General features: G+C 43.2%; 58 protein-coding genes (2 of these 58 running past the window's edge). 39 read left to right on the top strand and 19 right to left on the bottom strand.

Annotation, left to right across the window (positions count from 1 at the left end):
- The 11 genes from J1N09_RS05420 to pyrF form a co-directional block, all read left to right on the top strand.
- Positions 1 to 657, top strand: the 3' end of a protein-coding gene (locus tag J1N09_RS05420) for a CsgG/HfaB family protein (RefSeq protein ID WP_265198729.1). The gene continues 744 nt to the left of window position 1, outside the view; only the last 657 of its 1,401 coding nucleotides appear in the window; its start codon lies off the left edge, out of view; the stop codon is at positions 655 to 657.
- Positions 658 to 673: 16 nt separating this feature from the next.
- Entirely contained in the window at positions 674 to 2,167 is a 1,494-nt protein-coding gene (locus J1N09_RS05415; protein WP_265198727.1) for a carboxypeptidase-like regulatory domain-containing protein, read from the top strand.
- Between the two features lie 624 nt (positions 2,168 to 2,791).
- Positions 2,792 to 3,622, top strand: coding sequence for a hypothetical protein (locus J1N09_RS05410; protein ID WP_265198726.1), 831 nt, complete (start codon positions 2,792 to 2,794; stop codon positions 3,620 to 3,622).
- A 124-nt stretch (positions 3,623 to 3,746) separates the two neighbouring features.
- Positions 3,747 to 4,277: a hypothetical protein gene (locus J1N09_RS05405; protein ID WP_265198724.1), complete on the top strand. Its 531-nt coding sequence runs from the start codon at positions 3,747 to 3,749 to the stop codon at positions 4,275 to 4,277.
- Positions 4,277 to 5,053 carry a CsgE family curli-type amyloid fiber assembly protein gene (locus J1N09_RS05400; RefSeq protein WP_265198723.1) on the top strand — a complete coding sequence of 259 codons (777 nt, stop codon included), beginning with the start codon at positions 4,277 to 4,279 and terminating at the stop codon, positions 5,051 to 5,053. Before J1N09_RS05405 ends, J1N09_RS05400 begins: the two co-directional genes overlap by 1 nt.
- A gap of 10 nt (positions 5,054 to 5,063) precedes the next feature.
- Entirely contained in the window at positions 5,064 to 5,441 is a 378-nt protein-coding gene (locus J1N09_RS05395; RefSeq protein ID WP_265198722.1) for a curli assembly protein CsgF, read from the top strand.
- Between the two features lie 3 nt (positions 5,442 to 5,444).
- On the top strand, positions 5,445 to 6,860 hold the full coding sequence (locus J1N09_RS05390) for a CsgG/HfaB family protein (RefSeq protein ID WP_265198721.1): 1,416 nt from the start codon (positions 5,445 to 5,447) through the stop codon (positions 6,858 to 6,860).
- 6 nt (positions 6,861 to 6,866) lie between these two features.
- Entirely contained in the window at positions 6,867 to 8,360 is a 1,494-nt protein-coding gene (locus J1N09_RS05385) for a carboxypeptidase-like regulatory domain-containing protein (RefSeq protein ID WP_265198720.1), read from the top strand.
- 79 nt (positions 8,361 to 8,439) lie between these two features.
- Complete coding sequence (locus J1N09_RS05380; RefSeq protein ID WP_265198718.1) at positions 8,440 to 9,621, top strand: AIR synthase related protein; 1,182 nt, start codon at positions 8,440 to 8,442, stop codon at positions 9,619 to 9,621.
- Between the two features lie 64 nt (positions 9,622 to 9,685).
- On the top strand, positions 9,686 to 10,762 hold the full coding sequence (gene prfA, locus J1N09_RS05375; protein WP_265198716.1) for a peptide chain release factor 1: 1,077 nt from the start codon (positions 9,686 to 9,688) through the stop codon (positions 10,760 to 10,762).
- A 2-nt stretch (positions 10,763 to 10,764) separates the two neighbouring features.
- A complete protein-coding gene (gene pyrF, locus J1N09_RS05370) occupies positions 10,765 to 11,574 on the top strand; it encodes an orotidine-5'-phosphate decarboxylase (protein ID WP_265198714.1) in 810 nt (269 codons plus the stop codon).
- Between the two features lie 36 nt (positions 11,575 to 11,610).
- Here the strand turns inward: pyrF and J1N09_RS05365 are convergent, their stop codons facing one another.
- The 3 genes from J1N09_RS05365 to J1N09_RS05355 all read right to left on the bottom strand — a co-directional run bounded on the left by J1N09_RS05365 (position 11,611) and on the right by J1N09_RS05355 (position 13,614).
- The gene (locus tag J1N09_RS05365) at positions 11,611 to 11,790 is read right to left on the bottom strand and encodes a Lacal_2735 family protein (RefSeq protein WP_265198712.1); all 180 of its coding nucleotides are present in this window, start codon (positions 11,788 to 11,790) and stop codon (positions 11,611 to 11,613) included.
- A gap of 116 nt (positions 11,791 to 11,906) precedes the next feature.
- Positions 11,907 to 12,623 (bottom strand): DUF4197 domain-containing protein, encoded by a 717-nt coding sequence (locus J1N09_RS05360; protein WP_265198710.1) that lies wholly within the window; start codon positions 12,621 to 12,623, stop codon positions 11,907 to 11,909.
- Between the two features lie 79 nt (positions 12,624 to 12,702).
- A complete protein-coding gene (locus tag J1N09_RS05355; protein ID WP_265198708.1) occupies positions 12,703 to 13,614 on the bottom strand; it encodes a T9SS type A sorting domain-containing protein in 912 nt (303 codons plus the stop codon).
- A gap of 165 nt (positions 13,615 to 13,779) precedes the next feature.
- Between J1N09_RS05355 and J1N09_RS05350 the strand changes: the two genes are divergently transcribed.
- Positions 13,780 to 17,205, top strand: a complete 3,426-nt coding sequence (locus J1N09_RS05350; RefSeq protein WP_265198707.1) for a methylmalonyl-CoA mutase family protein — start codon at positions 13,780 to 13,782, stop codon at positions 17,203 to 17,205.
- Between the two features lie 322 nt (positions 17,206 to 17,527).
- On the opposite strand, the gene J1N09_RS05345 is transcribed toward J1N09_RS05350, so the two are convergent.
- Positions 17,528 to 17,923 (bottom strand): hypothetical protein, encoded by a 396-nt coding sequence (locus tag J1N09_RS05345; RefSeq protein ID WP_265198706.1) that lies wholly within the window; start codon positions 17,921 to 17,923, stop codon positions 17,528 to 17,530.
- Positions 17,924 to 18,047: 124 nt separating this feature from the next.
- Here J1N09_RS05345 and J1N09_RS05340 point away from each other — a divergent pair, with 124 nt between their 5' ends.
- Positions 18,048 to 18,503, top strand: coding sequence for an Lrp/AsnC family transcriptional regulator (locus J1N09_RS05340; RefSeq protein ID WP_265198705.1), 456 nt, complete (start codon positions 18,048 to 18,050; stop codon positions 18,501 to 18,503).
- Between the two features lies 1 nt (position 18,504).
- Here J1N09_RS05340 and J1N09_RS05335 read toward each other — a convergent pair whose 3' ends face one another.
- From J1N09_RS05335 to J1N09_RS05325, 3 genes are all read right to left on the bottom strand, one after another.
- Positions 18,505 to 19,962, bottom strand: a complete 1,458-nt coding sequence (locus J1N09_RS05335) for an FISUMP domain-containing protein (protein WP_265198704.1) — start codon at positions 19,960 to 19,962, stop codon at positions 18,505 to 18,507.
- A 100-nt stretch (positions 19,963 to 20,062) separates the two neighbouring features.
- Positions 20,063 to 20,818 carry a DJ-1/PfpI family protein gene (locus J1N09_RS05330; protein WP_265198703.1) on the bottom strand — a complete coding sequence of 252 codons (756 nt, stop codon included), beginning with the start codon at positions 20,816 to 20,818 and terminating at the stop codon, positions 20,063 to 20,065.
- 7 nt (positions 20,819 to 20,825) lie between these two features.
- Positions 20,826 to 22,049: an MDR family MFS transporter gene (locus J1N09_RS05325; protein WP_265198702.1), complete on the bottom strand. Its 1,224-nt coding sequence runs from the start codon at positions 22,047 to 22,049 to the stop codon at positions 20,826 to 20,828.
- A gap of 230 nt (positions 22,050 to 22,279) precedes the next feature.
- Between J1N09_RS05325 and J1N09_RS05320 the strand changes: the two genes are divergently transcribed.
- Positions 22,280 to 22,885 carry a DUF1684 domain-containing protein gene (locus J1N09_RS05320; protein ID WP_265198701.1) on the top strand — a complete coding sequence of 202 codons (606 nt, stop codon included), beginning with the start codon at positions 22,280 to 22,282 and terminating at the stop codon, positions 22,883 to 22,885.
- Here the strand turns inward: J1N09_RS05320 and crcB are convergent.
- Together crcB and J1N09_RS05310 are read right to left on the bottom strand one after the other, a co-directional pair.
- Positions 22,878 to 23,249 carry a fluoride efflux transporter CrcB gene (gene crcB, locus J1N09_RS05315; protein ID WP_265198699.1) on the bottom strand — a complete coding sequence of 124 codons (372 nt, stop codon included), beginning with the start codon at positions 23,247 to 23,249 and terminating at the stop codon, positions 22,878 to 22,880. The genes J1N09_RS05320 and crcB overlap by 8 nt on opposite strands.
- On the bottom strand, positions 23,249 to 24,310 hold the full coding sequence (locus tag J1N09_RS05310; RefSeq protein ID WP_265198697.1) for an SRPBCC family protein: 1,062 nt from the start codon (positions 24,308 to 24,310) through the stop codon (positions 23,249 to 23,251). The genes crcB and J1N09_RS05310 overlap by 1 nt, the downstream gene beginning before the upstream one ends.
- A 110-nt stretch (positions 24,311 to 24,420) precedes the next feature.
- Here J1N09_RS05310 and J1N09_RS05305 point away from each other — a divergent pair, with 110 nt between their 5' ends.
- Positions 24,421 to 26,451, top strand: coding sequence for a dipeptidyl peptidase 3 (locus tag J1N09_RS05305; RefSeq protein WP_265198695.1), 2,031 nt, complete (start codon positions 24,421 to 24,423; stop codon positions 26,449 to 26,451).
- A 51-nt stretch (positions 26,452 to 26,502) separates the two neighbouring features.
- On the opposite strand, the gene J1N09_RS05300 is transcribed toward J1N09_RS05305, so the two are convergent.
- On the bottom strand, positions 26,503 to 26,691 hold the full coding sequence (locus tag J1N09_RS05300) for a hypothetical protein (protein WP_265198693.1): 189 nt from the start codon (positions 26,689 to 26,691) through the stop codon (positions 26,503 to 26,505).
- Between the two features lie 48 nt (positions 26,692 to 26,739).
- Here J1N09_RS05300 and J1N09_RS05295 point away from each other — a divergent pair, with 48 nt between their 5' ends.
- The gene (locus J1N09_RS05295) at positions 26,740 to 27,126 is read left to right on the top strand and encodes a nucleoside triphosphate pyrophosphohydrolase family protein (RefSeq protein WP_265198691.1); all 387 of its coding nucleotides are present in this window, start codon (positions 26,740 to 26,742) and stop codon (positions 27,124 to 27,126) included.
- 116 nt (positions 27,127 to 27,242) lie between these two features.
- Here J1N09_RS05295 and J1N09_RS05290 read toward each other — a convergent pair whose 3' ends face one another.
- The gene (locus tag J1N09_RS05290) at positions 27,243 to 28,313 is read right to left on the bottom strand and encodes a branched-chain amino acid aminotransferase (protein WP_265198689.1); all 1,071 of its coding nucleotides are present in this window, start codon (positions 28,311 to 28,313) and stop codon (positions 27,243 to 27,245) included.
- Positions 28,314 to 28,430: 117 nt separating this feature from the next.
- Between J1N09_RS05290 and J1N09_RS05285 the strand changes: the two genes are divergently transcribed.
- The 17 genes from J1N09_RS05285 (at position 28,431) to J1N09_RS05205 (ending at position 43,917) form a co-directional block, all read left to right on the top strand.
- The gene (locus J1N09_RS05285) at positions 28,431 to 28,946 is read left to right on the top strand and encodes a DUF4920 domain-containing protein (RefSeq protein WP_265198688.1); all 516 of its coding nucleotides are present in this window, start codon (positions 28,431 to 28,433) and stop codon (positions 28,944 to 28,946) included.
- A gap of 1 nt (position 28,947) precedes the next feature.
- On the top strand, positions 28,948 to 29,385 hold the full coding sequence (locus tag J1N09_RS05280; RefSeq protein ID WP_265198686.1) for a hypothetical protein: 438 nt from the start codon (positions 28,948 to 28,950) through the stop codon (positions 29,383 to 29,385).
- 4 nt (positions 29,386 to 29,389) lie between these two features.
- Positions 29,390 to 30,061, top strand: a complete 672-nt coding sequence (mnmD, locus tag J1N09_RS05275; RefSeq protein WP_265198685.1) for a tRNA (5-methylaminomethyl-2-thiouridine)(34)-methyltransferase MnmD — start codon at positions 29,390 to 29,392, stop codon at positions 30,059 to 30,061.
- A 58-nt stretch (positions 30,062 to 30,119) separates the two neighbouring features.
- Positions 30,120 to 31,019: a TIGR01777 family oxidoreductase gene (locus J1N09_RS05270; protein WP_265198683.1), complete on the top strand. Its 900-nt coding sequence runs from the start codon at positions 30,120 to 30,122 to the stop codon at positions 31,017 to 31,019.
- 108 nt (positions 31,020 to 31,127) lie between these two features.
- Positions 31,128 to 31,682 (top strand): nucleotide exchange factor GrpE, encoded by a 555-nt coding sequence (locus J1N09_RS05265; RefSeq protein WP_265198682.1) that lies wholly within the window; start codon positions 31,128 to 31,130, stop codon positions 31,680 to 31,682.
- A gap of 4 nt (positions 31,683 to 31,686) precedes the next feature.
- A complete protein-coding gene (gene dnaJ / locus J1N09_RS05260) occupies positions 31,687 to 32,808 on the top strand; it encodes a molecular chaperone DnaJ (protein WP_265198681.1) in 1,122 nt (373 codons plus the stop codon).
- 325 nt (positions 32,809 to 33,133) lie between these two features.
- Positions 33,134 to 34,060 (top strand): ABC transporter ATP-binding protein, encoded by a 927-nt coding sequence (locus J1N09_RS05255; RefSeq protein WP_265198679.1) that lies wholly within the window; start codon positions 33,134 to 33,136, stop codon positions 34,058 to 34,060.
- Positions 34,061 to 34,070: 10 nt separating this feature from the next.
- Positions 34,071 to 35,378, top strand: a complete 1,308-nt coding sequence (locus J1N09_RS05250) for an ABC transporter permease (protein WP_265198677.1) — start codon at positions 34,071 to 34,073, stop codon at positions 35,376 to 35,378.
- A 2-nt stretch (positions 35,379 to 35,380) separates the two neighbouring features.
- Positions 35,381 to 36,286: a mechanosensitive ion channel family protein gene (locus J1N09_RS05245; RefSeq protein WP_265198675.1), complete on the top strand. Its 906-nt coding sequence runs from the start codon at positions 35,381 to 35,383 to the stop codon at positions 36,284 to 36,286.
- Positions 36,287 to 36,349: 63 nt separating this feature from the next.
- Positions 36,350 to 37,201: a DUF6268 family outer membrane beta-barrel protein gene (locus J1N09_RS05240; RefSeq protein WP_265198674.1), complete on the top strand. Its 852-nt coding sequence runs from the start codon at positions 36,350 to 36,352 to the stop codon at positions 37,199 to 37,201.
- Between the two features lie 2 nt (positions 37,202 to 37,203).
- Positions 37,204 to 38,367: a sigma-54-dependent transcriptional regulator gene (locus J1N09_RS05235; protein ID WP_265198673.1), complete on the top strand. Its 1,164-nt coding sequence runs from the start codon at positions 37,204 to 37,206 to the stop codon at positions 38,365 to 38,367.
- Positions 38,368 to 38,372: 5 nt separating this feature from the next.
- Positions 38,373 to 39,251: a PPK2 family polyphosphate kinase gene (locus tag J1N09_RS05230; RefSeq protein WP_265198671.1), complete on the top strand. Its 879-nt coding sequence runs from the start codon at positions 38,373 to 38,375 to the stop codon at positions 39,249 to 39,251.
- Positions 39,252 to 39,300: 49 nt separating this feature from the next.
- Complete coding sequence (locus J1N09_RS05225) at positions 39,301 to 40,713, top strand: M20/M25/M40 family metallo-hydrolase (protein ID WP_265198670.1); 1,413 nt, start codon at positions 39,301 to 39,303, stop codon at positions 40,711 to 40,713.
- Between the two features lie 2 nt (positions 40,714 to 40,715).
- Entirely contained in the window at positions 40,716 to 41,426 is a 711-nt protein-coding gene (locus J1N09_RS05220; RefSeq protein ID WP_265198669.1) for a YqjF family protein, read from the top strand.
- A 60-nt stretch (positions 41,427 to 41,486) separates the two neighbouring features.
- Positions 41,487 to 42,869, top strand: a complete 1,383-nt coding sequence (locus J1N09_RS05215) for an MATE family efflux transporter (protein ID WP_265198667.1) — start codon at positions 41,487 to 41,489, stop codon at positions 42,867 to 42,869.
- A gap of 249 nt (positions 42,870 to 43,118) precedes the next feature.
- Positions 43,119 to 43,349 carry a hypothetical protein gene (locus J1N09_RS05210; RefSeq protein WP_265198665.1) on the top strand — a complete coding sequence of 77 codons (231 nt, stop codon included), beginning with the start codon at positions 43,119 to 43,121 and terminating at the stop codon, positions 43,347 to 43,349.
- The gene (locus J1N09_RS05205) at positions 43,342 to 43,917 is read left to right on the top strand and encodes a phosphatase PAP2 family protein (RefSeq protein ID WP_265198663.1); all 576 of its coding nucleotides are present in this window, start codon (positions 43,342 to 43,344) and stop codon (positions 43,915 to 43,917) included. Before J1N09_RS05210 ends, J1N09_RS05205 begins: the two co-directional genes overlap by 8 nt.
- On the opposite strand, the gene J1N09_RS05200 is transcribed toward J1N09_RS05205, so the two are convergent.
- Genes J1N09_RS05200 through J1N09_RS05190 form a run of 3 tightly spaced genes read right to left on the bottom strand, consistent with a single transcriptional unit; the run spans position 43,904 to position 46,864 of the window.
- Positions 43,904 to 45,535: an ArnT family glycosyltransferase gene (locus J1N09_RS05200; RefSeq protein WP_265198660.1), complete on the bottom strand. Its 1,632-nt coding sequence runs from the start codon at positions 45,533 to 45,535 to the stop codon at positions 43,904 to 43,906. The genes J1N09_RS05205 and J1N09_RS05200 overlap by 14 nt on opposite strands.
- Entirely contained in the window at positions 45,522 to 46,154 is a 633-nt protein-coding gene (locus J1N09_RS05195; RefSeq protein ID WP_265198658.1) for a lipid-A-disaccharide synthase N-terminal domain-containing protein, read from the bottom strand. Before J1N09_RS05195 ends, J1N09_RS05200 begins: the two co-directional genes overlap by 14 nt.
- Positions 46,151 to 46,864, bottom strand: coding sequence for a glycosyltransferase family 2 protein (locus J1N09_RS05190; protein ID WP_265198855.1), 714 nt, complete (start codon positions 46,862 to 46,864; stop codon positions 46,151 to 46,153). The genes J1N09_RS05195 and J1N09_RS05190 overlap by 4 nt, the downstream gene beginning before the upstream one ends.
- A gap of 95 nt (positions 46,865 to 46,959) precedes the next feature.
- On the opposite strand from J1N09_RS05190, the gene J1N09_RS05185 reads away from it, so the two are divergent.
- Positions 46,960 to 47,901: an NAD-dependent epimerase/dehydratase family protein gene (locus J1N09_RS05185; RefSeq protein ID WP_265198656.1), complete on the top strand. Its 942-nt coding sequence runs from the start codon at positions 46,960 to 46,962 to the stop codon at positions 47,899 to 47,901.
- 2 nt (positions 47,902 to 47,903) lie between these two features.
- Here J1N09_RS05185 and meaB read toward each other — a convergent pair whose 3' ends face one another.
- Positions 47,904 to 48,989 (bottom strand): methylmalonyl Co-A mutase-associated GTPase MeaB, encoded by a 1,086-nt coding sequence (meaB, locus tag J1N09_RS05180; protein ID WP_265198655.1) that lies wholly within the window; start codon positions 48,987 to 48,989, stop codon positions 47,904 to 47,906.
- Between the two features lie 100 nt (positions 48,990 to 49,089).
- On the opposite strand from meaB, the gene J1N09_RS05175 reads away from it, so the two are divergent.
- Genes J1N09_RS05175 through J1N09_RS05165 form a run of 3 tightly spaced genes read left to right on the top strand, consistent with a single transcriptional unit; the run spans position 49,090 to position 51,842 of the window.
- On the top strand, positions 49,090 to 49,635 hold the full coding sequence (locus tag J1N09_RS05175) for an RNA polymerase sigma factor (RefSeq protein WP_265198654.1): 546 nt from the start codon (positions 49,090 to 49,092) through the stop codon (positions 49,633 to 49,635).
- Positions 49,619 to 50,200, top strand: coding sequence for a hypothetical protein (locus tag J1N09_RS05170; protein ID WP_265198652.1), 582 nt, complete (start codon positions 49,619 to 49,621; stop codon positions 50,198 to 50,200). The genes J1N09_RS05175 and J1N09_RS05170 overlap by 17 nt, the downstream gene beginning before the upstream one ends.
- A complete protein-coding gene (locus tag J1N09_RS05165) occupies positions 50,181 to 51,842 on the top strand; it encodes a YggN family protein (protein ID WP_265198651.1) in 1,662 nt (553 codons plus the stop codon). The genes J1N09_RS05170 and J1N09_RS05165 overlap by 20 nt, the downstream gene beginning before the upstream one ends.
- 60 nt (positions 51,843 to 51,902) lie before the next feature.
- On the opposite strand, the gene J1N09_RS05160 is transcribed toward J1N09_RS05165, so the two are convergent.
- Entirely contained in the window at positions 51,903 to 52,256 is a 354-nt protein-coding gene (locus tag J1N09_RS05160; protein WP_265198649.1) for a DUF6249 domain-containing protein, read from the bottom strand.
- A gap of 146 nt (positions 52,257 to 52,402) precedes the next feature.
- Here J1N09_RS05160 and J1N09_RS05155 point away from each other — a divergent pair, with 146 nt between their 5' ends.
- Both J1N09_RS05155 and J1N09_RS05150 read left to right on the top strand, forming a co-directional pair.
- Positions 52,403 to 52,990 carry an RNA polymerase sigma factor gene (locus tag J1N09_RS05155; RefSeq protein WP_265198647.1) on the top strand — a complete coding sequence of 196 codons (588 nt, stop codon included), beginning with the start codon at positions 52,403 to 52,405 and terminating at the stop codon, positions 52,988 to 52,990.
- Positions 52,974 to 53,369, top strand: a complete 396-nt coding sequence (locus J1N09_RS05150) for a hypothetical protein (protein ID WP_265198646.1) — start codon at positions 52,974 to 52,976, stop codon at positions 53,367 to 53,369. Before J1N09_RS05155 ends, J1N09_RS05150 begins: the two co-directional genes overlap by 17 nt.
- Here the strand turns inward: J1N09_RS05150 and J1N09_RS05145 are convergent.
- The 3 genes from J1N09_RS05145 to J1N09_RS05135 form a co-directional block, all read right to left on the bottom strand.
- Entirely contained in the window at positions 53,366 to 53,911 is a 546-nt protein-coding gene (locus tag J1N09_RS05145; RefSeq protein WP_265198644.1) for a hypothetical protein, read from the bottom strand. The two genes, J1N09_RS05150 and J1N09_RS05145, sit on opposite strands and share 4 nt — an antisense overlap.
- A gap of 98 nt (positions 53,912 to 54,009) precedes the next feature.
- Positions 54,010 to 57,369, bottom strand: coding sequence for a preprotein translocase subunit SecA (gene secA, locus J1N09_RS05140; RefSeq protein ID WP_265198642.1), 3,360 nt, complete (start codon positions 57,367 to 57,369; stop codon positions 54,010 to 54,012).
- A gap of 165 nt (positions 57,370 to 57,534) precedes the next feature.
- A protein-coding gene (locus J1N09_RS05135) for a DUF2795 domain-containing protein (protein WP_008272287.1) crosses the window boundary here: on the bottom strand, positions 57,535 to 57,671 show its 3' portion. Its footprint extends 85 nt past the window's final position; the window shows 137 of its 222 coding nt (coding positions 86-222); its start codon lies off the right edge, out of view; its stop codon occupies positions 57,535 to 57,537.

The raw sequence follows: 57,671 nt of genomic DNA, 5'->3' as shown, positions 1-57,671 counted from the left end.
CAACTCATCCTGGAAGGTATCAAAGATCAGCTCTGGAAGACCAAGGATGGTCCCGAAAAAGATGCAGAGATTATTTCAGCATTTGAACTCGAGAAAGAATTGGAAGCTAATACGAGCCTTTACGATAGGAGATACCTCAAAAATGATCACCGTCATACACTTAATGTCTCTGCCGGCTTAGCGCTGGTTGATGGTGATTACACTTCCGGAATCCTGGATTATAATTTCGAATTGGGCTATAAGTTCAAGATCGTAGATCGATTTAGTATAGGATTGACCAATCAATTCTTCAGGCTGAATTCTACCAATGATACTAATCACTGGTGGTTGAACCATGCACTTTTCGCAGAATATACCGTTCTGCCTCATGACAGGTTAACACCGTTTGCTTATGCGGGAGGAGGGTATATGTATTTCACGGACGAATCGGACGGGATGTATTTACAGAACGGGGATACCTTCCTAACCCTGAAATTAGGAGCAGGACTCGAGTATGTGGTTTCAGATAAAATATCTTTTGTTCTGAAAGGTGACTGGAACCCAACATTTACCGATAAAATTGACAATGAGATACGTGGCCGAAGGGATGATTACTTCTTCACATTTGCAGGAGGTTTAAACTTTCATTTCGGTACGAGTAAGAAGAATACACGCTAATTAAGAGGAAAGAATCATGAAAAACATATTTAAATATTTAGTCCTTATAGCAGCGTCGCTCCTTATTGTATATTCTTGTAACGAAGACAAGATCGATGAAAATGAATTTGGATCACTGAAAGGCAAGGTTGTCGCTTCAGGTTCTAATGAGCCGCTGCCTAATACAAAGATCTCTACCAATCCGGTCTCCAGTACCGTATTTACAGATAGTTCAGGAAACTTTATTATTGAATCCCTATTGGTAGGTGAATACGCCGTTGAAGCTAAAAAAGATGGCTACCTGGCCGATTTCACTCCGGCTACCGTTGAAGGTAACAGGACTTCCACTGTGGTCTTCGAGTTACTGGTTTCTACCTTTAATAACAGGCCGCCATCAGCACCGGAACTGCTAACTCCGGAAGATAATGAGGTGCTGCAAGGTATAGAAGTGATCTTTAGCTGGGAATCTGTGGATCCGGAGGACGATCCTATTACCTATACTCTGGAACTACGTAATTTGGATAACAATGAAGTGACGCTCTTTGAAGAGATTACCGATTCTACATTGACTTATTCTCCATTAACGCTTGGTACCAAGTACGTATGGCAAGTTACAGCCACCGATGACATCAACGTGCCAGTGACCAGTGAGCTGAGCGCATTTGAAGTTGCACCGCCACCGGTGGATAACAGGATATTGTTCGTTAGAAAGATCAATGATAACAATGTGATATTTTCGGCAGATGAAGACGGTGAAGAATTTCAACTTACTTCTTCCGAAGTGAACAGTTACCGTCCGCGTAGAAATGTTCGGGCCAACAAGATCGCCTATCTGCAAAATGATGGATCGAACGTTGATATTTATATAATGGATAGGGACGGACTGAACAAACGAAAGATAACCGGACCGGTAAAACCCAATGGTTTCAATCTTGAAGAAATAGATATTGACTGGCCTGAAGACAGGGTAAGTATTTACTACCCCAGATTTGATAAGCTTTATCGAGTTCAATACAATGGTTTAGGTACAGTAGAATTGTATCAAACACCGGACGGATCTCTGATATCACAGGTAGTGGTAAGTGAAACCAGTGATCTGATCGTATTGAAGACCAATAATCTACAAGGCTACGATGCAAAGATCTATCTCATCAATGAAGCTGGGGCCGTAATCGATACTGTCTTAGAAGATGTGGATGGAGCTGTTGGAGGATTGGACCTTTCTATAGATGATCAAAAGGTACTTTATTCCTATGATGTGTCCGGATTTGAGAATGAGGACTACCGTCAACTGGATACCAGATTGTTCGTTTACGACAGGACCACTATGGAAACAACGGATGTTTCCGATAATAAACCTGAAGGAACGATAGATATAGATCCTTTATTCTCACCGAATGAAGCGTCTATTATCTTTACCAACACATCTAATGACGGTCTTTCGCGGAGAGATGTCCTGCTTTTGGATCCTGCTAACCAGGATTCGAGAGAAGTCATACACGAAGATGCCTTTATGCCGGACTGGCAATAAATAATCCTATTTAAAAAGAAGCCCGCTTAGGCGGGCTTTTTCTTTTATTTAGATTTTTGGCGAGACAATAGCTATGATGTGCGCTTCCTGGACATACAGAAAAGACAGATTAACGGTATACTTTTATCGATTTCCGAAAACGTTTTCGGAATTAAAAGTACTTAACATAAATTTAACATTTATGGAAATCCTTGAATACTAAGTGATTTGGCGGTTGAATTAGGATAGTCGTCCGATAACACTCTCAAAACTTGTAGGAAAAATAGTACAAATTACTGATTTTGAGAAATATACGTATATACTCGTATTTCATATGACTTATATAATGGAGATATTTGACTATCCTAATTAATCAAGCATTACTCCTCCAAAAGATTTTTTAGGTTTAAAACAGACCAAGTTAAAAAATGAGCCCCCGAATCTCACTTATAACTTATCTCCGAAGTTCTGGTTCCGATTATCTGGAAAGTTAGTAAAATAACTGCCAGATTGAAATTTATCCCCTGATATTTAACGTTAGTAATACGTTGTTTTAACTTCTATGTAGGAGTTGTCAACTAATATTGCAATTGAAATACTGAACTTTTTTATTAATCAATATATAACCTCTAAATTTTTTAAATTATGAAAAAAGTGATTTTAGGTGCTGCGGCACTATTATTCGCAACTGTTGGGTTCGCTCAATACAACGACAGTGACGTTGTACAATTAGGAGTTGGAAACTACTCTGATGTTAACCAGGTTGGTTACATGAATGATTCTGACGCCAACCAAATTGGTTTCTTCAACGATTCTGATGTAGACCAGTACGGAAAAAAGAATGATTCTTATGTTGCTCAGCTTGGTGCTGGTAACGAGTCTGATGTTCTTCAACGTGGAAAAAAGAACAAGTCTGTTACAACTCAAATTGGAATAGGCAACATTTCTAACGTAGACCAGAAAGGAAAGAAGAATGATTCTCGAGTAGACCAAATCGGTCGTCGTAACGATGCAAATGTTTACCAAAGAGGAAAACGTAACGAAGCAGACATCATCCAGAGAGGAAGAAAAAATGATGCGGACGCGGTGCAGGTTGGAAAAGACAACACTGTTTGGACTCTTCAGGAAGGAAGAAAGAATGATTCTTATGCCCTTCAAATTGGTGTAGATAACTATGCTTGGACACATCAGTTAGGAAGAAAGAATACTTCTACTACACTTCAGTTTGGAGTTCAGAACTGGACAGTAACAGATCAGCATGGTAAGAGTAACGATTCTGATGTTCTTCAACTGGGATACAGAAACGGAGCTTGGACCGAGCAGTACGGACGCTACAATGACTCTGATGTACTACAAGTTGGACTTTACAACTTTAGTTACACGCATCAGCACGGTCTTGGACACATGAGTACAGTTACTCAGTTTGGTGCAGGAAACACTTCTATCGTTAACCAACATAATGGTGGAGGACTATAATAAGCTTTAGGTAATTTACGGGGGTGTTTCGCACCCCTGTAAATTCCTCTTTTAAAAGTGATTTTGTATTAAATATTTCAGCCTTGGGAAACCGGGGCATCAACATAAACCTAACTAAGTTGATATGAAAATACGTAACAGCATACTCCTTTTTGCGTTACTTACCTTCACGATGGTATCACTGACCATGGGTCAGACTTATAAAAACGTGGAGATTACTCCAAGGACTGCGGTAGGAAGCAAGGTCCAGGAGATCAATCTTTACACATCTCAATTCTTACAAAACAGTACTCCTCAAGCAAATTCGGTATCTAATGATGTATTTGTTCGCCAAATTGGTAACAACAATGCCTTTCAAGCGGAATTGCGTTCTGCAGTCAGCAACGTTTCGGCTTTTCAGTTTGGGAACAATAATGAAGCCTATTTGGATCTAGAAGCCGTTGGTATAGACGAACAAATTTTGCAACGTGGATTTAATAACGTATTTTACGATATAGGGACCAGCGCACAACTGTTTCACAGTGGTCGAGTGGTTCAGAATGGATCGAATCAGGAACTATATGTAATAGGTAGTAATTCGATGTCGGATAGAATGAAAATAAATATGCGCGGCAATAACCAAACGGTTATCATACGAAACGTTAAGAGACAGTAATGTTTAAAAAAGATCACATACTACAGAGTATGTTGGTTTTTTTGATCTCAATTTTCACTACTTCAATTCAAGGTCAGGTGTACAACACCCAGATCGAAGCTGAGATCAAAATTACCGGTAATTCCGAATTCATGAATGTTTCGGCTTACGCCTACAATAAAACGCGGATCAGCCAAAGTTTGCGATATATCTTCACCGTATTCAGAACCGATCCTTCCGGAAACAAATCCAAGAACGAGCAAAGCAATCGCTTTGTTCTTCAAACAGGTGAGAAGAAAAAACTTTCCAATACTACTATTAGTAATCAGGACCAATCCAGGATGATCGTACTTCTGCTGGTGTACAACCTGGAAGATCAATTGTTGGGTAAAGACCGTGTCGTTTTGAATGATGATTCAGAAGAGAAAAAAATTGTCCTTAAACCAAAGCAAGACAACGACGTACGCGATGAATTTGCAGCTAGTGACGGTGTGGAATTAAGGGGAATTGTTCTGGAAGATACCAAAACCAAGCCGGGTAGCGATTTCTATAAAGAATATTATACCGGTTATACATATTATAATATAAATGGGTCCAAAATAGTTACAGTGAAGGAGGTTCTTGCCATCGCTAATAACACCAAAATAGAGGTGCTAGTTGGAGATGAGATCATCCTTGAATTTTTTGTAAGACCCCAGAATGATTATATTAAGGGCATGGCTGAGATGGCGGTACGACGCACGATAGCCTACTTTAATAATCTGGAAAAACAAAAGAACATAGTAAGACAGTATTAAAATATTGATTATGAGACTAACAGTATTAATTGTGTTTCTTTCGATCGGGTCTTATGGTATGGCACAGCAGCTTACCTATACTCCAAAGAATCCTGCATTCGGAGGTGATCCTTTCAACTATACATGGATGTTGAATTCAGCCAATGCACAGAATCCGTTTTCGGATAATGCGATCGGGGGACTGGAAGGCTTAAGCGACTTGAACGATCTCGATAATCTTCTCAACAACCAATTCAACAATCAGTTCGGGGGAGATAACCCTCCTTTAGGAACTTCAAGAAGCGGAAATTTCGAATATGAAGTTTTTGAATCCACTGAAGGATTGGTTATTAATGTCCTGGACATTACAACAGGAGAACAAACCCAAGTGATTATTCCAAACGGATAACTTATGAGATACATTACAGGTAAATTGAGTGTTATGCTCGCGTTCCTGCTTTTAACCGGTTGCGGAGCATACTATAACCAGCCCACTGGGAATCAGGAGGCCAGGATTGCTGAAAATACCTCTTCCACCGAACGATTGCTGGAACTGCCGCCACCGGATAAACCTATCGTGGTGGGAGTTTATAACTTCAAAGATCAAACGGGTCAGTATAAAAATATTGAGGCAGGGAGTACGTTTAGTACAGCTGTAACACAAGGGGCAACCACTATCCTTATCAAAGCCCTTGAAGATTCAAAATGGTTTAAACCTATTGAAAGGGAGAGTTTTGCCAACCTTCTTAATGAACGTAATATCATTCGAACCACTCGACAGGAATATCTTAGAGAGGACGAACAAAGAGCCCAGCGTCTTAGTCCGCTATTATTTGCGGGAATTTTACTGGAAGGTGGTATCGTTTCTTACGATACTAACATCATGACCGGTGGAGTAGGAGCTCGTTATTTTGGGACTGGCGGGTCTGCGCAGTATCGCCAGGATAGAATAACCATCTATCTGCGAGCGGTTTCAACATCGACTGGAGAGATATTGAAGACGGTGAACGTTTCAAAAACAATACTTTCACAGGCCGTAGATGTAGGAATATTCAGATTTGTGAATTTTCAACGACTTCTCGAAGCTGAAACAGGTTTTACTAAAAATGAACCCACGCAGCTGGCAGTGCAGGAAGCTATCGAAAAAGCAGTTGAGGTTCTTATCTATGAGGGTATCAAAGATCAACTTTGGGTTACTCTTGAAGGTCCGGAGAAAGACAAGGAAATCGTGGAGCAGTACCTTCTGGAGAAAGAACTCGAAGCTAGCACAGAATTGTACGAAAGAGAGTTCCAGGATCACGATTATCGTCACTCAGCACATGCTTCATACGGTGTAGCTTATGTGGATGGTGATTTCAACACAAATGAAGTGGATCATAACTTCGAACTTGGATACAAGTACAGGTTTATCCCTAACTTCAGTTTGGGACTTACTACGAATTTTTTCCGTTTAAACTCAAATACCACAACACGCCACTGGTGGGTTTCTGAAGCAGCAACGCTGGAATACAATCTTTTACCACATGATAAGCTATCACCCTTCCTGTATGCGGGACCGGGAGTAATGCTTTTTGTGGATGAAGCACCGGATGGCCTACTTGAGAGAATGGATACCTACTTCTTTATGAAGGCTGGGGCCGGACTTGAATACCAGGTGACCGACCGGATTTCATTTATTGCCAAGGGAGACTGGAACCCTTCTTTTTCCGACGAGATCGATAATGAGGTTCGCGGAAGGAGAGACGATTTCTTCTTTACTTTTTCGGCCGGTATTAACTATCACTTCGGTTCGAAAAAAACTAAACTAAAGACTAAAAAAGATAAGTAGCGAATTATGAAAAGGAGTTTACAATATATCGCGTTCGTTTCATTAGCATTTCTTCTGGTGTATTCCTGTAATGAGGATAAAATCGGGGAGAATGAATTTGGAACACTTACGGGTAAAGTAGTGGTTTCCGGATCCAATGCGCCTCTGGAGAATGTTCGGATTTCCACCAACCCTGTTTCGAGTACTGTATTTACAGATTCATCGGGAACATTTATTATTGAAAATATCGTGGTGGGTGAATATTCGGTGGAAGCGAGAAAAGAAGGTTATATCGCCGATTTTGAACCTGCAACTATCAATGGAAATGTTTCTTCTAATGTAGTTTTCGAATTAGATCCGTCTACGGCTAACAACAGGCCACCTTCGGCACCGGAGCTCATAACTCCTATGGACAATGAAGTCCTGCAAAGTATCGAAGCGATGTTTAGTTGGAATTCAACAGATCCTGAAGGTGATCCGATAATATATACCCTTGAATTAAGAAATGTGGACACCAATGAAACGATGTTATTTGAGAATTTAACGGATACCACTCTTACGTATTCTCCGTTGACATTGGGAACTTCATATGTGTGGCAAGTAACCGCGACCGACGAGATCAATGATCCGGTGATTAGCCCGGTTAGTGCGTTCGAAGTAATTGCGGCACCTGTTGACAACCGAGTTCTCTTCGTGCGCAAGATCAACGGTAATAATGTGATATTCTCCGCCGATGAGAACGGTGATGAATTTCAACTTACTTCTTCCGAAGTGAACAGTTACCGTCCGCGCAGAAATGTCCGGGCTAACAAGATTGCCTATCTACAAAATGACGGATCCAACGTGGATATCTTTATAATGGACAGGGATGGATCGAACAAACGAAAGATAACCGGGCCCGTAAAACCCAATGGTTTCAACCTTGAAGAACTTGATATCGACTGGCCTGAAGACAGGGTAAGTATTTACTACCCTAGATTCGATAAGCTTTATCGAGTTCAATTCAACGGTTTGGGAACAGTGGAATTGTATCAAACACCAGACGGGTCGCTTATATCTGAAGTAGTAGTAAGTGAAACCAGTGACCTCATTGTATTGAAGACTAATAATCTACAGGGATACGATGCGAAGATCTTCACCATTAATGAAGCCGGAACCGTGATCGACACGGTAATAGATGGAGTGGATGGTGCAGTAGGAGGTCTAGACCTATCCATAGACGACCAAAAGATTCTTTACTCCTATGATGTGTCTGGATTTGAGAATGAAGACTACCGACAATTAGATACGAGATTGTTCATTTACGACAGGTCCACTATGGAAACGACCGATGTTTCAGATAATAAACCTGCTGGAACTATAGATCTGGATCCAATTTTTGCACCAAATGAGGCCTTTGTGATCTTTACCAACACATCTAATGACGGTCTTTCTCAGAGAAATGTCTTGCGCCTGGATCTTAACACCCAGGATACGAGAGAGGTTAGGCATGAGGATGCTTTTATGCCGGATTGGCAATAGTGAATAACCCTAAAAATTAAAATAAAGCTCAGTTCGCTGAGCTTTTTTTTATTCCTTACTTTTGTAATCAAAGCCGAATATGAGTCAGGAAATTTCAAAACGATACGCACAACGCGGAGTCTCAGCTTCCAAGGAGGATGTGCACAATGCGATAAAGAATGTCGACAAGGGCCTGTTCCCAAAAGCATTTTGTAAAATAGTCACGGATCACCTTACCGGCGATGAAGATTATTGTCTGGTAATGCACGCCGATGGAGCGGGAACCAAGTCGTCACTGGCCTATATGTACTGGAAAGAGACCGGCGATATTTCTGTATGGAAGGGTATAGCACAAGACGCATTGATCATGAACATAGACGATCTGCTTTGTGTTGGGGCTACCGACAATATCCTGCTATCCTCCACTATTGGAAGGAATAAAAACCTCATTCCTGGTGAAGTGATCTCGGCTATTATCAATGGTACTGAGGAATTGATTTCGGACCTCGCCGGATTCGGAGTTCAGATCCACAGCACCGGGGGTGAAACAGCCGACGTCGGAGACCTGGTAAGAACAATAATTGTAGATTCTACGGTTACCGCCAGAATGAAAAGAGCAGATGTGATCGACAACGCCAATATTCAGTCAGGAGATGTGATCGTTGGATTGAGTTCCTTTGGAACAGCCTCCTACGAAACCGAATACAATGGAGGAATGGGAAGTAACGGGCTAACATCGGCCAGGCACGATGTGTTTCACAAATACCTTGCCACCAAATACCCCGAAAGTTTTGATCACCAGGTTCCAGAGGATTTGGTCTATTCTGGCACAAAAAAATTAACCGATTCAGTAAATGGCAGTCCGCTGGATGCTGGAAAGCTCGTATTATCACCAACCCGCACCTACGCCCCCATAATCAAAAAAATACTTTCCGAAGTAAACAAAGAAAAAATCCACGGCATGATTCATTGCAGTGGTGGCGCCCAGACAAAAATTCTTCATTTTGTGGAAGACCTTCATATCATTAAGGACAATATGTTCCCAATTCCTCCGCTTTTTGAACTTATTCAAAAGGAAAGCGGTACGAGTTGGAAAGAGATGTACCAGGTGTTCAATATGGGACACCGTATGGAATTATATGTTTCTGAAGAAGTTGCGACAGAAATTATTGGTATATCACGATCATTCGGTGTTGATGCTCAAATCGTGGGAAGGGTTGAAAACTCTTCCGAAGGAAAAAAGCTTAGCATCCATACTCCTCACGGGGATTTTCAGTATTAAGGCTAAAGTATAAGCGTTATTCGTTACGCTGTAAAATTGTAAATTTGCAGCAGTAGATAGATTTATGTTAGAAAAACTTCAGATAGTAAAACAAAGGTTCGACGAGGTGAGTGATCTCATCATCCAGCCGGATATCATTTCCGACCAGAAACGATATATTCAGTTGAATAAAGAGTATAAGGATCTGCGAGTCCTCATGGACAAAAGAGAGGCATACTTAACCGCTACCGAGCGTATCCAGGAGGCCGAAGAGATCATCAAGGATGGCGGTGACGAGGAGATGGTGGAAATGGCAAAAATGCAACTGGATGAGGCTAGTTCTGAGATTCCTAAACTGGAAGACGAGATTAAGTTCCTGTTGATTCCGAAGGATCCTGAAGATACTAAGAACGCTGTGATGGAGATCAGAGCTGGTACCGGAGGTGATGAAGCTAGTATTTTTGCCGGTGATCTACACCGAATGTATACCAAATATTGTGAGGGTAGAGGATGGAAAGTAAGTGTAGTGGATTTCAGTGAAGGGACCAGCGGTGGTTTTAAAGAGATCCAGTTTGAAGTGGAAGGAGATGACGTGTACGGAACACTGAAATTTGAAGCTGGTGTACACCGAGTTCAAAGAGTTCCTCAAACGGAGACCCAGGGAAGGGTGCATACGAGTGCAGCAACTGTGATGGTCTTTCCCGAAGCTGAAGAATTTGATGTGGAGATCGATCCAAAGGATGTGCGTATCGATTATTTCTGTTCTTCCGGACCAGGAGGGCAGTCGGTAAATACAACTTATTCTGCCGTACGTTTAACACATGAACCTACGGGATTGGTTGCCCAGTGCCAGGATCAGAAATCACAGCATAAGAACAAAGAAAAAGCATTTAAAGTGCTAAGATCCAGGTTATTTGATCTTGAACTTGCTAAGAAACAAGCAGAAGACGCTGAAAAACGTGGCTCTATGGTAACGAGTGGTGACCGAAGTGCAAAGATCCGTACCTATAACTATCCACAGGGACGGGTTACCGATCACCGTATAAATCTCACCTTATACGATCTCAGTAATATTATCGATGGGGATATTCAGAAGATCATTGATGAACTTCAGTTGGTGAGCAATACCGAGAAATTAAAAGAAGCAGGAGAAACCTTCTAAGCATGAAGATAGACACACTTGTTTCTGAAATTAAAAAAAAACAATCCTTTCTCTGTGTAGGTTTGGATGTGGATCTCAACAAGATTCCTCCTTTTCTCCTTGAGGACGAAGACCCTATGTTCGCGTTCAATAAGGCGATCATCGATGCTACACACGACCTGGCGGTTGCTTACAAACCTAATACTGCTTTCTATGAGGCCTATGGCTTGAAAGGTTGGCGCTCCCTTGAAAAGACGATCGATTACCTAAATGAGGAGTACCCAACGGTTTTTACTATCGCGGATGCAAAACGAGGAGATATTGGGAATACCTCAAACATGTATGCCCATGCTTTTCTGAAAGAATTGAATTTCGACAGCATCACTGTGGCACCGTATATGGGAGCGGATTCTGTAGAACCTTTTCTGAAGTACGAAGAGAAGCACACTATATTGCTTGCGCTTACCTCCAACAAAGGGGCTTTCGATTTTCAGACATTAGATGTGGGAGGTATTGAGTTGTACAAACGAGTGCTGGAAACATCGGTAGAATGGGAGAACTCTAATCGCCTAATGTACGTTGTTGGCGCGACCAAGGCCGAATACCTGGCCGAGATACGAAAGATCATTCCCGAAAGCTTCTTGCTGGTTCCTGGTGTTGGAGCGCAAGGTGGAAGTTTACAAGATGTTTGCAAGTACGGTATGAATGATCAGGTGGGATTACTGGTTAATTCTTCCAGGGGGATCATTTATGCCTCCAGTGAGTTCGATTTCGCTGAGAAGGCCAGGGAAGCTGCTGCCGGTCTGCAACAACAGATGAGTAAGCTTCTATAAGAATACTTTTAGGTTTAGTTTTAAAAGATACAGAGATTATAGCAAACTTTCTTTTGCCTGATATAGCATTATCTTCTCATATATTTCTTTTGCCTCGCGATTAATACGGTCACTTTCTTTTTTATCCTTTAGAGCGATTTCATAGGATAGCCGCATTAGATCTGAATATTGTTTTTTGAGCTTCTGAAGCTCGGAATTCTCTTCCAGCCAATTCATCGGTCTTTATTTTATTGCAAAGGTAGGACCCGGAGTTACTAAATTTTATGAACTCCTGGTTAAAACAATAATAAAATCGAAGTGATATTCCGCAGTTGCGTTAAATAACTTAACGTTTAGTTATCCTGAAGGGCAAACACTTGTTTTAAAAGTGTAGTGGTCCGTGAATTGATCTTGGTTCGGATATTTTTTTCTTCTACCGCAATCATTTTATAGACGCCTTTAAGGGCTTCATTAGTAACATAGTCGGTAAGATCCGGGTTTACTTTTTCAACAAAGGGAATGGTGTTGTATTTGTTGATTATGTTCGTCCAAATCTGGTCGGCACCTACTTTACTGAATGAATTCTGAATTACCGGGTTAAATTTGTTGTACAGGGCCTGGTTGGTTCTGTTTCTGAGGTATGATGTGGCTGCATTGTCCGATCCTAACAAAATATTCTTAGCGTCGTTGAATGTGATTCCCTTCACTGCGTCTACGAAGATTGGAGTTGCTTCCTTTACCGCGTCTTCCGCTGCACGATTAAGTATCCTAAGACCATCATCGGCTAGATTATCCAGTCCGATATCACGCAAAGTTTTATCTACTTTCTGTAATTCCTCGGGAAGAAGAATTTTTACCAACGGATTTTTATAAAAACCGTCCCTCTTGGTAAGTTTGGTCACCTGTTTGTCAATTCCGAAATCCAGGGCCTGGCGCAAGCCATTACCGATCATAACTGGATCTATTCCACCTTGTCCGCCAGGCATGGAGCCTACCACTGTTTGTAGTTCGGCGCATGAGGTAGAAATAAATAATAAAGTAAGGACGAAAGCAATTTTAGTAAGTCGCATTGTTTGGAGATTATTTCGGATAAAGATAAAAAAAAGCCCTTCAATATTGAAGGGCTTTCTCTAAACTATATTGTGATGTTTATTTTACAACTTTCACAGTTTTAGCTCCTCTTTCAGTAGTAACTTGTACCATGTAAGCTCCAGAAGAAAGAGCACTCATGTCGATGCTTGGAGAAACAGCGTCAGGCTGAGCCTGAAGAACAACTTTTCCAAGAACGTCATAAACAACAACAGAGTCTACAACAGTAGTAGTGCTGATGTTAAGGATGTCTTTCACTGGGTTAGGATAAACTGTTACAGCAGCTTCTTCGAAGTCAGTAGTACTAAGAGCACCTTGTACGAAGTAAGCATCGTCAACATACATTTCAGAAAGACCAGTAGATCCAGGGTAGAAGTTAATTCCACCTAGAGTTGAATCACCAGAACCTTGGAAAGCAATATCAGCAGTAGAATTTCCTCCCATAGACAATCTGTAAGTAAGGTTGTCGATATCTACGTAAAGAATACATGTAAACCACTCATCGTGTGGGAAACTCAACATAGACATGTCTCCGTTAGTATCAGAAACTGCTCCTGGGTTACTTCCACCTTCGTTGAAGTAGATGTCACCTGAATTCCAAACTCCACTAAGAGCTGTTCCAACTGCAGGAACTTCTCCTTGAATGTTAAAATATCCTTCTTTTCCTGTAGGGATGTAGAATTCCCATCTTAACGTGTAGTCTCCAGAAGTTAGATTACCTAGCAGTAGCATTGGGTCTCTACCTTCATCTGCTACGGCAACAATTGATTGGTCACCTGAATTACTTTGAGTGTCTACAACTACAAATCCATCGTTAGATGCACCACCGTCATTCGTCCAACTTGACCAAGTTCCTGGATTCTGAGTTCCCATTTCACCTAGGGTGTAGAACTCCATGCTGTCATCGATTATTTGAGCATTTACAAAAGTAAAAGCAAATAATGCTAAAGCTAAAAAGTAAATTTTTTTCATAATAAATAAGTTATTTGTTGTTTAATATTGAACTTGCAATATACAAAATATTTCTTTTGTTAAAAAAAAATTAAAATTATTTAACCCTTAGCAAATTCGCGCTCTGAGGCTATTTTTATTACGTTTTTCGTAAATTTGCCATTGAATTTCTAACTGAAATTAAAAATGCAGCAAACCGCTCCTTATCAGCCCAAGAATAAAGTTCGAATTGTAACAGCAGCTTCGCTGTTTGACGGCCACGATGCTGCCATAAATATTATGCGGCGAATTATTCAATCCACAGGGGTTGAAGTTATACACCTGGGACACGACAGAAGCGTGGAAGAGGTAGTGAATACCGCGATTCAGGAGGATGCGAATGCTATTGCGATGACCTCCTACCAGGGTGGTCATAATGAGTATTTCAAATATATGTACGACCTCCTCCAGCAAAAAGGGGCCGGGCATATCAAGATCTTCGGTGGTGGTGGAGGTGTTATCCTACCCGATGAAATAAAAGACCTCATGGATTATGGTATTGCGCGGATCTACTCTCCGGACGATGGCCGTGAAATGGGGCTGCAGGGTATGATAAACGACTTGGTGGAGAAATCCGATTTCCCTGTTGGAGACTCATTAAATGGTGCGATCGACCGCTTACATTCCCGAGATCCTGGTGCAATTGCGCGGGTAATCTCATCTGCTGAAAATTTCCCTGATATCGCCAAAGAAGCCCTGGACGAGATACACAACAAGAATAAAGACATTAACACGCCTGTTCTGGGTATTACTGGAACCGGAGGAGCCGGGAAGTCATCACTGGTAGACGAGCTGGTTCGGAGGTTTCTTTTAGACTTCCCTGAAAAAACCATTGGTTTAATTTCCGTAGACCCTTCCAAGCGTAAGACCGGTGGCGCACTCCTCGGAGACCGTATCAGGATGAATGCTATTAATTCTCCCAGGGTGTATATGCGCAGTCTTGCTACCCGACAAAGCAATCTCGCGCTCTCAAAATATGTTTCGGAAGCTATCGAAGTAATCAAGGCGGCCGAATTCGACCTTATCATCCTGGAAACTTCAGGAATTGGCCAAAGTGATACGGAGATCCTGGAACACAGTGATGTCTCATTATATGTAATGACTCCTGAATTTGGAGCTGCAACCCAGCTTGAAAAGATCGATATGCTCGATTTTGCAGACCTGGTGGCTATCAATAAGTTTGATAAAAGAGGATCGCTGGATGCCCTGCGCGATGTGAAGAAGCAGTACATGCGGAATCACAATCTGTGGGATACCCCGCAGGACGACCTTCCGGTTTATGGTACCATTGCATCCCAGTTCAATGATCCGGGGATGAACCAGCTGTACAAAGCGGTTATGGACCTGCTGAACGAGAAGACAGACAGTGCGCTGGAAAGCAACTACCAGATAAGTGACGAAATGTCGGAGAAGATTTTTGTGATCCCACCGGCTCGGACAAGGTACTTGTCGGAGATCGCCGAAAACAACCGAGCCTACGATACTACTGCTGAAGCACAGGTGAAGGTGGCTCAAAAGCTCTTCGGAATATATAAGACGATAGAATCGGTCCTCGATGCTAAGCCGGAAATGACCAAAACCGGACTCGAATTCAATTCCGAAGCTAGTTCAGAAGAAAACAAACAATTCCTGAAATTACTCTTAGGTGAATTCGATCGTGTAAAAATGAACCTTGATCCTTACAATTGGGAGGTGATCACCGGTTGGGATGAAAAGGTTGCCCGTTATAAGGCGCCAGTCTATAGTTTTAAGGTTCGTGACAAACAGATCGATATAGAAACCCACACCGAATCACTTTCACATTCCCAGATTCCTAAGGTTGCGCTGCCTAGATACGAGGCCTGGGGAGACATACTGCGTTGGTCCCTGCAGGAAAATGTTCCGGGAGAGTTTCCATATACTTCCGGACTGTATCCTTTCAAAAGAACAGGAGAAGACCCCACAAGAATGTTCGCCGGCGAAGGTGGTCCTGAACGCACCAACAGACGTTTTCACTACGTAAGTCTGGGGATGCAAGCCAAGCGATTGTCGACAGCTTTCGACAGTGTAACTCTCTACGGAAATGACCCGGATCACAGGCCGGATATCTACGGTAAGATCGGTAATGCGGGAGTTTCTATTTGCTGTCTGGACGATGCAAAGAAGTTGTATTCGGGTTTCGATCTTAGCGATCCCATGACATCAGTGAGTATGACCATTAACGGCCCTGCACCAATGTTGCTCGGTTTCTTCATGAATGCTGCCATCGACCAGAACTGTGAAAAGTACATCCGCGAGCAGGGAATGGAAGCAGAAGTGGAAAAGAAGATTCAGAAAATATATAAAGAGAAGAGCAGTGAACGACCCAGATACCAAGGCGAATTACCGGAAGGGAATGACGGTCTCGGACTCATCCTTCTCGGTGTAACGGGTGACCAGGTTTTACCCGCCGATGTGTATCAGCGTATCAAGGCTGAGACCCTTAACCAGGTGAGAGGTACTGTACAGGCGGATATACTCAAAGAAGACCAGGCGCAGAATACCTGTATTTTCTCCACTGAATTTGCCCTCCGACTCATGGGGGATGTACAGGATTATTTCATTAACAACAGTGTTAGGAACTTTTATTCTGTATCTATTTCCGGCTATCACATTGCAGAAGCAGGTGCCAACCCGATCACACAATTAGCGTTTACCCTCTCCAATGGGTTTACCTATGTTGAATACTATTTGTCCCGAGGAATGGACATCAATAAATTTGGTCCAAACCTCTCGTTCTTCTTCAGTAACGGGATCGATCCTGAATATTCGGTGATCGGCAGAGTTGCTAGGAGAATCTGGGCTAAAGCACTGAAAAACAAATACGGCGCGAATCCAAGGGCGCAGATGCTGAAGTATCATATTCAGACTTCAGGAAGGTCACTTCACGCCCAGGAGATCGATTTTAACGACATCCGAACTACGCTACAGGCGCTATACGCCATATACGACAATTGTAATTCGCTGCACACCAACGCCTATGATGAAGCGATCACTACCCCAACCGAGGAGAGTGTTCGAAGAGCCATGGCGATCCAGCTGATCATCAATAAAGAATTAGGGCTCGCCAAGAACGAGAACCCAATCCAGGGTTCTTTTATAATCGAAGAGCTTACCGATCTAGTTGAAGAGGCTGTGCTTGAGGAATTCGACCGAATTACCGAGCGAGGAGGAGTACTAGGTGCTATGGAAACCATGTACCAGCGAAGCAAGATCCAGGAAGAAAGCCTGTATTACGAAACCTTGAAGCACACAGGTGAGTTTCCTATCATTGGGGTGAATACCTTCTTGAGCAGTAAAGGTTCTCCAACCATTCTTCCTGCGGAAGTGATTCGGGCGACAGAAGACGAAAAACAACAGCAAATTGCTACGCTGAATAATCTTCACAAGACCTACCAGGAAAAAGCGTTGGAATCTCTGAAGCAAGTACAGCAGGCTGCAATTCAGAATGAGAACTTGTTTGAGAAGTTGATGGAAGCCACCAAGTATTGTTCCCTGGGTGAGATTACCAGTGCACTCTTTGATGTAGGTGGACAATATAGACGGAATATGTAAGCAGCGAACCACTTTTTCGGAACGAAAAAGTGTGTGAGTCACTTATCCTGAGCGTAGTCGAAGGATCTTTTATGAAGTTTATAGAAGAATCTCGATAGAACCACTTTTTGGGAATCCAATAGTGTGAGAGTCGCTTATCCTGAGCGGAGTCGAAGGGTAGAAGTTTGAAGTCGGAAGCCGGTCTTCCATCACAAACATTATTTGCTTCGGAAGATGTTGAAAGTCGGATGTGATACGTTTCGAATCAACGCATCAACAATGGGATGGTGCTATCCCGAGAACTACATTTTGTATTATCTAAATCTGAATAATTAACGGAAGACTAGAACGTAAGCATCCACCTGCGCTGCAGTTTCCTGAATTTTTTGATCTCCCCTCGTAGGATGGGAAGAAAATCCTTTCCGTTGGTGTTGGCGCGTTCAAGGCGCTCGCAGTTTTTGTGGATACGATTCACAAGTCGCGTTACCGAAGCTGCGTGTTTGTGTTTCTGCTCTGCATAGGGTTCGCTTTCTGCTTTGAGTATTTGCGGAGCAAGGGAAACCGACTGCTGCACGATATCTCCCCCGAAGTAAATATTCGGGTCTTCATTTCCATCTTCCCGGAGCACAGCTAAGTCGTCTGTCAGGTAGTTAGAAATATGTCGCGATAGGGTAAAAATCTCCTGCGCCTTTCGGTAGATAGGCGAATGCGGTAGTCTATTTGGAAAACTAGGATACATTTTGGAGCAAGCAATTTTTATTTTACTCAAATTTACTACGAACGAAAGGGATTTAGGTATTGAATTTAAATTAAATGTTTATTTTTACTTTAATATTTAAATAATTTTCAGTAAAAACTTATAAATGAAAGTTGATTTGCTAAACCAGAAGATTCTCAATTATTTACAGGAGAATGCACGGTTATCAAATGCCGAGATTGGAAGGCGAGTGGGAGTAAGTTCACCGGCAGTGGCTGAGAGAATTCGGAAGATGGAGGACTCCGGACTCATTTTAGGATACAAAACTTTGGTATCGCCTTATGAGGCGGGTTATCAGCTAAAAGCCATAATTATTCTTCGGGCCTTTATGGGGAAGCTAAAACCGTTCCTACAGAAAGTAAAAGAGTACGATGAGGTACTTAATTGTTACAGGATAACAGGCAACGAGAATATCGTGATGGAAGTCGTGTTAAAGAACCAAAACCACCTGGAAACATTTATCGATCAACTCATTGTTTACGGTGAAACAAAAACGCAAATCGTGCTGTCACAAGTGATTGAGAACAATCCTGTGACACCTTTGCGCAGTGTACAATCCTGATTTAATCCTTGATACAACGACAGGTGTATCCCGTATTCTTCGGAATATTATCGGTGAAGACAAATTCGTGGTTGTCGAATATGGCTTTCGAATAATTGTTGGCATCAGACACCGCGGTAACCGACCCTAAATTTGACCGTGACCCCAAACCATTGAATCCCCCATCTGCTGTTCTGATGCCTCCGGCAAACAGATTGAATCCCGAAGTATTCGTACCGGGAATTGGAGGGTTATCCCCCCAGTTTTGAGTAGATCGAAGATTAAATGACTTATGGTCGCCCCCTGCATAATTAACAAGATCCTGCAGTTCTTGGATGGATGGTACATGCCATCCTTCCGGACATAATCCGGCTGGATTCACAAGCGCAATCCCATTGTATAATTTTCCGTAGACGGCATCATTCCCGCTGTCATTGTCAAAATGTGCCCATGCACCGATAGATGTATTTTGCCACTGACCTCCATCCTGAATATTCGGAATCGGATTGCCATTTCTGTATCGTGTCGTTCTCAGGTTTTCTTTCATCCAGCACATGGGACCGATATTTACGACTTCATATACATTGCCGTCAATGTCGGATATTGTCGAGGGGCAATTGGCAGATGCTCCGGATTGAACTGGTAGCCTGCAGCCGGGGATATTAGTTAATGAGTTGACGTTAGCATTTAACAAGCCGTGAATACCAGCATCGTATCCTTGTAACTCAAGCCGTGTCCCTATGTCGTTTCGGACGCCATCTCCACCTTCAGGACCAATCCAATTCACACCATACCAAATGGTATATGCCTCGGCTAAATATTCATTAGCATTGGTGGCAGCGTACGTATTATCCCATAAGCCATTGGAACGGGCATTGTTGTAAGCATTATTAAGTTGACTCTGAAAACTGCCGTCAAGCTGCCGAAATCCTCCTAGGTGGATCATATGTCCCATTTCATGTACGAGCGTGTGCCCAACTCCTCCTTCAGGCTTACACAGCAAACTTGTAACATCACTCGCAGCTGCTCTCAAATCAGGGCCGTAGGTGTAACTGCCCGTAGAGGCACTCCCTGAAATAGGGAAATTCTCTGGCAAACTTGCCAGACTCCCTCCTTCCGGATAGAGCGCTACGTAGTTGCCATCCAGGATTAACTTGTTGCGAACTTGTGTAAGGTTGGTAAGAAGAAAATTGATTGTCTCACTGGCAATTTCAAGCGCCTCATCAGGTACATCTTCCGAGCCAATCACGGGAATTCCGTTGCAATTGATGTATTTTTTGTAATAGCTATTCAGGTTTACTTCTGCTGGAGGAGAGATTACAGAACAACTAATGGCGACAGAAAATCGACCATCGACCTGTGCTGGATCTGGTTCGTTTAATTGTTCTGCGGAATCATCTTTTTGGCAACTTGAGAAGAGTATGATGACGAGTAACAAAAATTTAGAAATTATCGGACGGATCAAGTGGAAATGTTGCATTGGTTGATTGTTAGTTGATTACAAAAGAAAGATAGTTAAATTTTTATTACTTTAGATAAAGGATCAACATATGTATGAAACGGTTTATCTGATTCCATTTTCAATCAAGCCTGTCGACCACAATGTAATGCAAAAGTGAAAGATCCCAATCGATAACCAATCCGTCGGCCAGTGATTCCGCAATCTTTTTTCCGTAAAGGTGTTCGCACAGGTAAAGTGCCGCCTCAAAACTCTTCGCTCCACCTACCGAAGTGATATACTTGCCATCATGCACAAACAGTACATCCTTCCGAATATCAAGCTTAGGAAACATCTCGCGCATCGCATCGATATCGCTTGGAAAAGTGGTAGACACCGAGTTATCCAGTAATCCCGCTTTGGCAAGCACGAATGCTCCGTCACAATGCGAAGTAACGAACATTGCCTCTTTGTCTGCCCTTTGAACAAAGGCGATCATCGCTTCGTCTTCAAGGTCGGTGTCGAGGTGATATTCGGCACTGGGGACCACCAGAATATCGATAGGTGGAATGGAATCCTTCAGATAGTTAAAATCCGGTAGTATTCGCAGTCCTTCAAAACTTGTAATTGGGTCATCTGTATTTGCAACCGTAAATACGTTCATGGCCTTTATGCTATCCCGGAAGACAGTGTGCTGAAAAATATCGTAGGGCGCAGTTAGTTCGGTATTGTAGACACCTTCCATGATAAGAAAGGCAACATTGTAGCTGTTCGGGTCCAGTTTGGGAAAGGACTTCTGTGTGCTTGCCGAAGCTTCTTCAAGCGGTGTTTTCTCTTCGGCAACGTTTCCGCAGCTAATCATTCCGAAGGAAAAAAGAATAACAATGAATTTTCTCATGACCTTATCAATAAGAGGTAAAATTAGGAGATTTTTTCAGGAATCGATAAAGAAACAATGTGAGCACAGCTGTTACTATCAATGCGTAGAACATAGTATACATTGTGGTATCGTATCCATAAGAATTTACCAGGTTCATTCCCCCGTTATGGCCAATTATATGAGAGAGTGAAAAACTCATACTATACACGCCCATATAAGCACCCTTTCTTCCTTTGGGTGACATCGACAGAGCCAGTGCATTTGCAAAAGGCGCACCGATCATTTCACCCAGGGTCATGAGTATCATACCAATAACGAGTACTCCGGTCCAGCTACTTAGATTCAATACTATAAAACTCAGAGCGAGGAATACGATTCCCCAGAATGTTGCCATGGTCCTTGTAACCTGCAGTCGTTCCAGCCAACCAACCAGAGGCATTTCCAGAACCACGATCATGGCCCCGTTGATAAAGAGGAGTCCGCCAATGAGGTCTTCAGAAAGGAAATGAACCTCTTTGTAGTAGAGGGGCATAACCGAAAAATACTGTATGAACATAAGGCCATTGGCGATCATGATCAAAAAGAACAGCAAATAGGCGAAATTTCTGAAAGGTGGCAGTCCTTCCTTGATTTCAACTTTAACTTCCTCTTTCCTGCTTACGCGCTTTGGTTTTAGTAAAATATACAATAGGCAGGATGCCAGCACACAAGTAAGCCCGTCTATCCAGAAAAGTGCACTGTAACTTATACTTGCGATGATTAATCCCCCTATCACCGGGCCAATAGAAAAGCCGAGGTTGATTGCTAGTCGGATCAAGGCAATACTCCGGGTAACATTTTCGGGTTTGCTATATGCATCGCAAGCCACGAACATTGCCGGACGGTAGGAGTCGACCAGGAAGATCACAACGAATATGCCCAGGCAAATAGCGTAGAGACCGCTTAAGAACTGAATACAAATAAACCCGAGTCCGCCAAATAAAAGACTCATTACGATTACTTTGTGGTAACCGATCTTATCCGTGAGTCGGCCTCCCACATAGGTCCCGGCAAGGGAACCGAGTCCATAAAATGACATTATCCAACCCACTTGCGGCAAGGTGAATCCTTTGTCGTTTACGAGGTATAACGACAGAAACGGAATCACCATAGCCCCGGCACGATTGATAAATGTAACCAGCGACAAATACCAGATCTCACGAGTCAATCCCGTGAAATTGTTGATATAAGAAGCAAAGAGCCTTTTCATTATTGGTTGGATGTTATTAAAAATAAAACGTCCCGGTTATTGCCGGGACGTTTTTCAATTGAATTCTATTATCTTATTATAGATCAATACATACATCTCCGGTAGGTTCCTCTTTGAGCGAACTCTGTGGTTTGTACGATATATGTATTGGTTTTCATTTTCTGTGTCTGAATGTTAAAAGTAGGAATTATTTCTGAAGTTGAATATGTATATTTACTTAAAATCCCGATATGAGAACGCTGTTCGTGCTTTTGGCTTTACTGATAATAGCTCCTTCGTTTGCCCAGAGCAAACGAAAATTGATAAGTGAAATCGAAGCCTTTCACGCTTCTGAGAATGAGCGATTCCGCAACCCGGAAACGTCTCCACTCAAGTACAACAAGATCGCATCGTTTACAGAACTTGAGGTTTATCCTATTGATTTAAATTTCTGTGTTAAAGCGACCTTGGTGCGAACTCCCGATGAAGAACCCTTCTTTCTTCGCACCAGTACCGAACGACTAGCCGAATACGTAAAATACGGGGAAGCACATTTTGAGATCGACGGTAAAGAACTCAAGTTGAATCTCTATCGCGATCCCAGGGGAAATGAATCGGATGAAGACATTCTATTTGTTCCTTTTACCGACCTGACCAGTGGAGATGGTTCCTACGGGGGTGGACGTTATCTCGAGTTCCCCATTCCGAAGAAAAAGAAATTCTACCTAGATTTTAATAAGGCTTTCAATCCGTATTGTGTATATAGCGATCGCTATTCCTGTCCGATCCCACCACGGGAAAACGACCTCTTCATCCGAATTGAAGCGGGTGTAAAAGATTATGATAAAACTAAATAAGTCGGGAGAGCCATAGTCCGATGAGCACCGCCCCGAAGCCAAGTGCCAAACTTCCGAAGGTATACAACGAAAAAGAGAGATAGTCTCCATTCTTCAGAAAGGCATAGTTTTCGTAAGCGAAGGCAGAAAAGGTGGTAAATCCACCACAAAAGCCCGTGGCCACGAACAACACCGTATTCTGTGAGAACGATGTAAATTTCAGACTCGCCCCCATGATGGCTCCAATAATAAGGCAGCCTATAATATTCACAAGGAAGGTTCCGAAGGGAAACACGGCAAAAGTATCTTCTGTCCAGCGACCCACAAGGTATCGCAATGCGCTTCCTAAACCACCTCCGAGAAATACGAGAAGAACTTGCTTCATTAGTTAAATCCTGGAGCGGTTGGAGTAATTACAGGGATATAGATCTCGGTGATCCAATTAGCCGGATTAGGTACTTCGCCCGGATCGTTCGCATAGATCTCGAACATGCTTCTGGAGGGGTCTGCTACCAGGTTGTTCTTTGTGAGATAGGCATTAGCCTTTTCGTACGCTTCCCCAAGATTTTCGTATTTGCCCTTCAAGGTGGTCTTGAGGGCGTTTGACGGAGCCATATAGCTGCAAAGCACAGGGCTTCCGGGAGGGGTAATTACTTCAGAAGTAACGGGTATGGCCGTTGAGAAGATCACGGTGCCGTTTACCTGGTCCACATTGTTATATATAGTGAATGGCATGCCTGCTGCGTTAATATTTCCCTCGCTCATGAATTTTGAGACCTGGCCCAACATCGGGGCCATTTTAGAGCCGATCTCAGAAATTTTCGATGAGGTAGTATTGTACATATAGAATCCGCCTCCATGACGAGTGATACCGTCTACCGTAATTTCATAAGCGTTCATAGACTCTTCTACTTCGGCTTCCAGGTTGTCCAGTCCTTTTGCGTACATGTCGCCCAGGCTGGTCTCGAAATCCTCACTTTGAAAGGCCAGGAACACCTTTTCCATAAACGAATGCTTACCTTTCATCCCCCAGGTAACTTTAGATTTACCGGCTGTTTCAGAAGGTTCAAAACGCCAGTAGATATCACTTTCGGAATCGCCCATGGGCGTGTTGAAAGTGATCTTCTGATCGATCTCTTTGTTGGGTACCACTTTAACAGTTTGTATAGAACCATCTCCGGCTTTCTCACTCTTCCAGGAATAGCTGGCCCCTTCACCTTCGGTTTTTTCAGCATAAGTAAATTCCATGGATTCGTCCTCTTCTAACCATGGCCCCCATTCCTTCCAGCTTTTAAAATCCTTTACATTATCGTAGACTACCGCTGCGGGTGCATTGAATTCTTTCGATTTTGCCACATCATAATTACCGTCCTGGGTTCCGAAGTAAATTCCACCGGCAATGATAACAATCAGCAATAAGAACAGGATGTACTTTAAGATTTTCATTTTGGATAGGCGTTGGTTTCTTAAGCGAAGATAATCAATTTTATACGCGCCTAAAATCTTTAAAAGGAGGAAATGATTTGCTACATTTGCGTAAATAAAAAACCAATAATATGAAGTTAAGATTTTTTATAGCGATCACCCTTTTCGGGATGCTGTTTTATTCATGTGGAGAGGATAAGAAGCAAGAGGATGCAATGCCGAAAGTGGAAGAGGTCGCCACCGATGATTTCAGTTACCAGGTTGACCAGTTTGCCGACTTGAAAGTGTTACGCTACAAGATCCCGGGATGGGCAGATCTTTCGCTGGACGAACAAAAGCTGGTGTATTACCTTACCCAAGCTGGACTAGCGGGAAGAGATATCATGTGGGCTCAGAACTACCGTCACAACCTAACTATCAGAAAGGCCCTGGAAAATGTGTATACCAAATACGATGGAGATAAAAATTCGGAAGACTGGAAAAACTTCGAGGTCTACCTGAAAAGAGTTTGGTTCTCAAACGGAATTCACCATCATTACAGTACAGCTAAGCTAAAGCCTGATTTTTCTGCTGAATATCTTCAGGAGATCCTTACAGCAACAAATACCACCCTTGAAGGCGAAGCTTTCGATGTGATCTTTAACGACAAGGATTCGAAGAAAGTAAACCTATCCAAGGATGCCGATATAGTACTCGAAAGTGCCATCAACTTCTACGGTCCAGATGTAACTACGGCGGACGTAGAAGCTTTTTACGGAGCTATTGAAGTGGATGCCAATGAGCCTATTGAAAAAGGACTGAACACTAAGCTTGTTAAGGAAAATGGCAAGCTGGTTGAAAAAGTGTACAAAAGTGGTGGCCTATATGGCGAAGCCATCGATAAGATCATTTATTGGTTAGAAAAAGCCGAAGGTGTTGCTGAAGACGAGAATCAGGCGAAAGCACTTAGTCTTCTAGTGGAATACTACAAAACAGGAAGCCTTGAAACCTGGGACGATTACGCTGTAGCCTGGGTGAATTCTACGGAAGGTGATATCGACTGGATCAATGGATTTATCGAAGTGTACAACGACCCAAAAGGTTATAAAGGATCTTACGAGACCATCGTTGAGATCAAGGATTTCGACATGTCGAAAAAGATGGCTGTATTGTCTAAAGAAGCTCAGTGGTTCGAGGACAATTCACCTTTGATGGAGGAGCACAAAAAGAAAGAAGTAAAAGGAGTTTCATACAAGACAGTGATCGTAGCCGGAGAAGCGGGAGATGCTTCCCCAGCTACTCCGATTGGTGTGAACCTTCCAAACAATAACTGGATCCGTCAGAACCACGGAAGTAAGTCGGTTTCCCTTGGAAACATTATTGACGCTTACAACAATGCGGGTGGTAGTGGCCGACTTCAGGAATTCGCTCACGATGAGGAAGAAATTGAACTTGAGAAGAAATACGGTCAGTTGGCCGATAAATTGCACACTGCCTTACACGAGGTGGTAGGACATGCTTCCGGGCAGATCAATCCCGGCGTTGGTACTCCGAAGGAGACCCTTAAGAGTTATAAATCAACTATCGAGGAAGGTCGTGCCGACCTATTCGGATTGTACTACCTAATGGATCCGAAGTTACAGGAACTAGGCCTGGTAGAAGACTGGGAAGCCACCGGAAAAGCGGCTTACGACGGGTACATCCGAAATGGATTGATCACACAGCTCGTTCGATTGGAGTTGGGTGACGATGTGGAAGAATCTCACATGCGCAACCGGCAGTGGGTAAGTGCCTGGGCGTTTGAGCAAGGAGAGGCAGACGGCGTGATCGAAAAGGTCACACGTGACGGTAATACCCACTACGATATTAAGGATTACACCAAGCTAAGGGAGATCTTCGGTAGACTGTTGAGGGAGACGCAAAGAATTACTTCGGAAGGTGACTACGAGGCGGCTAAGGCCCTGGTAGAAGACTACGGAGTGAAGGTAGATCAGGAATTACACAAACAGGTTCTTGATCGTAACAGCAAGTTCAAGTCTGCGCCTTATAGTGGATTTGTAAATCCTGTGATTGTGCCTGATACAGACGACACTGGTGAAATAACCGGATTTACTATCAAACAACCTGGAAGTTTTGAAGAGCAAATGCTCAATTACTCCAAGGAGTATGGGTATTTAGATTAGGATAATTTTAGTGTTAATAACGAAACCTCCTTGTGGAAGCAGGGAGGTTTTTTATTGTTTCAACAACCACTTCGCCATTAGTAAGAGGCCCACAAAAACAAGGAATCCAACCAGGATCCACAGGCTGCCACGATAGTGTTTTTTGTGAAGTTTTTTGTCGCGCTTGTAGGCAAAGATCATAATGATCACAAAGGCGATCACAAAGCAAATGGCAAAGATAAGTTGGCCGGTGGTGAACATAAAATTCGTAGTTTTACAGCTGCAAAAATACAACCTTAAACCCACTTTATGAAGGACAAAATTGCCGCCGTACACGAATTTCACTCCGCTTTCGGATTAGGAATAAAAAATACACCCACTGCAGACCTGGGAGAATCCAAAAACTTGCTTCGCTACAAGCTGATGAGGGAGGAAAACGAAGAGTACCTGGAAGCAGCCAATGACAACGACCTTGTTGAGGTGGCCGATGCCCTGGGCGATATGCTCTACATCCTTTGTGGGACGATTATCGAACACGGCATGCAGCACAAGATTGAAGAGGTGTTTGAGGAAATCCAGCGCAGCAATATGAGCAAGCTGGGAGCGGACGGTAAGCCTATTTACAGGGAAGACGGTAAAGTGCTAAAAGGACCTAACTACTTCAAGCCGGACCTCAAGAGTATACTGGATAAATAACAAATCTCAATTAATCAGACTACAAATAATAAGCAAACACCAATGATCATAATTCGTTGAACAATGGAATTTGATACTTGTAATTTATTTGTTATTTGATAGTTGTTATGCTGAACTTAACACACCTGGTGTCTCCAGTTAAATGGATCTTCAGATCGGTTGTATTGAATGTCCATTAACTTCTGTTTGAACATCGAGGCATAGCTATCTTCCAGCACGGGCAGATCGAAGGTCTCATCTCCATGGCTGAAAGCGCTTATCGGACTAATTACCGCCGCCGTTCCAGCTCCAAAGATCTCCATCAGGCGCCCTTCGCGATGTGCCTGCTTGATCTCGTCTACTCTCACGCGTTTCACTTCAGCATTGATACCGAGATAGTCTGCCAGCTTCAGCAAGCTCTTTCTTGTCACTCCATCCAGTATTCTATCGCTGGTAGGAGCTGTAAGAAGAGTGTCGTCAATTCGGAAGAAAATATTCATGGTACCGGCTTCTTCAAGATATTCATGGGTATGCGAATCTGTCCAAATCACCTGGTTAAAGCCTTTTTCCTTCGCAAGATTGGTAGGGTAGAACTGGGCGCCGTAGTTACCGGCTGCCTTAGCGAAACCTACACCGCCATCGGCGGCCCTGCTGTAATGTTCAGAGAAGACCACTTTTACCTCACCGGTATAATAGGCCTGCGCCGGAGATAGAATAATATAGAATCGGTATTCATTTGCAGCGGAGGCGGAAACTCCAACCTGTGTGGCAATAGCAAACGGCCTGATGTAAAGCGAATTGCCCAATCCGGGTTTGATCCAGTCCTTGTCCATCTCAAGCATTCTGTGCAAGGCTCCGAAGAATAAGTCTTCTGGAAATTCGGGTATTGCAAGTCGCTTAGAGGATTTATTGATCCTTCTGAAGTTCTCATCCGGGCGGAACATGAACACGCCGCCATTTTCATCTTTATAGGCCTTCATACCTTCAAATACCGCCTGTCCGTAGTGAAATACTTTTGCGGCAGGGGATATGGTCATCGGACCGAAAGGAACAATACGGGCATCCTGCCATTTACCATCCTTAAAATCACAACAAAACATGTGATCCGTGAAGACTGTTCCAAATTGCAAAGAATTGAAATTAACGTCCTGAATTCTTGATTTTGAAGTTTGTTCAACTGAAATATTAGCGGGTATCGTAATGCTCATGGAAAGGGATGTTTAAAGTGTAAAATTAGGTAAAAAAATAAGCATTTAAAACGTAAAAAATTCATAAAATTGCCGTATATTTTATGCTTATAACTAAATCACAAAAGATAACCTAAAATGAAAAGAATTTTATTGATAATTGTCACTGTACTACTAGTATTTTCATGTAAAAATGCAGAGGATAAAGATGTAAGTATGGACGGTAAAGAAGAAGTGGCTCAAGCTGAATACACTTCGTTCGGCGACGAAATCTCTATGGATGACGCTCTTTCCTATGAAATGGCTGCCGAAAAGTATGAATCAATGAAACCGGGTGATACCGTTACTCTGAAATTCAAGTCGAAGGCGAATGAAGTTTGTCAGAAAAAAGGTTGCTGGATGAAAGTAGCCATGGGTGACGAAGAGGTAATGGTAACTTTTAAAGATTACGGTTTCTTTATGCCCAAAAACCTGGCGGAGAGTGATTTAAACGAAGTAGTGATGAACGGGAAGGCATTTGTTTCTGAAATGTCTGTTGAAGATCAAAAGCATTATGCAGAAGATGCAGGTAAAACGCAGGAAGAGATTGATGCCATCACCGAGGTGAAGCGAACTCTTTCCTTTGAAGCCGACGGCGTCCTTGTGAAAATGTAATATGAGATTTTTACTCTTTTGCACTGCTGTTCTCCTTTTAATTTCTTGTAATTCTAAGGTGGAAGAACCTGTTGTTTCTGTGGTGAAACCTGCAGATATGGAGGTATATGTTCCTTCTGAAATGGCGAATCACATGAATTTCATGTATGAATACAACGAGGAACTTAAGAATAGGATCCTTAAAGGTGATACCCTGGGATCTTATCCCGAAGAGTTTGAGATATTATATAGTGCGAAACTGACAGACCCAACAGACCGGGACGAATTTTTCGAACTCTTTTCCAACCATTTCATAGAGACACAGAAAATTATCTATGATGAGGAAAGTGAGATTCCACTTGAAGACAGGTATAACAGTGCCATAAACCTGTGCATTAGTTGTCACAATACAACTTGTATCGGGCCAATTCCCCGAATCAAGAAACTCCTTATTCAATAGAATTTTGAAACGGCAATTCCTTATCACCGGAGATGGATCCATAACGATCCATCTTCCGGAATGGAATGAACAATACCATTCTAAACACGGTGCTATAGCCGAAGCCAAACACGTGTTCCTCGAAGCAGGCCTCGATCATTGTCTGAAGCACTTCCCAAATCAATCCCTAAACATACTTGAAATTGGCTTTGGGACAGGTCTGAATGCCTTCCTAACGCTTCTTGAAACTCAAACCATAGGAATCTCTGTTGTTTACACCGGGGTAGAAGCCTACCCGGTCGCCATGGAGGAGGTGGATAAATTAAACTACACCGAACTTGTGCCCGGTGCTACCGAATTGTTCGGAAGGATGCACGAACTCCACTGGGAGCAGCCATGTGATCTAACTTCGGAATTTCAATTGTTGAAACAGAAAAAGTTCTTTTCAGAAATTAACGAAATAGATAGCTATCACCTCGTCTATTTTGATGCTTTCGGACCTCGCGTACAGCCCGAACTGTGGACCGAAGACATTTTCCGGAAAATGTTCATCGCCTTGAAAGCCGGTGGAGTATTGGTTACCTATTCGGCGAAAGGGAGTGTAAGACGTGCCATGCAGGCGGTTGGTTTTGAAGTGGAACGCCTTCCCGGGCCTCCCGGAAAACGCGAGATGCTGCGAGCCGTTAAGCCTTCCTAAACTTCCGTTAATTAGATTGATATTCCTTCTGAATTGAACTAATTTCGTGAAAAAAATTATGAAAGTCCTTATAACCGGAGCTACCGGGCTCATTGGTTCTCAACTTAGCAAAGCCTTTCAGAGCGAAGGGCATACCGTACATTACCTCACTACACGGAAGAACGCTATAGTTTCCGAAGAAAACTACAAAGGATTTTACTGGAACCCGTCAAATAATGAACTCGATCCAGCGGCCATGGAAGGGGTTTCGGCCATCATTCACCTGGCAGGTGCAACCGTTTCCAAACGCTGGACCAAGGCCTATAAAGAGGAGATCATTGACAGCCGACTCAAATCGGCAGATCTCCTGTATTCTTTTCTGAAGAACAACCCTAACAATGTTGAGCATTTCATTTCTGCCAGCGGGGTGGGCCTGTATCCATCAAACGACGAGATACATTCCGAAGAAACTACTAAGACCGATGATGGTTTTCTAGCCGAAGTAGTAAAAGCCTGGGAAGTGGCAGCGCATAAATTCGAGGATCTCGGTATTAAAGTCTCCGTGGTTCGCACCGGCATCGTACTATCTACCGAAGGCGGTGCTTTAAAGGAGATGTCGGCTCCCATTCGCAAAGGAGTTGGTGCACCACTGGGAAAAGGCACACAATGGCAGTCCTGGATTCACATTGGTGATATGGTGCAGCTATACCTCGATATGACAAAAAAAGGCTGGGAGGGTGTTTACAACGCGGTTGCTCCGAATCCCGTCACGAATAAAGAACTCACACACCAAATTGCAAAGACCCTTGGAAAACGGATATGGCTGCCGAATGTACCTTCTTTTGTACTTCGTATAATACTGGGAGAAATGGCCGATATCGTATTGGATGGGCAAAGGGCTAGTTCGAAGAAATTGGAGACCAAAGGATTCAATTTTAACTTTCCCCATCTCGATGGTGCACTTCAGGATCTACTTTAGTTATAGTTTCTGAATTTTTTCTGAAATAATCTTGTGACATTTTGGCATTATAGCAGAAATGGCAATACTTTTGCACCCGCATTAATGCATTGAAAAAGTACAATTTTCATGAGTAAAAAGAGTAAAAAAGAAACGGCAGTGGCTGAAGAAGAATTGGAGATGGATCAAAAGACCGTTTCAGAAGAAAAAAAGAAAGCTAAGGACAAAGGGAAAAGTGAATTAGAGAAGCTTTCCGAAGAAGTCCAGGTTGAGAAGGACCGTTATCTCCGTCTCTTTGCCGAATTTGAAAACTACAAGAAGCGCACCAGCAAGGAGCGTATCGAGCTGTTCAAGACGGCCAGCGAAGAAGTTATGGTGGCCCTGCTACCCGTGATCGACGATTTCGACAGAGCGTTGAAGGAGATCGAGAAATCGGAAGATGACAGTCTGTTCAAGGGTGTAGAACTCATCAGCAACAAATTACGTGAAACATTAAAGTCGAAAGGATTACAACCTGTTGGCACGCAAAACGGGGATACTTTCGATGCTGAAATTCACGAAGCAGTAACACAGATACCTTCTCCTTCCGATGATATGAAGGGTAAGATCATCGATGTGATCGAAAGAGGATATACCCTGGGAGATAAGATAATTCGCTACCCGAAGGTAGTGATCGGACAATAACGAGATGAAAGAGGATTTTTACGACATACTGGGTGTTTCCAAGAATGCAACGGCAGCTGAGATAAAGAAGGCGTACCGCAAAAAAGCCATAGAATACCATCCCGATAAAAATCCGGGCGATGCCAAGGCAGAGGAAATGTTCAAGAAGGCTGCGGAAGCTTACGAAGTGCTAAGTGACCCTGATAAAAAAGCACGCTATGATCAATACGGCCACCAGGCCTTTGAAGGTGGCGGTTTCGGCGGTGGAGGCATGAATATGGATGATATTTTCAGTCAGTTTGGGGATATCTTCGGAAGTGCTTTCGGCGGTGGCGGCGGTTTTAGTGGTTTCGGTGGTTTTGGAGGTGGTCAGCGACGCGTAAAGGGAAGTAATCTCAGGATTCGCGTAAAGCTTACTCTTGAAGAGATCGCGAACGGCGTCGATAAGAAGATAAAGGTTAAAAGAAAGAAAGTCGCTCAGGGAACTACCTACCAGACTTGCGGTACCTGTAACGGGCAAGGACAGGTAACCCGAATTCAGAATACCATATTAGGACGAATGCAAACGGCCAGTACGTGCTCCACTTGTGGCGGTACGGGTCAGGTGATCGATAAGAAACCCGCTAATGCTGACGCTCACGGAATGTTGACAAGCGAAGAAACGGTTTCAATCAAGATTCCCGCTGGTGTTGTGGATGGAATGCAGTTGAAGGTTTCGGGTAAAGGAAATGAAGCTCCCGGAGGTAATGGAGTGGCAGGAGACCTTTTGGTTGTTATTGAAGAAGTACCCCATCCAACTTTACAGCGTGAAGGTGATAATCTGCATTATGATCTGTACATAAGTTTTTCTGATGCGGCACTGGGAACTTCAAAAGAAATTGACACAGTTACAGGAAAAGTTCGCATCAAGATCGAGCCTGGAACTCAGAGTGGAAAGATATTGAGATTACGTAAAAAAGGAGTTCCTAGCCTGAATAGTTATGGTACAGGAGACCTCCTTGTTCATGTAAATGTCTGGACACCAAAATCTTTGAATAAGGAGCAGAAGGAATTCTTTGAAAACATGCGGTCTGACGACCATTTTCAGCCGAATCCGGAGAAGGAAGACAAGTCCTTTTTTGAGAAGGTGAAAGACATGTTTTCATAAGATTATCGACCTAATTAAATTATTTTGTATATATTTGATTCGTCACTAATCTTTTAGTGATAATTTTTCTTTTTCATAGCAATTTTTTTCCCACCCTATAAGCAATTTTAGGGTGGGTTTTGCATTTTTAGGGGGTGCTTTTCCACCGGTAAAATGAAGTAGAATAATAGTTTAGCGCGCAGTTTGCGAGCAAAATTTCAATTATGAAAAGGGAACAAAGATTTAATGTAACATTTTCAGAAGGAAATCTACAAACTAGGGCATTGTTTACGGGAGTAATACAATCGTTAGGCAATTCAATAACTTTACACCAACAAAAAATTCTATGGACAATCTTTTAGTTGCGACCAACGTTTCTAAATCTTTCGGTGAATTCAGGGCGTTGAATGACGTATCCATTTCGGTACCCCGTGGTAGCGTTTTTGGCTTGCTCGGTCCGAACGGAGCTGGTAAAACTACATTTATCAGAATTATAAACCAGATCACTATGCCCGACACGGGTACGGTCTTCCTGGATGGAGAAGCTCTTAAGCCCGATGATATCCGTCATATAGGTTATCTGCCTGAAGAAAGAGGTTTATACAAATCCATGAAGGTAGGTGAGCAGGCTTTATACCTCTCACAACTCAAAGGGCTTTCTAAACAGGAGGCGAAGAAGCGATTGAAGTACTGGTTCGATAGACTGGAAATTGGAGATTGGTGGAACAAAAAGATACAGGAACTCTCCAAAGGAATGGCGCAGAAGATACAATTTGTGGTAACCGTGTTGCACGAGCCAAAATTATTGATCTTCGATGAGCCCTTCAGTGGATTCGACCCCATTAATGCTAACCTTATCAAGGATGAGATCCTGCGTCTTAGGGATAATGGAGCCACCGTGATATTTTCCACACACAGGATGGAATCGGTTGAAGAAATGTGCGATCATATTGCGCTCATTCACGAATCGAACAAGATCCTGGATGGAAAGTTACTCGATATTAAAAGAGCCTATCGCTCGAACACCTACGAAGTGGGCCTTATCGCAGAGGATCACACAGCTGTTGAAAACAGCCTCAAAGAGCACTTTAAATTACTGCCATCCGATTTCAAAACTATCAACGATGAATTCCAGCGAAATATCAGGATACCCGAATCAGCGTCAGCCAATGACCTCGTAAATTTCCTTACTCAAAAAGGACAGCTAACTCATTTCGTTGAGGTTGTGCCTTCGGCCAACGACATTTTCATTCAAACCGTACAAAACAACTAAGCTCATCAACATGAATCATCTTCAATTAATCATAAAAAGGGAATATCTCAATAAGGTTAAGAACAGGGCGTTTATCATCATGACTTTTCTTAGTCCGCTCATCATGGTCGGGATCTTCACTCTGGTAGCTTATCTCTCACAGTTGAACAATGACAAGGTCCGTACAATTTCGGTACTTGATGAAAGCGGAATGTTCTCGGATGAATTCGAAAGCGATGAGAACCTCATATATAAAATGATAGTAGGTACTCAGCTTGAGGAAGCAAAGAAGTCGGTTGAAGCCTCCGGAGATTACGGACTTCTCTACATACCAAAGATGGAATCGCTGGATGACCTTGCTGAAAACATTACTTTCTATTCCGAAGATTCACCTTCACTCATCGTTCTCGACGATATTGAAGACGCCATAGCCGATAAAGCGAATTCACTGAAACTTGTGGATGCGGGTCTGGATCCGGCCCAGATCGATCAGCTCAGGATTCGTGTAGATACCAAGCTTGAGACCTTCGGAGGGGAAAAGACCTCCAAGCTAAGCACAGGCTTAAAACTTGGCTTCGGAGGACTAGCCGGATACCTGCTTTTTATGTTTATCATCATTTATGGAAACATGATCATGCGCTCGGTAATCGAAGAAAAGACCAGCAGGATCATAGAGGTCATAATCTCTTCAGTAAAACCCATCAAACTATTACTTGGAAAGATCATAGGAACCTCCCTGGCCGGAGTTACACAGTTCCTTGCCTGGGTAATCCTTATCGGAATTTTCTCCTTTGTGATTGCGGCCATCTTCGGCATAGACCCCGGAGCTATGCAGCAACAGGAGGCACTAGAACAGGCGCAGGCACTATCAGGTAAAGGCGATATGGTACAGGAATTCATGACGGAATTCTTTAAACTTCCATTGCTGAACCTTGTTATCATGTTTATACTGTTCTTTGTAGGCGGCTATCTTATGTACGCTTCCATGTATGCGGCAATCGGGGCTGCTGTTGACAGCGAAACCGACACTCAACAGTTTATGCTACCGATACTTATGCCATTAATCCTGGCTGTCTATGTTGGCTTCTTTACAGTGATTGACAATCCGCACGGAACGGTTTCGCAGGTATTTTCATTTATACCGCTCACCTCTCCTGTGGTGATGTTGATGCGCATTCCATTTGGTGTTCCTTTATGGCAACAAATCCTTTCTGTAGTTATTTTATTTGCTACTTTTATAGGCACAGTTTGGTTCGCAGCTAAAATTTACCGTGTGGGTATTCTTATGTACGGTAAAAAGGCCAGTTACAAAGAACTGATCAAGTGGCTTAAATACTAGCAATGTTTCAGGAAGCAAAAGTTAGCGATACGATTGAAGAAGTTGTTAAGGAAGACGTGTGGGGCTCTATCAAGGAGTTCCTGGACTGGGGATTTCATTTCGGGGAAGGTGAGAACAGGATCCACCTAACCATCGGACTGCTCTTAGTTATAATAATTTCCTTCCTGGTTGTTGGTTTTCTTCTGAGACTTTTCCGGAAACTCTTCACGAGACGGATGGACGAGATCGACACACAAAAGTTCGTTAGTGTCTTTAAGTTTATCAAATACATAGTCTACATCATTGTAGTCTTCGCGGTCTTGAGCCTTGCGGGTGTAAATATTACACCGTTCCTGGCAGCATCGGCAGCCTTGTTGGTTGGTTTAGGGCTCGCCCTTCAGGAGTTGTTCCAGGATGTAATTGCTGGAATGTTTATTATAACGGATAAATCCGTGCTTGTTGGTGATATTATCGAAGTGGATAGCAAGGTAGGCCGGGTGATCGAGATTAAATTACGAACAACAAGGGCACTTACCAGGGATGATAAGATCATCATCATTCCCAATCATAAATTTATTAGTGATACTGTAATAAATTATACCCAAAATCATAAAACCACCAGGGAAAGCGTTACAGTAGGAGTGAAGTACGGAAGTGATACGCGTTTGGTGGAGCAATTACTTTTAGAAGCTGCTGCCGAGCACAAAGGGGTAATGAAGAGACCTAAACCATTTGTACTGTTTCAGGATTTTGGGGATTCAGCCCTTATATTTACCCTTAATTTCTTTATAGGTGATAGCTTTATTGATCCTTTGATAAAAAGTGAAATTCGTTTCAGAATTGACGAAAAATTCCGAGCTAACAACGTTACCATTCCGTTTCCACAACGAGATGTACATTTCTATCCTACGGAGGGCGCTAAAAAGTAAAATACAATTGGTATCGTTAGAAGTTTATTGATATATGTAATAACAATTTGTTTTTTTTGTGGCTTGTCCGGCTTATACTCACAAACTTCGGACATAGCCAGAATCGAATATACCTTCATTCCACAGCACAATTCGGATAACAGCATCAATCGATTCCGAGGTTTTATAAATTACCCCATCCCATTGAAATGGGGTGATGGATACCTGGTACCCGGATTTGAATACAGAAATGTAGACCTCGATTTAGAGAGTCCCGTGCCTTTCGAAACGGAGAACTTGCGTAAATTTCAAACATTTCGAATGTCTATGGGCTACACTTACAAACCTAGTGAAAGATGGCGACTGGGTTTCAGAGTTGGAGTGGAGATCGTATCGAATTTCGAACAACGGACTGCCAGGGCTTCAGACCTCCGATTTACCGGGGGTGGCTTTATTATTCGGGATCGCTCTGCCGATTCGTTACGGAAAGAAGACCGACTTATCATCGGACTACAATACTCCACCAATGCAGGGAGGCCATTCCCGATTCCCATTCTGAATTATTACCGAAAGTTCCATCCCAATTGGTCGTATACGGTAGGTGTCCCGAAAATGAACCTAAAACATTTCATTTCCAGGAAAAGCGCGGTTCAAAGTTTTATTTCCATAGACGGTTTCTTCTCGAATATTCAGAATGATTTGCCTATTCCAAACCCCAACGGAGTGGCGCAAATTGCAGACAATATCTCTATGACCACAGTGATGGGGGGCCTTGGTTATGAATACTTCTTTACAGACCATATTTTGTTCTATTTTTATGGGGCTTATACGGGTTTTAACGAAATACGACTTAGAGACGATAATAGAAATACCTTGTACAGGATCAACGAGGAAAATACTTTTTATCTTAGAAGCGGAATTAAACTTAAAATATAACAATGCCAAAAATATTGATAATCGAAGATGAGTCGGCCATTCGACGAGTACTGGTGAAAATACTTTCTGAAGAAAATGACACCTATGAAGTGCTGGAAGCGGAAGATGGCCTGGAAGGAATTGAGCTGATCAGAAAAGAGGACTATGATCTCATACTTTGTGATATCAAAATGCCGAAGATGGACGGAGTGGAAGTCCTGGAAGCTGTAAAAAAGATCAAACCGGAAGTGCCTATTGTAATGATCTCCGGACATGGTGATCTCGACACTGCGGTGAATACGATGCGGCTGGGTGCATTCGATTATATCTCCAAACCACCCGATCTGAACCGCTTGTTAAACACGGTTCGCATAGCGCTAGACCGCAAGGAACTGGTAGTTGAAAACAAGCGCCTGAAGAAAAAAGTAAGTAAGAACTACGAAATGATCGGGGAGTCCAAGGCGATATCCCAGATCAAAGATATGATCGAAAAAGTGGCACCTACCGAGGCTCGTGTGCTCATTACCGGCCCTAACGGAACCGGGAAGGAATTGGTAGCACATTGGTTACACCAAAAGAGTGACAGATCCGGTGGTCCGATGATTGAAGTGAATTGCGCCGCTATCCCCAGCGAATTGATTGAAAGTGAGCTTTTCGGACATGTAAAAGGTGCTTTTACTTCTGCCAATAAGGACAGGGCCGGAAAATTTGAAGCTGCCAATGGTGGTACTATCTTCCTTGATGAGGTTGGTGATATGAGCTTATCGGCCCAGGCGAAAGTGCTGCGAGCCCTTCAGGAGAACAAAGTGCAAAGAGTTGGTAGTGATAAGGATATAAAAGTAGATGTGCGGGTGATTGCCGCGACAAATAAAAATCTGAAGAAGGAGATCGAAGAAGGAAGATTTCGGGAGGATCTCTACCACCGTTTGGCTGTGATCCTCATCAAAGTACCCGCACTCAATGAACGGCGTGAGGATATTCCTTTGCTGGTTGATTATTTCACTAAGAAAATCGCTGGTGAGCACGGTACAGGCCAAAAGAAATTTTCAGAAAAAGCACTGAAAAAGCTTAAGGAATACGACTGGACCGGGAATATCAGGGAACTGCGGAACGTAGTAGAACGCCTTATTATTCTTGGTAATGCAGAAGTGAGTGAGGAAGACGTTAAGCTATTTGCTTCAAAATAAATTCTATGGAACCAGTTTCAATTAATAATTACAAAATTCAAGGCCCTGTCAACATTAGGGAACTGCAAACATTTGAAGATTTCGGAAGTGATAAGGATACCCTCGAGGATGCGCTTAAGGATACTCGAAAAGCGCTGGGTAAACTTCAGGATACCTTGTACGCCCACGGAAAATACGCGGTACTTGTTTGCCTGCAGGGAATGGATACCGCAGGAAAGGACAGCCTGATACGCGAAGTCTTTAAGGATTTCAATGCGCGTGGGGTCGTGGTACACAGTTTTAAGGTTCCTACTGAAATTGAACGAAAACACGATTACTTGTGGCGTCATTATATTGCCTTACCTGCTAGAGGGAAGTTTGGTGTTTTCAACAGAACGCATTACGAAAATGTACTCGTTACACGTGTCCATCCCGAATATATCATGGGTGAATACCTGCCCGATGTGAATAGCGTAAGTGATATAAATGAGGCATTCTGGGATCGAAGATTTGAGCAGATCAATACCTTTGAAAAAACGATTGCAGAAAACGGAACCTTGGTTTTTAAGTTCTTTCTGAATTTATCCAAAGAGGAACAAAAGAACAGATTGCTCCGTCGTCTCCGAAAGAAAGAAAAAAACTGGAAATTCTCTCCGGGTGACCTAGATGAACGTGAGTTGTGGGATGATTACCAGAAATGTTATGAAGACATTTTGAATCGATCGTCTACTTCCCATGGCCCATGGTATTCTATACCCGCAGATAACAAACCTGCGGCGCGATATATCGTAGCTTCCATTCTTCTTCAGGAGATCTCAAAATACAAAGACATCAAAGAACCCGAACTCGATCCCGAGATAAAAGCACAACTATCAGAATACAAAGAACGACTGGAAAACGAATAAGCCCTATCCCAATTCAGCAGTAACTATGAAAAGAATAAAATTGCATCGAATGAAAAATATCGCCTTCGCACTGATATGTTTAATTGGAATCGCTGAAGGGTATAGTCAGCAAGTGAACACAGCAGATTCCCTGATGATTAGAAAGATCTACGACACCTCATTGCTAAACGGAAAGAGCTACGATTGGCTCGATCATCTTTCAAATGAAATAGGCGGAAGGCTATCCGGCTCCCTCGAGGCCGAGCTAGCTGTGAAGTACACCGAATCCGAACTAAAGAAACTTGGTCTGGACAAGGTGTGGCTTCAACCCGTGATGGTCCCGAAATGGACGCGCGGCGTGAAAGAATACGCCTACATTGAAACTGCTCCGGGGATAACATCCACCACCGATATCTGTGCCCTGGGAGGATCTGTGCCTACACCAGCCGGCGGGCTTAAAGCCTATGTGGTGGAAGTGCAGAATTTTGAGGAATTAGCCGAACTAGGCAGAGAGAATATCGAAGGCAAGATCGTTTTTTACAACCGGCCGATGCAGGCAAATCTTATCAACACATTCCAGGCCTATGGAGGCTGCGTTAGTCAACGTTATGCAGGTGCCATGGAAGCGGCGAAATACGGGGCAGTGGGAGTTGTGGTTCGTTCAATGAACCTTCGAAAAGATGATCTGCCTCATACCGGTGCAATGAGTTACGGGGATACTCCTCCCAACCTCAGGATCCCGGCCTGTGCAATAAGTACAAATGGCGCCGACTATCTCAGTAACGCTTTAAAACTTATGCCCAATCTAAAATTCTATTTTCGTCAGACTTGTAAAACCTTTCCCGATGTGCAGTCGTATAATGTAATTGGGGAGATCACCGGTAGCACCTATCCCGATAGGTACATGATAGTTGGAGGTCACCTGGATTCATGGGATCTTGGAGATGGTTCACACGACGACGGGGCCGGTTGTGTGCAATCGATGGAAGTACTAAGGCTATTCAAAGAAGTTGGATATCGGCCTAAACACAGCATTCGTGTAGTTCTCTTTATGAACGAGGAGAATGGTTTGAGAGGTGGAAGAAAATATGCTGAAGAAGCCAGGTTGAAGAACGAAAAGCACGTGTTTGCTTTGGAAAGTGATGCGGGGGGGTTTACTCCCAGAGGATTTTCTTTTGATACTGATGAAGCCAATTTTGCCCAGATCGAAAGCTGGAAATCCTTGTTTGAACCCTACCTGATTCATTCCTTTCTACGGGGTGGGAGTGGAGCCGACATCGGGCCGTTGAAAGATGGCACTGTTGTACTGGCCGGATTGCGACCCGACTCTCAGCGGTATTTCGACCATCACCACGCCGAAAACGACACATTCGATGCGGTGAACAAGCGAGAGTTGGAAATAGGAGGCGCTACTATGGCTAGCCTCGTGTACCTGATGGATAAATACGGAACGAAAACCGAACTGGGCGAGATAAAGAATTAAAGATGAGCTTTCTAAAGGCGGAGTGGAGACGTTTAGCACTGGCAAACTACGAGGTTGACCCTCAAATACTATCACCCTTTTTACCCTATAGGACAGAGCTAGATAGCTGGAATGGCACCCATTATGTTAGCCTTGTTGGATTTTTGTTTCTGAATACTAAGGTGCTGGGTGTAAAAGTTCCCTATCACATTAATTTTGAGGAGATCAATCTGCGTTTCTACGTTCGACATCACGACGGAAAGCAATGGAAATGTGGGGTAGTGTTTATACGGGAGATCGTCCCAAAACCACTTATAACCTTTGTTGCCAATACATTATATAACGAGCACTATGCAACCCGAAAGATGTTTCACGCTTGGAAAGATTCCGAAGAAAACATGGAAACCACCTATGGATATTGGGAAAAGGACAGGAAACAACTCTTCTCGGTAGTTAGTTCCAATGAAAAACAGCCAATCACCGTTGGATCTGAAACAGAATTCATAACTGAACATTACTGGGGCTATAGCGGCACATCGGAAAACCGTACCACCGAATACCAGGTAACCCATCCTCGCTGGGATGCCTATGAGATAAAGGACTTCAATATCGATTTCGACTTCAGTCTCGCCTATGGCAACCACTGGGAATTCCTGAACGAACAACAACCTTTGTCTGTAATGCTTGCCGAGGGATCGAGCATCACCGTGGAGTCTAAATCGGTGCTCAAGTAAGTTGAATAAGTCGATTCAGAACGAAAAGGCTTCCTTACCTTTGCGGGAAAACTAACCGAAATGCTGGCCCAATACACCAAAGAATTTCGATATAACTACCGACTTGCAACACCGGTGATCCTGGGGATGCTGGGGCATACGGTGGTGGCTTTGGTTGATAATATCATGGTGGGTCAGCTGGGAACCGCCGAACTAGCGGCAGTTTCCCTCGGAAATAGTTTTCTGTTCATCGCCATGTCACTGGGTATTGGGTTTTCCACGGCCATCACACCTCTGATCGCTGAATCGGATGGTGAGGGCAATTTTAAAAAAGGTAAATCCACCTTCAAACACGGCCTCTTCCTTTGTACAGTGCTGGGGATCGCATTATTCCTGATGGTTTTCATAGCCAAACCACTTATGTACCACATGAATCAACCCGAAGAGGTGGTAAAATTTGCAATGCCCTATTTGAACCTGGTAGCGGTGTCTCTCGTTCCGTTGATCGTCTTCCAGGCTTTCAAACAGTTCAGTGACGGACTTTCCATGACGCGCTATCCCATGTATGCAACCATCATTGCGAACATTGTGAATGTAGTACTCAACTACATTTTTATCTTCGGAAAGTTAGGAATGCCAGAACTTGGGGTGGTTGGTGCTGCCATTGGAACACTGGCCTCCAGGGTGATCATGGTGGCTTATCTATGGTATCTATTATCACAGCATCACAAGTCGAGAGAATACGTTTTACACATTAAACTATTCCGCTTGCGGAAAAGGATGTTGAATAAGATTATGAGCTTAGGTTTTCCGTCCTCATTGCAAATGTTCTTCGAAGTTGCAATTTTCACAGCTGCCATTTGGCTTTCCGGTATACTTGGAAAGAATCCGCAGGCGGCCAACCAGATCGCGCTCAATCTCTCCTCCATGACCTTTATGGTTGCCATGGGCTTTAGTGTAGCCGCTATGGTTCGTGTGGGTAATCAGAAAGGACTAAAAAGGTTCAGGGAATTACGCAGGATCGCCTTTTCGATATTTTTACTTTCAACTATGCTCGCCCTGGTTTTTGCTATCCTGTTTGTTGTTTTCAGGGAGGCCCTACCGAAATTATACCTGGATTACGATAACAAGGCCGAATTCGCAGATAATTTCCAGGTTGCTACCATCGCTGCAAAGTTGTTGCTTATATCGGCTATCTTCCAGATATCAGATACATTACAAGTTGTTGTCCTGGGGGCCTTAAGAGGGATGCAGGATGTTAAGATCCCTACGGTGATCACCTTTGTGGCCTACTGGCTTATAGGATTTCCTATCTCGTATTATTTGAGTATGGTGAGTGATTATGGTAGCTCGGGGATCTGGATAGGACTGCTCGCCGGACTCACAGCCAGTGGTATAATGCTCTTTATTCGGTTCAATTATTTATCCAAACGGATGATCAGGAAATACTCAGATCCGATATAGTGATACAATAGGTCTGGATTTATAAATCGGGACAGTGGATTGATGAAATCCGACCAAGAGCATTTTGAAGCACGGCTTTTTATAAATAGATTCGTTTAGTAATAAATCAATTCCCGGTGAGAATTCGGGAGCCAAACCATCCAAATACCGATAAGCGTTCCTAGTTGAAAAGTTATTTTTGTTTAGTATTAAACCCCGGGCTTGTTCCGGGGTTTTTATTTTCCTTGTATTTTAGCGGAAAACATCTTTATGGAACTCCCGAAATTTCTACTTGGTGATAACACCGATTTCCCCGATGCCATCTTTGTAGTTCATACCGAATTCCCAAGATTTGTGATCAACCTCGCCAATGATGAGGTGGAGTGGCTTGAGGAATTCGATCAACACGACCAGAAAGAACTCGAGTCTGAAACCGAAAATTGTATCAAGGAGGCTTCGGAATTCTACGACAGGGAAGTAGCCCGCTACAAAAATGATTGAGAACTTACTCACATATGACGCCGAGTTATTTCTCTATCTCAACAACCTGGGCTCCGAACGCTGGGATGGTTTCTGGCATATCGTTACCGAGAAGTGGTCTTCCATACCCATCTATGTCATTCTCTTATACCTGGTCCATCGTCACTACGGCTGGAAAGGAACCCTGGTTGTAATAGTTTCGGTAGCACTTATGATCACCGCCACCGATCAACTTGCTAATCTATTCAAGTACGGGATCGAACGCCCCAGGCCGTGTCGCGTGGAGGCACTCCAGGCACAAATGCGCCCTCTCGTGGAAGGTGTTGGTTGCGGGCGATTCGGATTCTTTTCCGCCCATGCAGCCAGTTCGATGGCAGCCGCGGTATTCCTGGGATTAGCACTTCGGAAAGACTACCGTTATCTTCCTTTCATTTTACTGTTCTGGGCTGTCATTGTAGCCTATAGCCGAATTTACCTGGGAGTTCATTACCCTCTGGATATAATCACCGGAATGTTTTTCGGTGGGATACTGGGATGGCTTTTCTTTAAACTGAATCTCTGGGGTCAGCAGCGGTTCAACGCTTCGTAACCAGGTACAGATCCCTGTAGAGTCGTGGCCTGTGTGAACGTTCGCCTTCAGCCTTCGGATTCATATCGTATCTTCTTATTAGCTTAGTATCAAAGTCTTTAAAGGTATTTTGGAGGAGCTTCTGATCGTCCTTAGAAACAAGGACCCCAAATGCATTTTCGGAAGGTATTTTTGTTTCCCCGTCTTGAGTTAGAACTTCTATGGGTTTGCCATATGCCCAGATGAGCTCCGGAGTGAAATAGGTGAGTTCGTAAACTTCAACATTAGTTTCCTGCTGCCATTCGTTGAGTTTTTCCAGGCTGGTGTATTGAGGATTTACGGTAAGGGTTTTTGCCAGGGGCATTCCGAAGCACATAATAGCTGCGATAAAGAAGATGGTAGCAAAGAAAACCCGCTTGATATTTCTTCGGAATAAGCCTTGAATAATAATAATCCCGGTTAAGAACAACGCTATCGATAACAATGAGAACATAATATAGTTACCCGGCAGCTCATCCTTCAGAAAAAAATAACCTCCAATTGGAAATACCAGGCCAATCGTGGCAATGAGTCCGAAGTTAAAATAGACCGGTATGGTTTCCCATTTATTTGTTAGCTCCTTAAATCTTCGGATGAGATATTCAATATAGAACCCCGTATTCAAGGCCAACGGGATAAGTACAGGAAGTAGGTAACGAGATTTCTTTTCGGGAATGATAGAGAGTAAAACAAGTGAGAGCATTGTCCATAGAAAGATAAAACGATATCCTTTGGGGTCGATGACTCTTTTCTTCAGATAGGGATATAGCAAACCGATGAACGCCATTATCGTCCAAACCCCACTCTGGGTGAAGAAACTCCAGTAATAATAGAAGGGACGAACATTGTATCCCGTCCAGTTGGAAGTTTCCCGTTTGGTTATCTCCGCAACAGTTTCCGCATCGAAGGTATAGGTATACCAGTGCCACCAACCGGATATAGCCATGGCTATTATAAGGAAGATGACTAAAGGAAGGATTCGGGTCTTAAAGTTCTTGTATTTGTAGACTATTCCGAAGGCGATCAAAAAAGGCAGGAGTAGTGCATACAGCGACACAGGTCCCTTGCTCATAAACGAGAACCCGAAGAATAGCGCAGCTAGAAGGGCACGAGGGTATTTTTTCTCTTCGGAAGTAAAGAACAGGTACAATTGCCAGATACACACCATCATGAATGCATGGGTGAATATGTCCCAATTCCCATCCCTGCTGGCAGATACCACATAAAAGGAAGAAGCCATAATGAGGCAGGAAATGAAGGCATAGAATTTTTCACCTGTAAGTTTTTTTCCGAAGAAATAGGAGGTTAGTACAAGTAGGAGTCCCATAAGTGCCGCGGGTAACCTAAGTGCGGCTATGTTTTTTAATCCGAATATTGCCCCTGCGAAAGCCGTAAGCCAGGTAGGTAGCGGCGGTTTTTGATAACGTGGTTCTCCGTTCAAGGTGGTGAGCAGCCAGTTACCATCGTCCAGCATTTCTCGCGCCGTGGTGAAATTTCGTGCCTCCATGATATTCACATACAAGGCGTCGAGGTTCACAAAGAAAATTGCAATACACGCCAGCATGAGAAGGAGGATATGATTTCTCTTAAGTTTCTGCACGGAATTGTTTTTTCCAGATAAAGATATTGCGAATATAAATTATAAGACCAGCGATGTGACCTATAAAAAGCACAGGGTCTTTCCTGAATATGGCGTAGGTGAGGATGAGCGAAGCTCCAAGTACACTCATTCGCCAAAAGCCAACCGGTAGTTGGGATGTTTTTGTTCTTTCAGAATAGAGCCATTGGTACACGAATCTAAGTGTAAATATCACCTGAGAAACTATTCCTAATATCAGTAGCCAAAGAGGAATGTTCTCCTTACTGAAGAACTGTTCCATGTCGTATTCACCGTTGTTATAGGACCATACTACAATTACTATTGGGAAAATGATCAGGAACCACCTGGACCAGACCGGGGCGCGTTTCCATTCCCCCTGAAGCTGGAGATTGCGGATATAAATAAAGTAGGTGAGCGATTGTCCAAGCATGATGGCGAAATCATCCCTAAGGTAACCATAGACAAATAGGAGAAAAGAAGCTAATAGGCTCAATTTCCAGAAGAGAGTGGGGGTTATCACCTTTTTATTTCTCTCGGAAAGTATCCATTGAGCCAGTAGCCTGGCCGAAAATAAGATCTGTGCAGTAAAACCTATTCCGTAAATAAGCAGGTCGCTCATCCTTTTTCCTTCACCTCGTAATTAATGTACTTTTTCTTCATCCAAAGGTAGGCAAAGCAATCCATAAGCGGTCCCAGTAACCTGTTCCACAGTCCGAATTTAGCTTTCCCGGCTATCCTGGGGAAATGACGCACCGGAATTTGTAATACTTTTCCATGCTGAAGCATTATCATAGCCGGCAGGAATCTGTGCAACCCTCTGAACATTGGAATGCGCTTGGCGTAGTCGGTTTTTATCACTTTTAGCGGGCAACCCGTATCGTCCATGCCGTCGTGCGTAAAGGCCCTGCGAATGCCGTTAGCTATCTTGGAAGACATATTCTTGACAAAGGAGTCCTTTCGGTCGGCGCGTACGCCGGTGACAAGGTCGTAATCCCCAATATGTTCGAGGAGGAGATTGAAGTCTTCAGGAGCCGTTTGGAGATCGGAGTCGATATAACCAAGAAGTTCCGTCTCCACATGATCAAATCCAGCTTTGATAGCAGCACTAAGCCCTCGATTCTCTTTAAAAAGAACATAGCTGAAAGCATCGTTTCTTTGGCAGATCGCTTCGATGAGTTCCTGACTTTTATCGGAAGAGCCATCATTTACAAACAGAATAGCTGTTTTTCGCGTAGCTATCTTTGTATAGGCAAGAAGCTCTTTTTCAACCCGTTCAAGGTTGTCTTCCTCGTTGTAGACCGGCACAATGATGGTAAACTCGTACATCAGGTTGTTTCTGAAAAGATTTCTGCAAAAGTATTTCTTTTTTGAAGAATACGACTGTATGCGGGAAAAGATGTTTCTTTGTAGGCGAATTCAGTTTTATGCGAATACTTGTTACAGGAGCTGCCGGGTTTATAGGTTCTCATACTGCCGAACGACTTGCCGATATGGGTCACGAGGTAGTTGGGATAGACAACTATTCCGATTACTACGATGTTAGACTGAAAGAGCTTAATGCAGAGATGCTGACAAAAAAGGGGATACAGATACTTCGGTTGGACCTGAGAAAGGATGATCTCGATGCTCTTTTTTCCGAAGCAATAAATTACATCTTTCATTTCTCTGCACAACCTGGAATTGCAGTCACTTCCACTTTTGAAGATTACCTGAGCAATAATTTCATCGCCACTCAAAAATTACTGGATGCAATCGAAGAACTTGAGGAAAAACCTTTCTTCGTGAATATTGCTACTTCTTCCATTTATGGGTTACACGCTACCATGACTGAAGACAAAGCACCTTTACCTGCGTCGTGGTACGGTGTTACCAAATTAGCCGCTGAGCAACTTGTTTTGGCGTATAGCAGGCGAGGATTGCTAATGAGTACATCGCTTAGACTATATTCTGTCTATGGACCCAGGGAGCGTCCTGATAAATTGTACACTCGTTTGATCGACTGCGGAATCAATGACAAGCCTTTTCCTTTGTATGACGGTAGTGAAAAGCACTTGCGTAGCTTTACCTATGTGCAGGACATAGTTGATGGTATAGTGAGTGTGATCGGGAAGGAGGACATCGCTAACGGTGAAATTTTCAACCTGGGTACCGAAGAAGAGAATAGCACGGCTACCGGGATCGCAATCGTTGAAAAAATTCTTCAGAAAAAAATTCAGATAGAACACAAGCCCGCACGCCCGGGAGATCAGTCCCGCACCAGGGCCAATATCGATAAGGCCAGAAGATTACTGGGGTATAATCCTACTACGTCTCTGGAGGATGGATTGCGTGCCCAGGAAGCCTGGTTTCGGGATAATTTCAGCTAAAATTACTTCTGATGTAAGGACAGAAGGTGGTTCGCCGCCTCAAAAGGAGTAGTCCTGTTTTCGTCGAGCGCCGTCAGCTGTTCTTTAAGTGCTTTTTTGATCACCGGATCTTCGTAGAAGTCATTCTTTAAAGCGCTTTCGATGGTTTGCAGCAGCCAGAATTTGTTTTGCTCGTTTCTTCTTTGCTGAAAGTAGCCGTTTTCCTTTGTTAGTTCGACATATTCCGAGATCAATTCGGCTATATCTTCTATTCCCTCATTTGCAATCGCCGAACAGGTGAGCGTTATTGGAGTCCAACCGCTTTCTTTTTCGGGAAACAGATGAAGCGCCCTGTTGAATTCGGTTTTTGCGAGTTTGGCGGCTTTCACGTTCTCACCATCCGCTTTATTGATGACGATAGCATCGGCCATTTCCATGATCCCACGTTTGATTCCCTGAAGCTCGTCACCTGCACCGGCCAATTTCAGTAATAAAAAGAAATCGGTCATCGAATGCACCATGGTCTCACTTTGTCCTACACCCACGGTTTCAATGACAATTATATCGAATCCTGCAGCTTCGCAAAGGATGATAGCTTCACGTGTTTTTCTCGCAACACCACCGAGTGAGCTGCCGCTCGCCGATGGCCGAATAAAGGCACGTTCATCTTTAACCAGCTCCTCCATTCGGGTTTTGTCGCCCAGAATACTACCCTTGCTGAGTTTACTACTCGGGTCAACAGCCAGGACAGCTACATTAAGACCTTTGTTAGTATAGAGCTTTCCGAAACTTTCAATAAAGGTACTTTTTCCAACCCCTGGTACGCCCGTGATCCCTATTCTAAGCGCATGTCTGGTGTGTGGTAAAGATTTTTCAAGAAGTTCGCTGGCTTGTTTCCGATGTTTAGGATGTGTACTTTCAATGAGAGTGATCGCCCTACTCAGGGCACTTTTGTTGCCGGAAAGGAGACCTTCAAGCAGTTCTTCGGGTTTTACAGCTTTTTTTCTGCGGGCTTTTACCTTTTCGGCCGTAGATTTACTAACAGACGAAGGCTGTGGAACACCTTTCATTTCGTGCATGGCACCGGTATTTTTTGAAGCTTTTGCCACGAAGTGAAGTTATAACAATTTTATAAATTTAATATTCTTTGCAACAGTCGAAATTATGAGTCGTCTTTAAACCGAACAGCAACCAAAAAAACCATCATCTGTGGCGGATTCGTTACTTATTGAGAAGTGTAAACAGCACGATCGAAAAGCGCAAATGGCACTTTATAGAAAGTATTGTGACGGCATGTTTATTGTCGCAAGCCGATATATGAAGGATGCCGCCGCTGCGGAAGACGCTTTGCAGGAAGCGTTTATAAAAGCGTTTCAAAAGATCGACCAGTTCAGAGGGGACGTCACCTTTGGAGCCTGGTTGAAAAGGATCGTCATCAACCGCTGCCTGGATATTATCAAGGCACGCAAGATGGAGGTCCAATCCCTGGACGACGGAGTGCTCCATATCGCAGAAAGCGATGATGACTGGAAGGTAGGAGACCAGGCTACGATGGATGAGGTCTACTCGGCCATAGAAAGTTTGCCGGATAATTATCGAGTCGTCGTGAAATTATTTCTACTGGAAGGCTATGACCACCAGGAGATATCAGAGATCCTCGGGATCACCGAAAGCGCTTCAAGAACTAACCTGCACAGGGGAAAGAAACAATTAAAGAAAACACTTAAACACTTGGAATATGGGACAGGATATTAGAAAGATGATGCGGGATTACCGTCCGGAGACTGCAAAACTCTCCGAAGGCCATGAAGCACGCTTCGAGGCCCGGCTGGACGCCCAGGAAGAGAAACCAAAAGGAAATATGTACTTCTGGTTACGAGTTGCCGCCATCGTACTAATCATTATAACAGTAGGCGGAATTGCCTACAATAGTTTTGATGGAAGTAGTAACCAGGATGGGATAACTGTTGCCGAAGATGATAAAAATACTCCTGAGGTAATAGAGTCTTTTACACTCGGTGATATTTCACCGGACCTTAAGAAGATAGAGTCGTATTATACCACGGGTATCAACGTACAGTTGGCGTCCCTCCGGGTGAATGATAGCAATAAAGAACTGGTAGATAGTTATATGCGGCGCCTGCAGGAGCTGGATGCCGAATACCAGGTATTAAATAAAGAATTAAACGAAGTAGGGCCCAATGAGGCGACCATCACTGCTTTGGTTGATAATTTGCAATTGCGTTTGGAACTGCTGTTCAAACTAAAGAACAAATTGGAAGAACTTAAAAAACAAAACAATGAGAATTTTACAGCATAGAATATTAATCGCGGTCGCCTTATTATTTGGTGGTGCCGTACTCACCGCTCAGGTCCAGGAGACCGAACGATTTAATGTGAACGACGATGTGGTTGTAGAGGTGAATACCTCCTATACCAACGTGATCTTTGAGACCTGGAACAAGGACGTAGTTGAAGTTACGGCCTCGGTGGAAGGAGAAGATCTAACCCAAGAAGAGAAACAAGAGATCCTTGATAATTGGGATTATGAAGCTCTTGGAAGCAGTAAAAAAGTGAAAGTGACCTCACACGCCGGTGGCGGATGGATGGGATTGGAAGGACTTCACGGTCTGGAAGGATTGAAAGGGCTTGAAGGTTTAAAGGCCCTCGAAGAGCTGGAAATGCTTAAAGACATGCCGAACATCGTGATTCCTGAATTCGATTTCAACTTTAACGAAAATTTTAATTTCGATTTCGATGTCCCTGAGTTGGAAGAATTTCCACACTGGCCTTTCACCGATGATAAACCTAATTTCAAGGATGGCGATGCCTACAACCATTACAGCATTCAGCACGGGAGAAGTATTACCTTCGACCGGGGGGAATACAGGCAGAACAAAAAGGCATACGTCGACAAGTTAAACAGAAAGCACAAGTCGGATGTTAGTGTTCGGGAAGTTGATAACTGGTTGGAGGAAGTAGACGATTGGTCATCTAATGTAGAGAGTGTGATGGAAGAGTGGGGAGACAACTTTGGAAAGGAATTTGGAGAGAAATTTGGAGAGGATTTCGAGCAGAAGATGGAGAAATGGGGTGAAGAATTCGGAGAAAAATTTGGAAAGGATATGGAAAAATGGGGTGAGAACTTCGGAAAGCAAATGGAAGAATTCGGAAAGCGATTTGAAGAGCAGTACGGACAAGAAATGGAGAATTGGGGCGAAGAGTTCGGAAAACAAATGGAAGAATGGGCCAAGCAATTCGAGGAAGACGGTGGTAACTGGAGCAAACAGATCCATAGCGATCCACACGGGAATAAGACCATCATCATTCAAGGCGATAAAAAGGGTGAATACAAGAAGGTGAAAGCCACTAAGACCCTTCGTATCAAGATGCCAAAAGGTGCCAGGACAGAGATAAATGTAAGACATGGTGAAATAAAGATGGCCGACGCATACAATGTGCGAGCTACGCTGAATTATTCGCCATTCACAGCTAACAGCGTTGATGGGGGGAATACCCTCATCAGCGCCGCTTACGCGCCAGTAACCGTGAACAACTGGAATGACGGAACTCTCTTTGTGAAGTACATCGACAATTGCCAGTTGAACAAGGTGAACCGTATCGAGCTGGATTCGAATTCCAGTAATGTGACCATCAACCTTGTGGATAATGTTGCATTTCTTACCGGTTCCTTCGGGGATGTGAAGATCAAGAATGTTTCTGATGATTTCCAAACGATTCGTCTGGACCTGGATAACACAGACGCCTTTATCGTAATCCCAAATTCATCTTTTACATTTGATTTCACAGGAAATCGATCTACTTTACTTTATCCAAGGTCCATGGAGATGAATCAGCGAAAACAAAATGGTCGTGTCCTGGTTAATGGCTTTAACCGAAGTAATTCATCCAACAGATCATTCACCATAAACGCTTCCTATTCGAATATAAAACTACAATAGAGAAACCGTTCCTAAACCAAGGTTCAAGAACGGTTTTGCTAACTAATAACCAACTAAAAGTTAAGCGTCTTTACTAAGTCTTTTGGTTACGTAAAAACCGCTAAAGAGTCCCAGACCGGCCATAAAGAATATAACTCCCGGGAAAGCCACATCTTCGTCCATTCCGAATCCCTGAACAAATCCTTCAGCAATTAATACTCCCAGACCGATACCCATAAGTAGGAAAGCTAAATTGATAATTACTACTTTCCACATAGGTGTTACCCTTCTGTCCTTGCTGTAAAATATAGATGCATCTGCACCCTTATCTATTAGTGCTAGACGTTCACGATTTCTGGCGGATATAAATAGGTAGAATATTCCGAATATCACTCCGAACATTACAATTGGTACGATTACTTCTCCTGCTCCCATAATACTAATTTTAAGTGTTTAAGTTTATAAATTTTCAGTTCGTTTGCATCTATGACGCAGTTCTTTGAGAAGCGGTTACATTTTTTCGTAATTTTTTATTCTGAATTAGTTGTAACCTAATAAATCGTTCTTTCGTCTTATGAGCAATGAACCGGCACACTGACCAACACTATATCAGGAAAACCCTGCAGGGAGATGTGAATTCATTTTCTGTGCTAATAGATCGTTACCAGAACCTGGTGTATACGGTGGTATTGAGGGTGGTTAAAGTGAAGGAAGAGGCCGAAGAAGTGTCACAGGATACTTTTTTGAAAGCATTTGAATCGCTGAAAAGCTATAGGGGAGAATCTAAATTTTCTTCCTGGTTGTACAGCATCGCTTATCGTAAAGCCCTGGACCGGGTTCGAAAGAACAGCAGAATGAAACCAGTTGAATTGATAGAGGACATCACCGAGAAGAATGTAGAGGCTATCGATAACGCGCTGCATTTTCTTGAACAAAAGGAGCGCAATGCAACTATTCAGAAATGCATAGAGCAACTCCCCGAAAAGGAGGCTGCGATAATTACGTTCTATTATTTTGATGATATGTCTGTTCGGGAGATCTCGGCCATCACAGATCTGAGCGAAGACAATGTAAAAGTAAAACTACACCGGAGCAGGAAAAAATTGTTTTCTTTGTTAAAACAATTCGTACTGCCCGAAATATCTAACAGCAATGGAAGAGCAATCTAAAAGAGAGGATCAGATTTTAAAGAAATTGATCGTTGAAGCGGGAACCGAATCCCCTTCGCATGATTTCAAGGCGAAGTTAATGGATGCCGTTCGTGAAAAAGCCGATCAAAAAGTGGTCTATAAACCTCTTATTCCAGGAAAAGTATGGATAGTTGTAGCCGCAGTATTTATTGGTGTTGCGGTTATTGCGGTACTGTTTCCTTCATCGGGTATGTTATCCAGTTTTGGTTTGGACACATCGATAGTGGAGACAGGCATTTCCATTCCTAAACCTGAATTTTCCAAGACTTTCATTTACGCAATGATATTTCTATCACTATTTCTCTTCCAGGTTCCGTTCCTTAAGAAATACGTTGAAGCAAAATACAGAATAGATTAATTCGCGAGCGCCTGAAGCACATAGGTGCCGTCTGGCCCATGAGAAAATGAGCCTTCCACGGCGTATTGCTGCTCAATGGCCTGGTCCAGTTCCACACAGAAATAATTGCAATTAAACTGAATTTCATTGCTAAGAATGAATGTGGAGTCTGCCTGTCGGCGTATGAATGTTGCCAATCCGCTCCCGTTTACAAATTGTATGAGTGGAATTCTGAATTCAATATCCGGACGGACCGCTTCGCGACTATTTACTGTGACAGCCCTGTAGCGGACACTACCTGAGTTTGTACCGGCGTTTTCTGTGGTTACCTTGTTTGCCGTTAATTGATAGTTGAAGCCAGGTTCGAAAAAGAAATTATCGATCTGTGCACGTTTTGGTGTTGGGTCACCATCTTCGTTTATTATGAAAGCCGTACCGTTGAATGGATCTGTAGTTTTGTAATGTGAAACAGAAAGTTCCACCTGTACTTGAGTAATGCTTTCATCACTTTCACTGCATGAGAAGAGTAAAACCGTAGCGATTAATAGCGCAATTCTTTTCATCACTTTATTTTTCAGAAGATTACATCAAAAAATATACCGAAAAGCCATAAAAAAACCCGAAGTTCTCACTTCGGGTTCGCTTTATCGTTTCTGTGAATTTATTCCTCATCCACCAGTACCCATTCGCCTTTATCGATCAACGGGATGGCCTGTTTGTACTTGAGGGTACGATTCTCACCACTCATCACATTTTTAATGGTCACCCTTTCGTTACGGCCAATTTTAGGTCGCTCACGTACTATGGTTTCCGTGATCGGCTGCTTGGCTTGGGTATTACCTGCAGCTCTTGACTGGGCAGCTCTTTCGTCCATGTTAGGGATCTCGTCTTTTTGTTCGCTGAGCTTTTCCTTTCTTCTTACCTCCCGAGCTTCCTGGATCTGTTGCTGATTCTCCTGCGGAAGTTCTCCTTTGAACAAGAATGAGATCACGTCCTTATTTACCTTTTCGATCATAGCCTTGAACAGTTCAAAAGCTTCGAACTTGTAAATTAGTAACGGATCTTTTTGCTCGTGTACTGCAAGTTGGACCGACTGCTTAAGTTCGTCCATCTTTCTAAGATGTGTTTTCCACGCATCGTCGATAATAGCCAGGGTGATATTCTTTTCAAAGTCCTGAACAAGTTGTTTACCTTCACTTTCGTAGGCCATTTCGAGGTCTGTGGAAACGTTTAGTGTCTTTACACCGTCTGTAAATGGAACCAGGATGCGTTTGTACTGATCTTTGTGATTTTCATACACATTCTTGATCACCGGGAAGGCCATATCGGCGTTTCTGGCCATCTTTTCCTGGTAGTGCTCGTAGGCCGCCTTGTAGATATTGCCGGCAACATCCTGAACACTCATGCTCTCGAATTCCGATTCGTCTATGGGCGAACTCATTGAGAAGTAGCGGATCAATTCGAACTCGAAGTTCTTATAATCCTGCGCTGCCTTATTAGTTTCGGCTATCACTTCGGAGGTATCGTAGATCATATTTGCGATATCTACCCTTAGTCGCTCACCGAAGAGAGCGTGATATCTTCGTTTGTAAACCACTTCACGCTGTGCGTTCATTACGTCGTCGTATTCGAGAAGTCGCTTACGTATTCCGAAGTTATTTTCTTCTACCTTTTTCTGAGCTCTTTCGATAGACTTTGAGATCATGGAGTGCTGAATAACCTCACCTTCCTTCAATCCCATACGGTCCATCATTTTCGCGATTCGTTCACTTCCGAAGAGACGCATTAAGTTATCCTCCAAAGAAACGTAGAATTGAGAGCTACCAGGATCACCCTGACGTCCGGAACGACCACGAAGCTGTCTGTCTACACGTCTGGAATCGTGTCTTTCGGTACCAACGATCGCAAGACCACCGGCCGCTTTTACCTCATCACTCAATTTGATATCCGTACCACGACCTGCCATGTTGGTGGCGATAGTAACCATTCCGGCATTACCTGCTTCAGAAACAATATCCGCTTCCTTTTTGTGCAGTTTTGCGTTCAGTACGTTGTGAGGGATGTTTCGGATGCTAAGCATACGGCTTAATAATTCCGAGATCTCCACAGAAGTAGTACCAATAAGTATAGGTCTGCCGGCATTACTTAGGTCGGTAACCTCGTCGATCACCGCATTGTATTTCTCTCGTTTGGTCTTGTAGATCTTGTCTTCCTTATCCTCTCGTGCTATGGGTCGGTTTGTAGGAATTTCAACAACATCCAGTTTATAGATCTCCCAAAGTTCACCGGCTTCGGTAACGGCTGTACCCGTCATACCTGAAAGCTTGCGATACATTCGGAAGTAATTCTGTAGCGTAATAGTAGCGAAAGTTTGTGTAGCAGCTTCCACCTTTACATTCTCCTTGGCTTCGATCGCCTGGTGGAGTCCGTCGCTATATCGACGACCATCCATGATACGACCGGTACTTTCATCCACGATCATTACCTTATTGTCCATCACCACGTATTGGGTGTCTTTTTCAAACAAGGTATACGCTTTAAGCAATTGATTCATGGTGTGGATCCGCTCGCTCTTTACTGAAAAATCACGGAATAGCTCTTCTTTTAATTCAGCTTCTTTCTCTGGAGCAAGACCTTGCTCCTCAATTTTCGCGATTTCCGTTCCTATTTCAGGCATCACAAAGAATTCCGGATCGTCTTTACCGGATAGATGATCTACCCCTTTATCGGTAAGGTCTATCTGGTTATTCTTTTCTTCAATCACAAAGTACAACTCGGCGTCAACCTTCGGCATTTCCCGGTTGTTGTCCTGCATATAGAAGTTTTCCGTTTTCTGAAGGATCTGCTTTACACCTTCTTCGGAAAGGAATTTAATGAGTGCTTTGTTTTTAGGAAGTCCGCGATATACGCGAAGCAACTGGAATCCACCTTCTTTGGTATCTCCCTCGCGAATGAGTCTTTTTGCTTCGGCTAAAACTCCCGTAAGATATTTACGCTGGATATTTACAAGATCGAGGATCTTTGGTTTTAGTTCGTTGAATTCGTGTATATCTCCCTTGGGAACAGGTCCCGAAATAATAAGCGGCGTACGCGCATCATCGATCAATACAGAATCCACCTCATCAACAATGGCGAAGTGATGTGGCCGTTGCACCAGGTCTCCCGGTGCATGGGCCATGTTATCCCTCAGGTAGTCGAAACCAAATTCATTGTTGGTTCCATAGGTGATATCTGCATTGTAGGCTTTTCTTCTTTCTGCTGAATTAGGCGTGTGGTAATCGATACAGTCTACAGACAAGCCGTGGAATTCGAAAATAGGTGCCATCCAGGCGGAGTCACGTTTTGCAAGGTAATCGTTCACGGTTACCAGGTGAACCCCGTTACCGGCAAGAGCATTCAAGTAGACCGGTAAGGTCGCCACAAGGGTTTTACCTTCCCCTGTTTGCATTTCGGCAACTTTTCCCTGGTGCATTGCTACACCACCAACCAGCTGCACATCGTAGTGCACCATATCCCAGGTAACCTCTTTTCCTGCTGCGTCCCAGGAATTCTTCCAAATGGCTTTTTCTCCATCAAGGGACACATATTCTTTTGTTCCCGATAATTCCCTATCAAATGGAGTAGCGTTGACGGTAAGTGTTTCGTTGTCCCTGAACCGAGTTGCTGTTTCTTTGATCACGGCAAATGCCTCGGGCAGGATTTCGTCCAGGGTCTTCTTTTCTATTTCGTAGCGATCGTCTTTTAGTGCATCAATCTGGTTATAGATATCTTCTTTTTTGTCGATATCTTCCATTTCCTCCGCCTCTTTTTCAAGGTCTTCGATCTGTTTGTTGATCTCTACCTGGTCTTCTATTATTTTATTTTTGAATTCGTCCGATTTGCCCCTGAGTTCATCAATGGTTAATTTCTCCATCTCAGGACCGCATGCCTTAATCCGATCTACATAGGGTTGGATCTCACTGATATCCTTTTTGGATTTATCTCCTACAAAAACTTTTAATACACTATCTAACAATCCCATGGTTTATGTTTTATTTTCACCCGATCATCCAGTGTACAAACTAACTGTAAAAAAACCAGTTTGCCAAAAGCCACAGGGCTTTTGTTGCTTATTTATCGGGTATAAAAAAAGTCTCGAAAACGAGACTTTTTTAATTATGTTTTTAGTGTTGCCGGGCAACGTTTATTAATATTCATCTTCGTTCCACAGATAATCTTCATCTGTGGGATAGTCCGGCCAAATTTCTTCGATCGAATCATACGAATCACCTTCATCTTCAATCGCCTGAAGATTCTCCACTACTTCCAGTGGAGCTCCCGTAC

The sequence above is a fragment of the Aureitalea sp. L0-47 genome (genome assembly GCF_026126405.1).
Taxonomy (GTDB): Bacteria; Bacteroidota; Bacteroidia; order Flavobacteriales; family Flavobacteriaceae; genus Pukyongia.
Note: the sequence above shows the minus strand (reverse complement) of the source record. Positions and strands in the feature narration are given on the sequence as shown.

Bases quoted from the DNA above. Each gene is read 5' to 3' on its own strand.
- J1N09_RS05230 (WP_265198671.1), top strand. From the start codon at position 38,373: ATGGAACCAGTTTCAATTAATAATTACAAAATTCAAGGCCCTGTCAAC.
- J1N09_RS05335 (WP_265198704.1), bottom strand. From the start codon at position 19,962: ATGCAACATTTCCACTTGATCCGTCCGATAATTTCTAAATTTTTGTTA.
- J1N09_RS05170 (WP_265198652.1), top strand. From the start codon at position 49,619: ATGGGACAGGATATTAGAAAGATGATGCGGGATTACCGTCCGGAGACT.
- J1N09_RS05405 (WP_265198724.1), top strand. From the start codon at position 3,747: ATGAAAATACGTAACAGCATACTCCTTTTTGCGTTACTTACCTTCACG.
- J1N09_RS05390 (WP_265198721.1), top strand. From the start codon at position 5,445: ATGAGATACATTACAGGTAAATTGAGTGTTATGCTCGCGTTCCTGCTT.
- J1N09_RS05220 (WP_265198669.1), top strand. From the start codon at position 40,716: ATGAGCTTTCTAAAGGCGGAGTGGAGACGTTTAGCACTGGCAAACTAC.
- J1N09_RS05300 (WP_265198693.1), bottom strand. From the start codon at position 26,691: ATGTTCACCACCGGCCAACTTATCTTTGCCATTTGCTTTGTGATCGCC.
- J1N09_RS05250 (WP_265198677.1), top strand. From the start codon at position 34,071: ATGAATCATCTTCAATTAATCATAAAAAGGGAATATCTCAATAAGGTT.
- J1N09_RS05270 (WP_265198683.1), top strand. From the start codon at position 30,120: ATGAAAGTCCTTATAACCGGAGCTACCGGGCTCATTGGTTCTCAACTT.
- J1N09_RS05205 (WP_265198663.1), top strand. From the start codon at position 43,342: ATGATTGAGAACTTACTCACATATGACGCCGAGTTATTTCTCTATCTC.
- J1N09_RS05245 (WP_265198675.1), top strand. From the start codon at position 35,381: ATGTTTCAGGAAGCAAAAGTTAGCGATACGATTGAAGAAGTTGTTAAG.
- J1N09_RS05410 (WP_265198726.1), top strand. From the start codon at position 2,792: ATGAAAAAAGTGATTTTAGGTGCTGCGGCACTATTATTCGCAACTGTT.
- J1N09_RS05290 (WP_265198689.1), bottom strand. From the start codon at position 28,313: ATGAGCATTACGATACCCGCTAATATTTCAGTTGAACAAACTTCAAAA.
- J1N09_RS05330 (WP_265198703.1), bottom strand. From the start codon at position 20,818: ATGAGAAAATTCATTGTTATTCTTTTTTCCTTCGGAATGATTAGCTGC.
- J1N09_RS05340 (WP_265198705.1), top strand. From the start codon at position 18,048: ATGAAAGTTGATTTGCTAAACCAGAAGATTCTCAATTATTTACAGGAG.
- J1N09_RS05185 (WP_265198656.1), top strand. From the start codon at position 46,960: ATGCGAATACTTGTTACAGGAGCTGCCGGGTTTATAGGTTCTCATACT.
- J1N09_RS05320 (WP_265198701.1), top strand. From the start codon at position 22,280: ATGAGAACGCTGTTCGTGCTTTTGGCTTTACTGATAATAGCTCCTTCG.
- J1N09_RS05210 (WP_265198665.1), top strand. From the start codon at position 43,119: ATGGAACTCCCGAAATTTCTACTTGGTGATAACACCGATTTCCCCGAT.
- J1N09_RS05415 (WP_265198727.1), top strand. From the start codon at position 674: ATGAAAAACATATTTAAATATTTAGTCCTTATAGCAGCGTCGCTCCTT.
- prfA (WP_265198716.1), top strand. From the start codon at position 9,686: ATGTTAGAAAAACTTCAGATAGTAAAACAAAGGTTCGACGAGGTGAGT.
- J1N09_RS05145 (WP_265198644.1), bottom strand. From the start codon at position 53,911: ATGAAAAGAATTGCGCTATTAATCGCTACGGTTTTACTCTTCTCATGC.
- J1N09_RS05400 (WP_265198723.1), top strand. From the start codon at position 4,277: ATGTTTAAAAAAGATCACATACTACAGAGTATGTTGGTTTTTTTGATC.
- J1N09_RS05285 (WP_265198688.1), top strand. From the start codon at position 28,431: ATGAAAAGAATTTTATTGATAATTGTCACTGTACTACTAGTATTTTCA.
- dnaJ (WP_265198681.1), top strand. From the start codon at position 31,687: ATGAAAGAGGATTTTTACGACATACTGGGTGTTTCCAAGAATGCAACG.
- J1N09_RS05350 (WP_265198707.1), top strand. From the start codon at position 13,780: ATGCAGCAAACCGCTCCTTATCAGCCCAAGAATAAAGTTCGAATTGTA.
- J1N09_RS05195 (WP_265198658.1), bottom strand. From the start codon at position 46,154: ATGAGCGACCTGCTTATTTACGGAATAGGTTTTACTGCACAGATCTTA.
- J1N09_RS05395 (WP_265198722.1), top strand. From the start codon at position 5,064: ATGAGACTAACAGTATTAATTGTGTTTCTTTCGATCGGGTCTTATGGT.
- J1N09_RS05360 (WP_265198710.1), bottom strand. From the start codon at position 12,623: ATGCGACTTACTAAAATTGCTTTCGTCCTTACTTTATTATTTATTTCT.
- J1N09_RS05345 (WP_265198706.1), bottom strand. From the start codon at position 17,923: ATGTATCCTAGTTTTCCAAATAGACTACCGCATTCGCCTATCTACCGA.
- J1N09_RS05385 (WP_265198720.1), top strand. From the start codon at position 6,867: ATGAAAAGGAGTTTACAATATATCGCGTTCGTTTCATTAGCATTTCTT.
- J1N09_RS05325 (WP_265198702.1), bottom strand. From the start codon at position 22,049: ATGAAAAGGCTCTTTGCTTCTTATATCAACAATTTCACGGGATTGACT.
- J1N09_RS05365 (WP_265198712.1), bottom strand. From the start codon at position 11,790: ATGAATTGGCTGGAAGAGAATTCCGAGCTTCAGAAGCTCAAAAAACAA.
- J1N09_RS05165 (WP_265198651.1), top strand. From the start codon at position 50,181: ATGAGAATTTTACAGCATAGAATATTAATCGCGGTCGCCTTATTATTT.
- J1N09_RS05160 (WP_265198649.1), bottom strand. From the start codon at position 52,256: ATGGGAGCAGGAGAAGTAATCGTACCAATTGTAATGTTCGGAGTGATA.
- J1N09_RS05155 (WP_265198647.1), top strand. From the start codon at position 52,403: ATGAACCGGCACACTGACCAACACTATATCAGGAAAACCCTGCAGGGA.
- crcB (WP_265198699.1), bottom strand. From the start codon at position 23,249: ATGAAGCAAGTTCTTCTCGTATTTCTCGGAGGTGGTTTAGGAAGCGCA.
- J1N09_RS05235 (WP_265198673.1), top strand. From the start codon at position 37,204: ATGCCAAAAATATTGATAATCGAAGATGAGTCGGCCATTCGACGAGTA.
- J1N09_RS05150 (WP_265198646.1), top strand. From the start codon at position 52,974: ATGGAAGAGCAATCTAAAAGAGAGGATCAGATTTTAAAGAAATTGATC.
- J1N09_RS05380 (WP_265198718.1), top strand. From the start codon at position 8,440: ATGAGTCAGGAAATTTCAAAACGATACGCACAACGCGGAGTCTCAGCT.
- J1N09_RS05255 (WP_265198679.1), top strand. From the start codon at position 33,134: ATGGACAATCTTTTAGTTGCGACCAACGTTTCTAAATCTTTCGGTGAA.
- J1N09_RS05265 (WP_265198682.1), top strand. From the start codon at position 31,128: ATGAGTAAAAAGAGTAAAAAAGAAACGGCAGTGGCTGAAGAAGAATTG.
- J1N09_RS05215 (WP_265198667.1), top strand. From the start codon at position 41,487: ATGCTGGCCCAATACACCAAAGAATTTCGATATAACTACCGACTTGCA.
- secA (WP_265198642.1), bottom strand. From the start codon at position 57,369: ATGGGATTGTTAGATAGTGTATTAAAAGTTTTTGTAGGAGATAAATCC.
- J1N09_RS05295 (WP_265198691.1), top strand. From the start codon at position 26,740: ATGAAGGACAAAATTGCCGCCGTACACGAATTTCACTCCGCTTTCGGA.
- J1N09_RS05305 (WP_265198695.1), top strand. From the start codon at position 24,421: ATGAAGTTAAGATTTTTTATAGCGATCACCCTTTTCGGGATGCTGTTT.
- J1N09_RS05225 (WP_265198670.1), top strand. From the start codon at position 39,301: ATGAAAAATATCGCCTTCGCACTGATATGTTTAATTGGAATCGCTGAA.
- pyrF (WP_265198714.1), top strand. From the start codon at position 10,765: ATGAAGATAGACACACTTGTTTCTGAAATTAAAAAAAAACAATCCTTT.
- J1N09_RS05310 (WP_265198697.1), bottom strand. From the start codon at position 24,310: ATGAAAATCTTAAAGTACATCCTGTTCTTATTGCTGATTGTTATCATT.
- J1N09_RS05280 (WP_265198686.1), top strand. From the start codon at position 28,948: ATGAGATTTTTACTCTTTTGCACTGCTGTTCTCCTTTTAATTTCTTGT.
- J1N09_RS05355 (WP_265198708.1), bottom strand. From the start codon at position 13,614: ATGAAAAAAATTTACTTTTTAGCTTTAGCATTATTTGCTTTTACTTTT.